At 71.2% G+C, this 55,502-nt stretch carries 56 protein-coding genes (1 of these 56 cut by a window edge); 27 read left to right on the forward strand and 29 right to left on the reverse strand.

From position 1 onward, the window contains the following. Nucleotides 1-172 precede the first annotated feature (172 nt). The 3 genes from AB0J33_RS18675 to mshB form a co-directional block, all read right to left on the reverse strand. Nucleotides 173-637, reverse strand: coding sequence for a hypothetical protein (locus AB0J33_RS18675; protein WP_363615075.1), 465 nt, complete (start codon nt 635-637; stop codon nt 173-175). 107 nt (nt 638-744) lie between these two features. Beyond that, the gene (locus AB0J33_RS18680; RefSeq protein WP_363615077.1) at nt 745-1,182 is read right to left on the reverse strand and encodes a hypothetical protein; all 438 of its coding nucleotides are present in this window, start codon (nt 1,180-1,182) and stop codon (nt 745-747) included. A 17-nt stretch (nt 1,183-1,199) separates the two neighbouring features. Further along, a complete protein-coding gene (mshB, locus tag AB0J33_RS18685) occupies nt 1,200-2,126 on the reverse strand; it encodes an N-acetyl-1-D-myo-inositol-2-amino-2-deoxy-alpha-D-glucopyranoside deacetylase (protein WP_363615079.1) in 927 nt (308 codons plus the stop codon). 86 nt (nt 2,127-2,212) lie between these two features. On the opposite strand from mshB, the gene AB0J33_RS18690 reads away from it, so the two are divergent. Continuing rightward, the gene (locus AB0J33_RS18690; protein ID WP_363615081.1) at nt 2,213-4,357 is read left to right on the forward strand and encodes a prolyl oligopeptidase family serine peptidase; all 2,145 of its coding nucleotides are present in this window, start codon (nt 2,213-2,215) and stop codon (nt 4,355-4,357) included. Between the two features lie 45 nt (nt 4,358-4,402). Here AB0J33_RS18690 and AB0J33_RS18695 read toward each other — a convergent pair whose 3' ends face one another. Both AB0J33_RS18695 and AB0J33_RS18700 read right to left on the reverse strand, forming a co-directional pair. Beyond that, nucleotides 4,403-5,182, reverse strand: coding sequence for a hypothetical protein (locus AB0J33_RS18695; RefSeq protein WP_363615083.1), 780 nt, complete (start codon nt 5,180-5,182; stop codon nt 4,403-4,405). Between the two features lie 100 nt (nt 5,183-5,282). Beyond that, the gene (locus AB0J33_RS18700) at nt 5,283-5,681 is read right to left on the reverse strand and encodes a helix-turn-helix domain-containing protein (RefSeq protein WP_363615085.1); all 399 of its coding nucleotides are present in this window, start codon (nt 5,679-5,681) and stop codon (nt 5,283-5,285) included. 108 nt (nt 5,682-5,789) lie between these two features. Here AB0J33_RS18700 and AB0J33_RS18705 point away from each other — a divergent pair, with 108 nt between their 5' ends. After that, a complete protein-coding gene (locus AB0J33_RS18705; RefSeq protein WP_363615087.1) occupies nt 5,790-6,692 on the forward strand; it encodes an NADP-dependent oxidoreductase in 903 nt (300 codons plus the stop codon). 32 nt (nt 6,693-6,724) lie between these two features. On the opposite strand, the gene AB0J33_RS18710 is transcribed toward AB0J33_RS18705, so the two are convergent. The 5 genes from AB0J33_RS18710 to AB0J33_RS18730 form a co-directional block, all read right to left on the reverse strand. Continuing rightward, nucleotides 6,725-7,963 carry a sigma-70 family RNA polymerase sigma factor gene (locus AB0J33_RS18710; protein ID WP_363615089.1) on the reverse strand — a complete coding sequence of 413 codons (1,239 nt, stop codon included), beginning with the start codon at nt 7,961-7,963 and terminating at the stop codon, nt 6,725-6,727. Nucleotides 7,964-8,000: 37 nt separating this feature from the next. Continuing rightward, nucleotides 8,001-8,378 carry a YciI family protein gene (locus AB0J33_RS18715; protein ID WP_363615091.1) on the reverse strand — a complete coding sequence of 126 codons (378 nt, stop codon included), beginning with the start codon at nt 8,376-8,378 and terminating at the stop codon, nt 8,001-8,003. A gap of 27 nt (nt 8,379-8,405) precedes the next feature. Then, a complete protein-coding gene (locus AB0J33_RS18720) occupies nt 8,406-9,056 on the reverse strand; it encodes a DUF998 domain-containing protein (RefSeq protein ID WP_363615093.1) in 651 nt (216 codons plus the stop codon). A 285-nt stretch (nt 9,057-9,341) separates the two neighbouring features. Continuing rightward, on the reverse strand, nt 9,342-10,514 hold the full coding sequence (locus AB0J33_RS18725; protein ID WP_363615095.1) for a helix-turn-helix domain-containing protein: 1,173 nt from the start codon (nt 10,512-10,514) through the stop codon (nt 9,342-9,344). Further along, nucleotides 10,504-10,668 carry a hypothetical protein gene (locus AB0J33_RS18730; RefSeq protein WP_363615097.1) on the reverse strand — a complete coding sequence of 55 codons (165 nt, stop codon included), beginning with the start codon at nt 10,666-10,668 and terminating at the stop codon, nt 10,504-10,506. The genes AB0J33_RS18725 and AB0J33_RS18730 overlap by 11 nt, the downstream gene beginning before the upstream one ends. Nucleotides 10,669-10,811: 143 nt before the next feature. Between AB0J33_RS18730 and AB0J33_RS18735 the strand changes: the two genes are divergently transcribed. Then, nucleotides 10,812-11,564, forward strand: a complete 753-nt coding sequence (locus tag AB0J33_RS18735; RefSeq protein ID WP_363615219.1) for an XRE family transcriptional regulator — start codon at nt 10,812-10,814, stop codon at nt 11,562-11,564. A 98-nt stretch (nt 11,565-11,662) separates the two neighbouring features. On the opposite strand, the gene AB0J33_RS18740 is transcribed toward AB0J33_RS18735, so the two are convergent. The 5 genes from AB0J33_RS18740 to AB0J33_RS18760 form a co-directional block, all read right to left on the reverse strand. Beyond that, nucleotides 11,663-13,405, reverse strand: coding sequence for an ABC transporter substrate-binding protein (locus AB0J33_RS18740; RefSeq protein WP_363615099.1), 1,743 nt, complete (start codon nt 13,403-13,405; stop codon nt 11,663-11,665). A gap of 181 nt (nt 13,406-13,586) precedes the next feature. Further along, on the reverse strand, nt 13,587-14,573 hold the full coding sequence (locus tag AB0J33_RS18745) for an ABC transporter permease (RefSeq protein ID WP_363615101.1): 987 nt from the start codon (nt 14,571-14,573) through the stop codon (nt 13,587-13,589). A 10-nt stretch (nt 14,574-14,583) separates the two neighbouring features. Further along, nucleotides 14,584-15,591, reverse strand: a complete 1,008-nt coding sequence (locus AB0J33_RS18750) for an ABC transporter permease (protein ID WP_363615103.1) — start codon at nt 15,589-15,591, stop codon at nt 14,584-14,586. Continuing rightward, on the reverse strand, nt 15,588-16,688 hold the full coding sequence (locus AB0J33_RS18755; protein ID WP_363615105.1) for a dipeptide ABC transporter ATP-binding protein: 1,101 nt from the start codon (nt 16,686-16,688) through the stop codon (nt 15,588-15,590). Before AB0J33_RS18755 ends, AB0J33_RS18750 begins: the two co-directional genes overlap by 4 nt. 55 nt (nt 16,689-16,743) lie before the next feature. Continuing rightward, entirely contained in the window at nt 16,744-17,799 is a 1,056-nt protein-coding gene (locus AB0J33_RS18760; RefSeq protein WP_363615221.1) for an ABC transporter ATP-binding protein, read from the reverse strand. A 385-nt stretch (nt 17,800-18,184) separates the two neighbouring features. Between AB0J33_RS18760 and AB0J33_RS18765 the strand changes: the two genes are divergently transcribed. From AB0J33_RS18765 to AB0J33_RS18785, 5 genes are all read left to right on the forward strand, one after another. Continuing rightward, entirely contained in the window at nt 18,185-19,621 is a 1,437-nt protein-coding gene (locus tag AB0J33_RS18765; RefSeq protein ID WP_363615107.1) for a TldD/PmbA family protein, read from the forward strand. 120 nt (nt 19,622-19,741) lie between these two features. Continuing rightward, nucleotides 19,742-21,148: a metallopeptidase TldD-related protein gene (locus tag AB0J33_RS18770; RefSeq protein ID WP_363615109.1), complete on the forward strand. Its 1,407-nt coding sequence runs from the start codon at nt 19,742-19,744 to the stop codon at nt 21,146-21,148. Nucleotides 21,149-21,393: 245 nt separating this feature from the next. After that, on the forward strand, nt 21,394-22,200 hold the full coding sequence (locus AB0J33_RS18775; RefSeq protein WP_363615111.1) for a hypothetical protein: 807 nt from the start codon (nt 21,394-21,396) through the stop codon (nt 22,198-22,200). Nucleotides 22,201-22,212: 12 nt separating this feature from the next. Beyond that, on the forward strand, nt 22,213-24,141 hold the full coding sequence (locus AB0J33_RS18780; RefSeq protein ID WP_363615113.1) for a fumarate reductase/succinate dehydrogenase flavoprotein subunit: 1,929 nt from the start codon (nt 22,213-22,215) through the stop codon (nt 24,139-24,141). Beyond that, nucleotides 24,138-25,199, forward strand: a complete 1,062-nt coding sequence (locus AB0J33_RS18785) for a succinate dehydrogenase/fumarate reductase iron-sulfur subunit (protein WP_363615115.1) — start codon at nt 24,138-24,140, stop codon at nt 25,197-25,199. Before AB0J33_RS18780 ends, AB0J33_RS18785 begins: the two co-directional genes overlap by 4 nt. Before the next feature lie 131 nt (nt 25,200-25,330). Here AB0J33_RS18785 and AB0J33_RS18790 read toward each other — a convergent pair whose 3' ends face one another. After that, the gene (locus AB0J33_RS18790) at nt 25,331-25,771 is read right to left on the reverse strand and encodes a (deoxy)nucleoside triphosphate pyrophosphohydrolase (protein ID WP_363615117.1); all 441 of its coding nucleotides are present in this window, start codon (nt 25,769-25,771) and stop codon (nt 25,331-25,333) included. A gap of 183 nt (nt 25,772-25,954) precedes the next feature. Here AB0J33_RS18790 and AB0J33_RS18795 point away from each other — a divergent pair, with 183 nt between their 5' ends. The 4 genes from AB0J33_RS18795 (at nt 25,955) to AB0J33_RS18810 (ending at nt 27,890) form a co-directional block, all read left to right on the forward strand. Then, nucleotides 25,955-26,263 carry a 4a-hydroxytetrahydrobiopterin dehydratase gene (locus AB0J33_RS18795; protein WP_363615119.1) on the forward strand — a complete coding sequence of 103 codons (309 nt, stop codon included), beginning with the start codon at nt 25,955-25,957 and terminating at the stop codon, nt 26,261-26,263. A 10-nt stretch (nt 26,264-26,273) separates the two neighbouring features. After that, nucleotides 26,274-26,408, forward strand: a complete 135-nt coding sequence (locus AB0J33_RS18800; RefSeq protein ID WP_363615121.1) for a hypothetical protein — start codon at nt 26,274-26,276, stop codon at nt 26,406-26,408. 155 nt (nt 26,409-26,563) lie between these two features. Further along, nucleotides 26,564-26,926: a PH domain-containing protein gene (locus AB0J33_RS18805; protein ID WP_030337500.1), complete on the forward strand. Its 363-nt coding sequence runs from the start codon at nt 26,564-26,566 to the stop codon at nt 26,924-26,926. 229 nt (nt 26,927-27,155) lie between these two features. Then, nucleotides 27,156-27,890: a methyltransferase domain-containing protein gene (locus tag AB0J33_RS18810; protein ID WP_363615124.1), complete on the forward strand. Its 735-nt coding sequence runs from the start codon at nt 27,156-27,158 to the stop codon at nt 27,888-27,890. A 105-nt stretch (nt 27,891-27,995) separates the two neighbouring features. Here the strand turns inward: AB0J33_RS18810 and AB0J33_RS18815 are convergent, their stop codons facing one another. Genes AB0J33_RS18815 through AB0J33_RS18825 form a run of 3 tightly spaced genes read right to left on the reverse strand, consistent with a single transcriptional unit; the run spans nt 27,996 to nt 29,247 of the window. Then, nucleotides 27,996-28,445, reverse strand: a complete 450-nt coding sequence (locus AB0J33_RS18815; RefSeq protein ID WP_363615126.1) for an SRPBCC domain-containing protein — start codon at nt 28,443-28,445, stop codon at nt 27,996-27,998. Then, nucleotides 28,442-28,792, reverse strand: coding sequence for a metalloregulator ArsR/SmtB family transcription factor (locus tag AB0J33_RS18820; RefSeq protein ID WP_363615128.1), 351 nt, complete (start codon nt 28,790-28,792; stop codon nt 28,442-28,444). The genes AB0J33_RS18815 and AB0J33_RS18820 overlap by 4 nt, the downstream gene beginning before the upstream one ends. Then, entirely contained in the window at nt 28,789-29,247 is a 459-nt protein-coding gene (locus AB0J33_RS18825) for an SRPBCC domain-containing protein (RefSeq protein WP_363615130.1), read from the reverse strand. Before AB0J33_RS18825 ends, AB0J33_RS18820 begins: the two co-directional genes overlap by 4 nt. 115 nt (nt 29,248-29,362) lie before the next feature. Here AB0J33_RS18825 and AB0J33_RS18830 point away from each other — a divergent pair, with 115 nt between their 5' ends. Continuing rightward, a complete protein-coding gene (locus AB0J33_RS18830; RefSeq protein ID WP_363615132.1) occupies nt 29,363-29,737 on the forward strand; it encodes a VOC family protein in 375 nt (124 codons plus the stop codon). 90 nt (nt 29,738-29,827) lie between these two features. Here the strand turns inward: AB0J33_RS18830 and AB0J33_RS18835 are convergent, their stop codons facing one another. Further along, the gene (locus AB0J33_RS18835) at nt 29,828-30,598 is read right to left on the reverse strand and encodes a class I SAM-dependent methyltransferase (protein ID WP_363615134.1); all 771 of its coding nucleotides are present in this window, start codon (nt 30,596-30,598) and stop codon (nt 29,828-29,830) included. A 93-nt stretch (nt 30,599-30,691) separates the two neighbouring features. Here AB0J33_RS18835 and AB0J33_RS18840 point away from each other — a divergent pair, with 93 nt between their 5' ends. After that, nucleotides 30,692-31,210, forward strand: coding sequence for a DUF3592 domain-containing protein (locus AB0J33_RS18840; RefSeq protein ID WP_363615135.1), 519 nt, complete (start codon nt 30,692-30,694; stop codon nt 31,208-31,210). A 37-nt stretch (nt 31,211-31,247) separates the two neighbouring features. Here the strand turns inward: AB0J33_RS18840 and AB0J33_RS18845 are convergent, their stop codons facing one another. Both AB0J33_RS18845 and ychF read right to left on the reverse strand, forming a co-directional pair. Further along, on the reverse strand, nt 31,248-31,694 hold the full coding sequence (locus AB0J33_RS18845; protein ID WP_363615137.1) for a hypothetical protein: 447 nt from the start codon (nt 31,692-31,694) through the stop codon (nt 31,248-31,250). Between the two features lie 57 nt (nt 31,695-31,751). Continuing rightward, nucleotides 31,752-32,837 (reverse strand): redox-regulated ATPase YchF, encoded by a 1,086-nt coding sequence (gene ychF, locus AB0J33_RS18850; protein WP_363615139.1) that lies wholly within the window; start codon nt 32,835-32,837, stop codon nt 31,752-31,754. 184 nt (nt 32,838-33,021) lie between these two features. Here ychF and AB0J33_RS18855 point away from each other — a divergent pair, with 184 nt between their 5' ends. Beyond that, on the forward strand, nt 33,022-33,591 hold the full coding sequence (locus AB0J33_RS18855) for an exonuclease (protein WP_363615141.1): 570 nt from the start codon (nt 33,022-33,024) through the stop codon (nt 33,589-33,591). Between the two features lie 3 nt (nt 33,592-33,594). Here AB0J33_RS18855 and AB0J33_RS18860 read toward each other — a convergent pair whose 3' ends face one another. Beyond that, complete coding sequence (locus AB0J33_RS18860; RefSeq protein ID WP_363615143.1) at nt 33,595-34,329, reverse strand: peptidase E; 735 nt, start codon at nt 34,327-34,329, stop codon at nt 33,595-33,597. 61 nt (nt 34,330-34,390) lie between these two features. Further along, nucleotides 34,391-34,897, reverse strand: coding sequence for a hypothetical protein (locus AB0J33_RS18865; protein ID WP_363615145.1), 507 nt, complete (start codon nt 34,895-34,897; stop codon nt 34,391-34,393). A gap of 138 nt (nt 34,898-35,035) precedes the next feature. On the opposite strand from AB0J33_RS18865, the gene AB0J33_RS18870 reads away from it, so the two are divergent. The 8 genes from AB0J33_RS18870 to valS all read left to right on the forward strand — a co-directional run bounded on the left by AB0J33_RS18870 (nt 35,036) and on the right by valS (nt 46,337). Next, entirely contained in the window at nt 35,036-35,545 is a 510-nt protein-coding gene (locus tag AB0J33_RS18870; protein WP_363615147.1) for a SigE family RNA polymerase sigma factor, read from the forward strand. Beyond that, nucleotides 35,542-36,048 carry a hypothetical protein gene (locus tag AB0J33_RS18875; protein WP_363615149.1) on the forward strand — a complete coding sequence of 169 codons (507 nt, stop codon included), beginning with the start codon at nt 35,542-35,544 and terminating at the stop codon, nt 36,046-36,048. The genes AB0J33_RS18870 and AB0J33_RS18875 overlap by 4 nt, the downstream gene beginning before the upstream one ends. A gap of 277 nt (nt 36,049-36,325) precedes the next feature. Then, nucleotides 36,326-37,777 (forward strand): FAD-dependent oxidoreductase, encoded by a 1,452-nt coding sequence (locus AB0J33_RS18880; RefSeq protein ID WP_363615151.1) that lies wholly within the window; start codon nt 36,326-36,328, stop codon nt 37,775-37,777. Nucleotides 37,778-37,855: 78 nt separating this feature from the next. Then, complete coding sequence (locus tag AB0J33_RS18885) at nt 37,856-39,352, forward strand: AlkA N-terminal domain-containing protein (RefSeq protein ID WP_363615153.1); 1,497 nt, start codon at nt 37,856-37,858, stop codon at nt 39,350-39,352. Further along, entirely contained in the window at nt 39,349-39,858 is a 510-nt protein-coding gene (locus AB0J33_RS18890) for a methylated-DNA--[protein]-cysteine S-methyltransferase (RefSeq protein WP_363615155.1), read from the forward strand. The genes AB0J33_RS18885 and AB0J33_RS18890 overlap by 4 nt, the downstream gene beginning before the upstream one ends. A gap of 37 nt (nt 39,859-39,895) precedes the next feature. Further along, complete coding sequence (locus AB0J33_RS18895) at nt 39,896-41,752, forward strand: ABC transporter ATP-binding protein (protein WP_363615157.1); 1,857 nt, start codon at nt 39,896-39,898, stop codon at nt 41,750-41,752. Beyond that, nucleotides 41,749-43,629 carry an ABC transporter ATP-binding protein gene (locus AB0J33_RS18900; RefSeq protein WP_363615159.1) on the forward strand — a complete coding sequence of 627 codons (1,881 nt, stop codon included), beginning with the start codon at nt 41,749-41,751 and terminating at the stop codon, nt 43,627-43,629. Before AB0J33_RS18895 ends, AB0J33_RS18900 begins: the two co-directional genes overlap by 4 nt. A 92-nt stretch (nt 43,630-43,721) precedes the next feature. Further along, nucleotides 43,722-46,337, forward strand: a complete 2,616-nt coding sequence (gene valS / locus AB0J33_RS18905) for a valine--tRNA ligase (RefSeq protein ID WP_363615161.1) — start codon at nt 43,722-43,724, stop codon at nt 46,335-46,337. Nucleotides 46,338-46,412: 75 nt separating this feature from the next. Here the strand turns inward: valS and AB0J33_RS18910 are convergent, their stop codons facing one another. The 5 genes from AB0J33_RS18910 to AB0J33_RS18930 all read right to left on the reverse strand — a co-directional run bounded on the left by AB0J33_RS18910 (nt 46,413) and on the right by AB0J33_RS18930 (nt 50,651). After that, nucleotides 46,413-47,057, reverse strand: coding sequence for a hypothetical protein (locus tag AB0J33_RS18910; protein WP_363615163.1), 645 nt, complete (start codon nt 47,055-47,057; stop codon nt 46,413-46,415). Nucleotides 47,058-47,150: 93 nt separating this feature from the next. After that, nucleotides 47,151-47,861 carry an ABC transporter permease subunit gene (locus AB0J33_RS18915; protein ID WP_363615165.1) on the reverse strand — a complete coding sequence of 237 codons (711 nt, stop codon included), beginning with the start codon at nt 47,859-47,861 and terminating at the stop codon, nt 47,151-47,153. A gap of 66 nt (nt 47,862-47,927) precedes the next feature. Then, nucleotides 47,928-48,839, reverse strand: a complete 912-nt coding sequence (locus tag AB0J33_RS18920) for an ABC transporter ATP-binding protein (RefSeq protein ID WP_363615167.1) — start codon at nt 48,837-48,839, stop codon at nt 47,928-47,930. Next, entirely contained in the window at nt 48,839-49,744 is a 906-nt protein-coding gene (locus tag AB0J33_RS18925; protein WP_363615169.1) for an ABC transporter permease, read from the reverse strand. The genes AB0J33_RS18920 and AB0J33_RS18925 overlap by 1 nt, the downstream gene beginning before the upstream one ends. Beyond that, entirely contained in the window at nt 49,737-50,651 is a 915-nt protein-coding gene (locus AB0J33_RS18930) for an ABC transporter ATP-binding protein (protein WP_363615171.1), read from the reverse strand. Before AB0J33_RS18930 ends, AB0J33_RS18925 begins: the two co-directional genes overlap by 8 nt. A 238-nt stretch (nt 50,652-50,889) precedes the next feature. Here AB0J33_RS18930 and AB0J33_RS18935 point away from each other — a divergent pair, with 238 nt between their 5' ends. From AB0J33_RS18935 to galT, 4 genes are all read left to right on the forward strand, one after another. Beyond that, complete coding sequence (locus AB0J33_RS18935; RefSeq protein ID WP_363615173.1) at nt 50,890-52,404, forward strand: glycosyltransferase family 2 protein; 1,515 nt, start codon at nt 50,890-50,892, stop codon at nt 52,402-52,404. A gap of 88 nt (nt 52,405-52,492) precedes the next feature. After that, complete coding sequence (cysC, locus tag AB0J33_RS18940; protein ID WP_363615175.1) at nt 52,493-54,022, forward strand: adenylyl-sulfate kinase; 1,530 nt, start codon at nt 52,493-52,495, stop codon at nt 54,020-54,022. Nucleotides 54,023-54,133: 111 nt separating this feature from the next. Further along, on the forward strand, nt 54,134-54,958 hold the full coding sequence (locus AB0J33_RS18945) for a DeoR/GlpR family DNA-binding transcription regulator (protein WP_363615177.1): 825 nt from the start codon (nt 54,134-54,136) through the stop codon (nt 54,956-54,958). Next, nucleotides 54,955-55,502, forward strand: partial view of a galactose-1-phosphate uridylyltransferase gene (galT, locus tag AB0J33_RS18950; protein ID WP_363615180.1) — the 5' portion only. 529 nt of this gene lie beyond the right edge of the window; only the first 548 of its 1,077 coding nucleotides appear in the window; the start codon lies at nt 54,955-54,957; the stop codon falls past the right edge of the window. The genes AB0J33_RS18945 and galT overlap by 4 nt, the downstream gene beginning before the upstream one ends.

The following is a 55,502-nucleotide window of genomic DNA, read 5'->3' on the forward strand; positions in this document are numbered from 1 at the left end:
TCACGCGGCGCTTGCCGCGAGGCCCGATTGGGCGGCCCGCAACGCACTGCCGAGCGGGACGGCCCGCCGGACCGGGCCGGGCAGAGCCGACCGGGCCGGACCGACCGGGCAGAGCCGGACCGACCGGGCGATGGCGGCCCGGCCGGGCGATGCCGGACCGACCGGGCGATGGTCAGCGGCGGACGACCCGGCGGGGCTTCGCGGCCTTGACCTCGGCGAACCGCTTGAGCTGCTGAGATCGGTAGTCACGCCCGAGCGCGGTGAGCACCAGGTAACCGATCAGCAAGCCGGCGCCGGTGGCGAGCAGGTAGAGCCAGATCTGGGCGAAGAACGTCCCGGCACCACCGGCGAACGGGTTGTGACCGACCAGCAGGGGCCCGACCAGCACGGTCAGCAGCATCGCCACCGGCACCACGAGGGCCATGTCGGCCGCCCAGTCCGCCAACGGCCGGCGACGACCCCAGCGGAAGGCGACCACGGCGAGGATCAGCCCGATCACCACGAACATCGCGAGCGACACCCGGTCGGCGGCGGTGTCGTCCTCGTCGAAGCCGAACCGGGTGATCAGTCGGGCGACCACGTTGACCGCGAACAGTGCTGCTACGAGCACACCGATGTCACGCCACCGCTTGTCCATCGCCGGACCCTCCTGCCGTACGCCCCGTCGCGGGGTTCACATCCCTGGCAGGAATATCTACCACCCTTACCTGAGTGACGTCACCAGCTAGCAGCAGGAGCCGGGCATCAGCCGCCGAGCAGGTGCGGCTGCGGGGCGAGGATCTGCCGGAAGCCCATCACCGCGAACGTCATCGCGCCGGCCACGATCATGGCCAGGCCGACCCAGTTGTCGCCGGCCAGCAGCAGGTCGCCCTCGGTGGTCCGGATGGCGGCGACGGCCATCAACGCGAACCACGGCACCGCCGGCAGCGCCACCGCCCACCGGCGGCCCACCGCCTCGTACGCGAACCAGCTCAACACGATGTTGGCGCCGATGGCCAACAGCGCCGACACACCGATCAGTTGCCCGCCGACCCGGAGCGTGGCGAGCAGCAGCTCCAGCACACCGGTCACCACCCCGGCGACGACCACGACGATCGCACCGACCAGCCGCAGGCCCAGGTCCACCGCGCGCGGCGGTGGCCCCGCCGGGGGCGGGGCTTCCTGGTCGTCCACGACCGTCATCGGTGCGGCGGGCAGGCTCACCGGAGACCCGCCGCCGCGACCGGGGACCGGTCCGGGGCGTTCTCCGCGGACAGACCGGCGAAGAGGTCGTCCTCCCAGCCGTACGGCCCGGTGCCCGGGCCCTTCTCGCCGACCGCGAGGGTGAAGTACTCCAGGCCCATGAACTCGCCACCGAAGTTGCCGGCGATCGAGTAGAGCCAGGAGTTGGCCGGGATCTGGGTGGCGTGCGCCCGCATCGCGGCCTCCTTGGCCTGGTGCTGGTCGGTGCCGTCGATCCGGGCGGCGATCTGGGCGTCCGGGGTGCCGAAGGGCAGGTCCGCGATGTCCTCGATGCCGCCGAACGGGTTGTCGGACGACTCGGCGAAGTGCGTCATGCCGGCCTCCAGGACGCTGAGCGGCATGGCCGTCCAGTAGACCTTGAGCGGGGCGCAACCCTCGGCGGCGGCCAGCTCGACGGCGCGCATGGCCACCCGGTGCGCCTGGATGTGGTCGGGGTGACCGTAGAAACCGTTCGGGTCGTAGGTGACGAGCACCTGCGGGCGTACCTCCCGCATGATCTCGACGAGATGCCCGGCGGCCTCGTCGAGGTCGGCCTGCCAGAAGGCCCGGGGGTGCTCGTTGGTCGCGAGCCCCATCATCCCGGAGTCGCGGTAACGGCCGGCGCCGCCGAGGAAGCGGTGGTCGGTGACGCCGAGCGCGGCGCACGCGGCGGCCAGCTCGGCGAGGCGGTACCCGCCGAGCTGGTCGGCCTCGGCGGCGGCCAGCTGGGCCAGCGCGGGCACGTGGATCTCGCCCTCCTCGCCGAGCGTGCAGGTCACCAGCGTGACGTGCGCGCCGTTCGCGGCGTAGTGGGCCATCGTCGAGCCGGTGCCGATCGACTCGTCGTCGGGGTGCGCGTGGACCAGCAGCAGGCGGCGGTCGGGCAGCATCGTCACGACGGTCACTCTAACCGGCGGTCGGGTTCCGCTGACGCTGACGCGTCCGCCCAGGTCGGCCACATCACCCCCGCTCCCGCTCTACGATTTGGCGTGTGGACTTTCCGGAGCTGGCCGCCCGCACCCACCGGTTCAGCCACGGCGCGCCACGCGCTGTCTCCGTGGCCGAGGACGGCTCCCGGGTGATCTTCCTGCGCTCCGCCGGCCCCGAGGACCCGGCGGACGCGCTCTGGCTGCTGGACGTGGGCACCGCCGAGGAGCGGCTGGTCGCCGACCCGGCGACCCTGCTGGGCGAGGGTGGCGACGTCCGGTCCCTCAGCCCCGGGGAACGCGCGCTGCGTGAGCGGCTGCGGCTCAGCGCCGCCGGCATCGGCTCGTACGCGCTGGACGCGGCCGGGCGAGTCGCGGTGTTCGCGCTGGCCGGGCGGCTGTTCCGGGCCGACCTGGTGCACGGCGACGTGGTGGAGGTCGAGGCCGTCGGCCCGGTGCTGGACCCGCGTCCCGACCCGAGCGGGCAGCGGGTGGCGTACGTGACGGACGCGGCCGAGGGGGTGCGTCGGGGCGAGCTGCGGGTGATCGACCCCGACGGCACCGACACTCTGCTGGCCGGCGAGGACGCCGGGGTCAGCTGGGGGCTGGCCGAGCACATCGCGGCGGAGGAGTTCGGCCGGTACCGCGGTTACTGGTGGGCGCCGGACGGCCGCTCGGTGCTCGCCGCCCGGGTCGACGAGTCCCGGCTGGAGCGGTGGCACCTGCACGACCCGGCGCAGCCGGCCAGCCCACCGACGGCCGTCGCGTACCCCCGGGCGGGCGGGCCGAACGCGGAGGTCAGCCTGCATTTGCTGGACCTGGACGACGGCTGGGTCGACGTGCACTGGGACCGGGAGACGTACCCGTACCTGACCGGGGTCAGCTGGGGCGAGGGCAGCCCGTTGATCACCGTGCTGCGTCGCTCGCAGCAGCACGGGTTGGTGCTGGCGGTGGACCCGCGAACGGGTGAGACCCAGGTGCACGCCGAGCTGGCCGATCCCCGCTGGGTCGAGCCGATCGCCGGTACGCCGGCGCACCTGCCCGACGGCCGGGTGCTGGTCGGTGGCGAGTTGGCCCACGACGGGTACGACGCCCGGTGCCTGTTCGCGGACGGCACCCTGCTCACCCCACCGTCGCTGTACGTGCGGCGGGTGGTGGGTCGACTGCCGGCCGTCAGCGGCCCGGCCGACCTGCTGGTGGAGGCGAGCGACGGCGAGCCGAGCGAGCGACACCTGTTCCGCGTCCGCACCACCATCGGCGGTGGGGTGGACGCACGCCGGCTCACCACCGACTCCGGTTGGTACACCGCCGCGGTGGGCGGGGACGTGTTGGCGGTCGGCGTCTCCTCGCTGGATCACGCCGGGGTGCGCTGGACGGTGCGTCGCGGCAGTCAGGAGATCGCCGAGCTGCGGTCGTTCGCCGCCACCCCGCCCTACTCTCCGCTGCCGCTACTGGAACGGGTGACCGATCGGCGGCTGCCGGCGGCGGTGCTCTACCCGGACAACCACGTGACGGGCCGGCGGCTGCCCGTGCTGCTGGACATCTACGGCGGCCCGGGGCACCAGGAGGTGGTGGCAGCGCGGGCCGCGTGGTTGGAGCGGCAGTGGTGGGCCGACGCCGGGTTCGCGGTGGTCACCATCGACAACCGGGGTACGCCGGGCGTGGCACCGTCGTTCGAGAAGGCGATCCACCGGCGGGTGGCCGACGTGATCCTGACCGACCAGATCGACGCGCTGACCGCCCTCGCCGGCAAGCACCCGGACCTGGACCTGGGTCGGGTGGGGGTACGCGGTTGGTCGTTCGGCGGGTGGCTGGCCGGGTTGGCGGTGCTGCGCCACCCGGAGCTGTTCAAGTGCGGGATCGCGGGTGCCCCGGTGACCGACTGGGCGCTGTACGACACCGCGTACACCGAGCGTTATCTGGGGTTGCCGGAGGACGGCATGGACATTTACGCGCACCATTCGCTCGTCGAGTTGGCCGCCGAGCCGGTCACCGGGCCGGACCAGGCCCGCCCGTTGCTGCTGGTGCACGGGATGGCCGACGACAACGTGGTGGCCGCGCACACGCTCCGGCTCTCCGCGGCCCTGTTGAGCACCGGCCGACCACACTCCGTGCTGCCGTTGACCGGGGCCACCCACCTGGCCGCGAACGGCACCGCCGAGCGGCTACTCCCCCTGGAGCTGGATTTCCTCCGTACCCACCTGCGGTGATCAGTCGTCGATGCCGTCGTGGGGCCTTGTCCGACTGATCGGGAGTCAAGGGCGGGTCAGGGACCTCAGCTTGTCGCTGATGTCGATCTGGAAAGTGGTCTGCATGTCTTCGTACGGCGTGCGTGAGACAGATTCCACCAGTCCACCCCGCACGTCGTAGCTGTGGCCGTCCGCGACCAACTGGCAGGGCAGGTCGCCCTTTTCCAGGTCGGCGAGGAACACGTCGGCCCGCACATTGTCCTCGCCCTCGGCGTCCGGGAAGGCGAAGGTCGTCACGCGGTACAGCAGCATGTAGCGCTTGTGCAGCCCGAGGTCGAGGATCTTCCGGAGCCTCTGGACCGGATCCTTCTCGACCCCGAGGTATGGCTCGTCGCCGTACTGGCTGGTCACCTTGAATTCGTCGGTGCCGAGTGGTCCCTGCGGGCCGGTGATCCACAGGCCGCGGACAAGCCAGCCCGGCGGCACGGCGAACGTGTTCAGGGTCGACCCGGGATTGTCCACTATCCGCTCCGGCGTTCCGGCCTCGGTTGTCGCGGCGATGTCGACGTTTCCGCCCTTGTCCGGGCTGTTGTAGCTGAGCGAGGCTCGGGTGGTGGGGTCGAACCAGATGAACTCCGGCCGCGGGTCCAGCCTCCGGGCACACGATGCCTTGCCAACGTGCTTCTCCGGCACCTTCGCCACCGCCGCGACGAGCGCCGCGCGCCGTTGCTCGAAGCGGGGCTGGTACTCCTTGAGCACCTCTTTCATCGACCCGTCGTTCCGCTGCGGCTCGCTCTGCTCGTCCGCGTCGCAGCCGGTGAACAGCATCGCGGCCAGGATCGCCACCGTACACAGGACGGCACCGTTCCACCTGTCACCGCGCATCGATGCCCCTTGACGCCCTCGCACCCCACAAGTATGCCCACCCAACCGGCGGCCGTAGGTTTCAGGCGCGTGCGTCGTATTGGGTCCGGGCTTCGAAGACGCGGTCCATGTGCGTCTCCGCCCAGTTCTTGATCGCGATCATGACCGGGAACAGTTCGTGGCCGAGCGGGGTGAGCTCGTAGTCGACCCGGACCGGCACCGAGGCGGTGACCGTGCGGGTGACCAGGCCGTCGCGCTCCAGCGTCCGCAGGGTCTGGGTGAGCATCTTCTGGCTGACGCCGGCGACGCGACGGGCGAGTTCGCCGTGCCGCTGCGGGCCGTCGACGAGCGCCGGGATCACCAGGGCGACCCACTTGTCGGTGAGCCTGCTCAGCAACTCCCGGGTCGGGCACTGTTCCAGGAACGCGTCGTAGTCACGTTTGGTTTGTTCACGGCGTTGCGCCGCGGTCGACGTCGCCATCGTGCCCCTCCTCTGGTGCCCTAGGCACTTTGCGGTACCTACTTTCTCACAGTGCCCGATGATTCGTACGGTCGTGGTGATCACGAAATCCCACGAAGGAGACGGGCGATGCGCGTAGTCAGCTATGACAAGTTCGGCGGGCCGGAGGTCCTGCACGTGGCCGACGTTCCGGTGTCCGAGCCGGGGCCGGGGCAGGTGCGGGTGCGGGTCGCGGCGTCAGTTGTCCATCCGGTCGATCTGATGGTCCGCTCCGGCCGATTCCCGGCCCCGTTGCCGACCGGTCTGCCCTACACGCCCGGCTGGGACGTCGCCGGCAGCGTCGACGCGGTCGGCCCGTCGGTGGAGAAGCTCGCCATCGGCGACGAGGTCATCGGCTTCTCGCCGTGGCTGCAAACCACGGTCGGCGCCCACGCCGAGTACGTGGTCCTCGACGCGGCCCTGCTGACCGCCGCGCCCGCCGGCGTTTCCGCCACCGAAGCCGCGACCCTGCCGACCAATGGCCTCGCCGCCGCCCAGGCACTCGACCTGCTCGCGCTCCCGGCGGGTTCGGCGGTGCTCGTCACCGGCGCCGCCGGGCAGGTCGGCGGGTTCGTCCTGGCGCTGGCGCGGGCGGCCGGTCTGCACGCCTCGGGGCTCGCCGGAGTCGACGACCGCGAGTTCGTCGAGTCGCTGGGGGCGGCGTTCCTGTCGCGCGCCGACGATCCGACGGGCACGTTCGACGCCGTCATCGACCTGGCGGTCATCGGCCCCGCGCTGCTGGACCTCGTCCGGGACGGCGGCGGCTACGTGGCCGCGTCACCTCCGCTCCGCCCGGAGCCGGTGCGTGGGATCCGGACCGTCGCGCTGGAGGTGCAACCGGACGGGATACGGCTGGGCGAACTGGTCGCACTCGTCACCAGCGGCGACATTCCGCTCCGGGTCGCTGACGTGTACCCCTTCGCCGACGCGGCGACCGCCCACGAGCGGCTGGCCAAAGGCCGCGTGCGCGGTGGCGTGGTGCTGGTCCCCTGATCCGCAGCCGGGAAGCTCGGGCCGAGGATCGGTCAGCCGAGGCGGTGGGCTCGACGTTGGAGGTACCGCTGTTCGACGCGGTTCTGGGTCAGCAGGGCTGCTTCGCGGTACCGCGCCGCCGCACCGGCCGTGTCACCGGTCATCTCGAGCAGATGTGCGCGGATCGCGCGTTCGCGTTGCCGGGTCAGCGGTTCCTCGTCCAGGTGGTAGCCCCGGTTGAGGTCGTCGAGCAGGGCCAGCCCTCGGTCCGGCCCGTACGCGTGCGCGACCGCGACGACCCGGCTCAGCCGCACCGGCGCGGTCGGGCTGAGGTGTTCCAGTCCCCGGTAGAGCGCCGCGATCTGGGGCCAGTCCGTCTGGTCCGCCGACGCGGCAGCGACGTGCACGGCCGCGATCGCCGCCTGCAACTGGTACGTGCCGACCTCGCGCCGCCGCCAGACGCTGTCGATCAGTTCGGTGCCCTCGCGGATCAGCTCGGGATCCCAGCGAGTCCGGTCCTGCCCGTTCAGTGGCACCAGTTCGTCGCCGTCGTTACGGGCAGCGCGCCGCGACTCGGTCAGCAGCATCAGGGCGAGCAGCCCGGTCACCTCGGAGTCGTCGGGCAGGGCGTCGTGGAGCATGCGGGTCAGCCGGATCGCCTCGCGGGTCAGGTCCACGCGGGTGAGTTCGTCCCCGGTGGAGGCGGTGTAGCCCTCGTTGAAGACCAGGTAGAGGACCTGCATGACGGCGTTCAGCCGGCTGTCGCGGTCCGCATCGGTCGGCGGGGTGAACCGGGCGCCTGCGCGGGCCAATTGCTGTTTGGCGCGGCTGATCCGGGCGCCCATGGTGTTCTCGGCCGTCCCGTAGGCGTGTGCGATCTCCGTGGTCGTCAGGCCGCCGACCGCCCGCAGGGTGAGCACCACCTGGGAGGTGAGGCTCAGCGCGGGGTGGCAGCAGAGCAGCAAGAGCGTGAGGCTCTCGTCGGTGTCCACCGCAGGGCGCGCCCGTCGGGCCGGATCCTGCATCGCCAGCTCACTCATGCCCGCGTGCCGCTCGCGGCGGCGCCGAGCCTGGTCGGCGCGGAGCAGGTCGATCATCCGCCGGTACCCGATGCGGATCAGCCAGCTGCGCGGGTTCTCCGGCACCCCGTCGGCCGGCCACGTCCTGCTTGCGGCGAGGAGCGCCTCCTGGACCGCGTCCTCGGCCACGTCGAAGTGGCCGAAGCGCCGCACCAGCGCGCCGAGGACCTGCGGCGCCTCGGCGCGCAGCAGGTGCTCGACGTCCGGCGTCACGCCGAAACTGCCGTTCGGTGACGCGGGATCCGGGCAGTCATGCCGCGAAGTCCGCACCCATGATCGGCCGGATCTCCATCGGCTCGCCCAGCACCTCGACCATCCGGGAGACGATCTCCACGGCACGCTCCTGACTGCCCACGTCGATCATCGCGAAGCTGGCCAGGACCTCCTTGAGTTCGACGAACGGGCCGTCGGTCGCCACCACACCGGTCGGGGTTTTGCGGACCGTGGTGCTGACCACCGGGTGGCCGAGCCCTTCGCTGCTGACGAACTCGCCGGTCTCGATCAACTCCTGTTCGAACCGCTGGTACGCGGCGAACGCGGCCAGCGCCTCCTCGGACGGGGTGTCGGCGGTCGCGGCGTCCCAGGCTGCGGTCGGCGTGTAGCTGAGCAGCAGATACTTCATGGTCATCCTCGTACTCGTGGGGTTCGGGCCACGCTACGCCGATCGGCTCGAACGGCGTAGGGAGAGGGCGACGACCGTCGTCCAGGTGAAGGCGACCAGGCCGTTCACGGCGATCTGGATGCTCATGCGGCTCGGTGACATCGGCATCAGCAGGATGAGCGCGGCGAGGCCGTTCAGCACCGCCAGCAGGACGGCCCGACGGCGGATGTGACGGATCGTCAGCACGATGGCGGCGACGGCCAGCGCGGTGAAGGCGATGGCGGCCGCCGCCGAGTGCGCGATGCTGTGCCAGGACATCTCGTCGACCGGCCCGTCCGGAGTTCCCACCGGGAAGCCGTACTCCGGATCCATGGTGAAGACCCCGGCCGCGACGAGCCCGGCACCGAAGATCCCGACGAGGATTGGCAGCGCACGTCGGCCAGTGCCGTGGGTGAGCGTGCGCCGGACACCGACGGCGAGGGCGATCCCGCCGAGGCCGGCCAGCACGAATGTGGTGATCTGAATCCAGCCGAGACCTCCGGTGGCCAGCTGGCTGATCGGGTGCCGGGTGATGTCGTAGCCCTCCCGGGTGAGCATCTGCGTCACTGCCGAGGCGAAGAAGAACGGTCCGGCGAGGCTGCCGGCGAGGAGCAGGCGCTGGGACGAGTGGCGGCGGGTGGGAACGGTGGCGGCGAGGGTGGCCATGAAATTCCTCCGTGGTGGCTGCTTGCCGCTACCTCGCTGCCACACCACGAACCTTGACACCCAGCAGGAGTGAGCTGAGCCACATCGCGCCGATGCCGGACCTCTCGCCCGCGCTTCGGCTGGCCCGGAATGTCGATGTGTCGTTGAGCGATATACCTCAGAGTCATATCTATGCCTCTGAGGTATATCGCTCAACAGGGCACCCGTCCCTTCGGAGGCGACCGACGGCCGCCGCCGCTCCCGCTGCTCTGGCTGCCACAGCCCGGACGATAGTGGCCGTCATGCTCACAGCACTCCGAGGTTGATGGCGAGCTGGGTAACCGTGGCGGGGGCGGCCGAGTGGCGGGCGACCTGGGCGACCACGTCCCGGGCGGCCGGCCGGTGGCTGATCTCGGCGGGCGCGATGCGCTCGGCCCGCACCAGGACCCGGGCCGCGTTGGCTGGGTCGTCCGTCCGAAGGTAGGCGCGCGCCGCGTCGATCAGATGCGCGGCCCGGTGCTCGACCGGCAGCCACCGCCACCCGTCCCTCCCAATCGCCTTTTCGTGCCGGGCGACCGCCTCCGGCCCGTCGCCCAACTCCACGGCGACGGCGGCCCGCGCCACCTCGACGGCCGCCGGCCCGAATGCCGTCCGGTAGTGGTCGTGCCCGTCGCCCACCTGGTCGCCCAACTCGGCAGCCTCGTCCAGCAGGCGTCCGGCCGTCCGGTCGTCACCCGCCCTGGCCGCGATGAGAGCGGCCTGCAGGAGGAGCGATCCCCGCAGTGACAGCGCTTCCGGCGTGCCAGCGGCGATCTGGGAAGCGGCGGCCAGCATTACCGGCCCTGCCCGCGCCGATCCCCGCAACACCTCGCCGAGCTGCACCGCCGCGCAGGCCAGCAACACGCGGTCACCAGCAGCGGCGGACATCGCCCGGTCAGCGGCCAACCAGGCGAGACTCCCCTCGCCCAGCTTCACCAGCACCGCCGCCGTCACCCGGTCCATCTCCACCACCGCTGTCCGCCCGGCCTCCGGGTGCTGACCGTGGGCGCGGTGAACCTCGGTCAAGACCGTGGGCAGCAGCTCGACAAGGCGCGGGTATCGGGCGTGCTGGTAGGTCGTCCACGCGTGCCGCACCTCCCGAGCCAACCGATCGGGCGGCATCACCGCGCGGTCCGCCTGACGACCAAAAGCCATCGGGTACGCGGACAGCGCGGCCCGAATCCGCGCGACGCCCTCGCTGCGCTCGGCCACCTCGGCAGGCTGAACGTCACGACCGAGCAGCGCTGCGGGATCGACCCTCAGCACCGCTGCGATTTCCCGGATGGTCGACAGCCGCTCCAGGGATCGGACGCCGCGCTCGACCTTGTCCACCCAGCTCTTCGACTTTCCCAACCGATCCGCGAACGACTGCTGCGACAACCTGCGCCGCACCCGCAGGTAGGCGACGCGTCGGCCGATCGGCACCGGGTCACGGCTCACGACGCCACCGCCGATCCGGCACCGCCCGAGTCGTCTCCTCGGTCGGTATCCGCTCAGCCTCGGCCCGCGCGAGCAACCGGCGTTTTGCGTCCTCCCGTTCGGCCGCGTCGATCTGCTCGCCCTGGCTGATCGACTCGTCGTCAGAACTGGACATCATCACCTCCGCTGCTGGGCGCACCGGCAGGCCCGGCCGTCGCGTGCCATCCACAGTGACGCCTAACCGTCGTCGGGCGCGACGGCACAGGATGCGGCATACCGGGCACATTGAAGGCGACATTCAGACGACACATCGCTATTGTGGCCAACATGAATGCCCCGAACACCGCCCTACGCGCGGTTCGCACCGGGATGCGCATGAGTCAGGACGACTTCGCCCGCGCGCTCCAGGCCGCCGGCCGCCGCGTCGGCGAGCCCAACGATGCCAACAAGAGACTCGTCCAGCGCTGGGAGTCGGGCGCAATCGCCGCCCCGCGGCCCGTGTACGCCCGCGCCCTGGAGGTCGTCACCGGTCTGCCGGTCTCACTGCTCGGCTTCGCCGCGATACCCAACGGGCATGTCGTCGATGACCAACATGGTGGCCACGACCTGACCTCGCCCATGTCCAACCTGGCCACGCCAACACCCAAGCCACTCGCAGTCCACGGGTCGTACGAGGGCGTCTGGCTCAGCCGCTACCAATACCACTCCAGCGGCCGGGGAGAGTCATTCGCCGGACAGCACTTCGTGGTCGTACTCCAGCACGGCGACCGACTGACCGTGCGCAGCCTGCCCGGCTCGGCGGCATCGTCGCTGTCGATGGATCTCACCGTGGATGGTTCTGTGGTCACCGGCACGTGGGTAGAGCAGACCGATCCCACCGGCTACTACCGGGGTGCCCGATACCACGGCGCAATCCAGCTGTTGGTGGAGCCCACCGGCCGACGGATGGCCGGGAAATGGGTTGGATTCGGCAAGGGCATGGACGTCAACACCGGCCCCTGGGAGCTGACTTTCCGGGATGCCTCCACGTCCAAGGCGACGCTCGACCAATACAACACGTCGCCCGAATAGGAGCGGTGCTCCCGTCACGCGATTGTCGTCCTTCAGCGCAGCAGGGTCCCCTCCCGACGGCGCTGTCGGGAGGGGACCCTGCTGGTCTGCGGTGTGACTTACTGCTTGACGTACGCGTTCACGAACGACGGGTAGCCGAAGACGCTGGAGATGAAGATCCCGCCCGCCTTGGAACCGTGCACGTTGTAGGCCACGTCGACGAAGAGCGGCACCACCGGCGCGTGCTCCTTCATGATCCGCTCGTCGAGCTTGGCCCACTCCGGGCCCTGCTCAGCGGCGGGCAGGGCCGAGATCCGGTCCATCTCGGCGTTGATCGTCGGGTCGTTGAAGTAGGACTGGTTGCTGTTGCCCTCGGCCTTGATGGTGCGGCCGTCGTAGAGCACCGGCAGGATCGACGCCCCGCTCGGCCAGTCCGCCGCCCAGTTGCCGATGTACAGGTCCCAGGGGTTGTTCTTCTTCTTGATCTCGTCGAGCTTCGCGTCGTCGGAGATGTTCCGCAGCGTGATCTTGAAGCCGGCCCGCTCCAGGTTCGCCTTGAGCTGGGCGCCCTGCTGCTGCTCGGTGGAGTTGTCGGCGACCCCGAGGACCAGCTCGGGAGTCTGCCCGCCGAGCAGTTCCTTGGCCTTGTCGACGTTGCCGTTGGCGCCCGCCGGGTACGCGTCGTACGCCTTGTAGCCGATGGTGGCCGGCGGCATCAGCGTGGTCAGCGGGGCGGCGACGGTCTGCCCGCCCATGGCCTTGATGAAACCCTCGCGGTCGATGGCGTAGTTGAGCGCCTGGCGAACCTTGAGGTCGGTGACCCGCTGGTTGTTGATGACGAGCTGGTTGGCGCTCGGCGTCGGGGAGAGGATGCTGCGCGACTTGAGCGTGGCGTCGCCGGCCACCTTGGCGACCAGCGAGGCGGGCACGGTGTTGAAGGCGAGCGCACTCTGGTCGGCGCCGTTGTCGGCGATCACCCGGTTGTTGGCGGCGTCGGCGGTCGGGCCGAAGCTCCACACGAACTGGTCCGGGTACTGGTGCCGGACCGGGTCGGTCTTCGGGTCCCAGTTGGGGTTACGGTCCAGGGTGATCTGCACACCGACCTGGTTCTTGGCGACCTTGTACGGGCCGGACGAGAACGGCTGCTTGTCCAGGTCGACGCCGGTGTCCTTGTCGGCGGGCAGCGGTGCGGTGGTCGGCAGCGAGACCGCGAACGGCAGGTCACAGCGGGGCTTGGCGAACTCGAAGCGCAGCGTCTTCGCGTCCGGCGTGCTCAGGCCGGGCGGCAGCGACGTCTTGTTCTTCTTGAAGTCCCACTTGGTGTCGAACTGCGCGGTGTCGGCCAGCCACTCCTGGATGTAGGTCGGGCCGCCGGAGAGGTCCGGGTCGAAGGACCGGGCGATGCCGTACGCGATCTCCTTGGAGGTGATCGGTCGGCCGTCCTCGAACTTCACTCCGTCCTTGATCGTGAATTCCCAGACCTTGCAGTCGTTGTTGACGTTCTTGCCCGGCGTCTCGGCCAGGTCACCCACCAGGACCAGGCCACCCTTGCCGTCGTCCTTCCAGGTGGTCAGGTAGCGGGCGAAGAGCGGGTTGGTCATCAGGCCGGCGAACGAGTACGTCCGCTGCGGGTCCAGGTGCGAGATCGGCGACTCCCGGATGATGGTGAAAGTGCCGCCCTTCGCAGCGCCACTCACCTCGGCCGCCGGGCCCTGCGAGTCCTTGGGATCGGTCGCGATGACCCCGGTCTGCTGCCGCTCGTTGTCGACCGTGGTGCCCTCGCCCGTGTTCTTCGAGCACGCACCCAATGCCACAACCAGAGCGATCGCGCCGCCTGCGGCAACCGCCACGCGTGGTCGCATGAAGTACCTCCTTCACCCATGTGCCGTGCGGTTTCGTCGGGGCGAGAACCGCCGACGTCCCGAGGATCGTAAGGAAGAAAACCTACGAGTTGTGTAACAGTTGTCGATAACTTTCGCCATTAGCCACCAGCCACCCGCCACCAGCCAGCAGCAACCAGCAACCCGCTGGACGTCGAACGGTTCAGCGCAGCCGCACCCGCGGGTCGATGGTCGCGTAGAGCAGGTCCACCAACACGTTCGCCAGCACCACGAAGACCGCGGCGATCAGCACGGTGGCCATGATGGTGGGCAGGTCACCCGAGCGCACCGCGTCCACCGCGGTACGCCCCAACCCCTGGACACCGAACGTCGTCTCGGTGATCACCGTGCCCCCCAGTGCCCCGCCCACGTCGAGCCCCGCGATCGTCACCACCGGAGTGATCGCGGCGCGCAGCGCGTGTCGCCCGTACACCTTGGGTTTGGACAGGCCCTTGGCCCGCGCGGTCCGGACGAAGTCCTCCGACAGCGTCTCCAACATCTGCGCCCGCGACAACCTGGCGTAGATGGCGGAGAAGAGGAAGGCCAGCGCCACCCAGGCGAGCACCAGCCCACTGGCCCACTTCGCCGGATTGTCGAAGATGGAGGTGTAGCTGGGCACCGGCAGGATCCGCAGGTTGTAGACGAACACCAGCAGCAGCACCGCACCCACGAAGTAGAGCTGCAACGAGGCGCCGGTCAGCGAGAAGCCGATGGCCAGCCGGTCGAGCCAGGTGCCCCGACGCAGCGCGGAGATCATGCCGAGCCCGACCCCGAGCAGCAACCACAGGATGGCCGCCGGGATCACGATGCTCAGGGTCACCGGCAGCACCCGGGCGATGGTGTCCGAGACGGCCTCGTTGGTGACGTACGACCAGCCCAGGCAGGGCGCGTCGCACCGGCCGCCCTGCGCGCTGCCCAGGTCCCTGCCGGTGACGATGCCCTTCATGTAGCCGGCGTACTGGCTGATCAGCGGGTCGTTCAGGCCCAGGTCGTCGCGGACCCGCTCCAGCCGCTCCGGGTTGCAGTTCTTCGAGCAGATGCTGCTGACCGGGTCGCGCGGCAGGGCGAAGAACATCAGGAAGGTCAGCACGCTCACCGCGAACAGGGTCAGCGTTGCGGAGAAGAGCCGCTTGATCAGAAATCGTGACATGAGTCCACCCCTACCGGGACGACTTCGGGTCGAGCGCGTCCCGCAACGCGTCGCCGAAGAGGTTGAAGGCGAACACCAGCGCGAAGATCGTGATGCCCGGGAAGAACACGTACGCCGGGTCGGTCTGGAGGAAGTCCAGACTGCGGTAGATCATTCGGCCGAAGCTCGGCGTCTCGTCGCTGAGACCGACGCCGATGAAGGACAGCGCGGCCTCACTGGTGATGAACTGCGGCACCGCCAGGGAGAACGACACCAGGATCGGCGCCCAGATGTTCGGCAACAGCTGCCGGAAGAGCATGTGACCCAACCCGGCCCCGCTGGCCTTGGCGGCCTCCACGAACTCCCGCTCGCGCAGCGCGATCACCTGACCGCGCACCAGCCGGGCGGTGCTGGTCCAGCCGAAGATGGCGAACACGGCGATCAGCACACCGACCCCGAAGGCGGACGACACCTGCCCCCGCTCACCGTAGAAGCGCAACGTGAGGGTGGGCGTGAGCGCCAGCGCGATGATGAGGAAGGGCATGGCCAGGGTCAGGTCGGTGATCCAGTTGATCACCGCGTCCAGCCAGCCGCCGAGGTAGCCGGCGAGGGCGCCCAGCACGACCCCGATCGTCGCGGTGATCAGGGCCGCCGCGAACGCGATGAACAGCGAGGTCCGCAGCCCGTAGATCAGCCGGATGAAGATGTCCCGGCCCAGCCCCGGCTCCAGACCGAACCAGTGGTCGCCGCTGACGCCGCCGGCGTAACCCAGCGGCATGCCGAAGCCGTCCAGCAGGTTCTGGAACTGCTCGCGCGGGCCGATCCCGTAGACCATCTCGATCAACGGGGCGGACAACCCCAACAGCAGGAAGAACACCAGGAGTACGCCGCTGACCATCGCCGTCCGGTCACGGCGCAGCCGCAGCCAGGCGAGTTGGCCGGGCGAGCGGCCGACGACGCCCTTCGTGGCCGGCCCGCCCAATTCCGTGCCGGACTCGATCTCGGCCAGCGCCACACCCTCCACCGGGGACAGGCTCACGACGACACCTCCTCGACGGTCGTGTCGGCCGCCCCGATCGGCGCCCCACTCTCCGGGCTCGTGCTGGCGGGTCCCGTTTCGGGGCTCGTGCTGGCCGTTCCCCTTTCGGGGCTCGTGCTGGCCGTTCCCCTTTCGGGGAAGTGACACGCGGTGGCCTGGTTACCTCCGTCGCGCGGGACCAGCGCGGGCTCCTCGGTGGCGCAGATGTCCTGCGCCTTCCAACAGCGGGTGCGGAACCGGCAGCCCGAGGGCGGGTCCAGCGGGGTGGGCACGTCACCGGTCAACCGGATCCGACCCGCCGGGCCGAGCTGGGTGACGTCCGGGATCGCCGAGAGCAACGCCCGGGTGTACGGGTGCTGCGGGCGCTCGTAGATGTCCGCCCGGTCGCCGATTTCCACGATCCGACCCAGGTACATGACCGCGACCCGTTGGCAGAAGTGCCGGACCACCGCCAGGTCGTGCGCGATGAACACGAAGGCCAGGCCCAGTTCCCGTTGCAGGTCACGCAGCAGGTTGACGACCTGCGCCTGGATCGAGACGTCCAACGCGCTCACCGGCTCGTCGGCGACGATCAGCTTCGGCCGCAGGGCCAACGCGCGGGCGATGCCGATGCGCTGGCGTTGCCCACCCGAGAATTCGTGCGGGTAGCGGTTGTAGTGCTCCGGGTTCAACCCGACCAGTTCCAGCAGCTCCTGCACCCGGCCCTTGATGCCGCCCGGCGGCTTGATCCCGTTGACCTGCAACGGCATGGCCACGATCCGGCCCACGGTGTGCCGGGGGTTCAGCGAGGCGTACGGGTCCTGGAAGATGATCTGAAGTTCCTGGCGCAGCGGGCGCAGCTCCCGCCGACTGGCGTGGGTGATGTCCCGCCCGTCGAACTCGATGCTGCCGCTGCTCGGCTCCAGCAGCCGCACCAGCATCCGGCCGGTGGTGGTCTTCCCACAGCCCGACTCCCCCACCAGGCCGAGCGTCTCGCCCGGGCGCACGTCGAAGTCGAGCCCGTCCACCGCCCGGACCAGACCGGTGGCGCGCAGCCCCTGCCGTGTCGGGAAGTGCTTGCTCAGGCCGCGTACCCGCAGCAGTGGCTCGTCGGTCATCTCCACAGTCCTCCGTTCCGGACTGCGGCACTCCGCTGCGCTGCGTTCCTCGCCCTCACACAGCCACCCCCACTCGTGCGACGTCCTCGGCGTAGAACGTGGCGCGCTCCTCGGCGCTGAGGTGGCAGGCGACCAGGTGGCCGCCGGCCCCGGCGGCGCGCAGTTCGGGCACCTCGCTGCGCGACCGGCTGCCGGCGCGGTCCGCGTACCGGCAGCGTGGGTGGAACGCGCAGCCCGACGGCAGGTTGATCAGGCTGGGCGGGTTGCCCGGGATGGGCACCAGGTCCGCGTCCGCGTCGCCGTGCAGCGACGGCACGCTGGAGAGCAACCCCCAGGTGTACGGATGCTGCGGCGCGCGGAGCACCTGCTCGACGCTGCCCCGCTCGACGGCACGCCCGCCGTACATGACCAGCACGTCGTCGGCGACCTGGCCGACCACGCCGAGGTCGTGGGTGATCAGGATGATCGCGGAGTGGAACTCGGCCTGGAGGTCGGCGAGCAGGTCCAGGATCTGCGCCTGCACGGTGACGTCCAGCGCGGTGGTCGGCTCGTCGGCGATCAGCAGCGCCGGGTCGTTGACCAGGGACATCGCGATCATCGCCCGCTGACGCATGCCGCCGGAGAACTCGTGCGGGTACTGGTCGAAGCGGCGTGCCGGCTGCGGGATGCCGACCCGGTCCAACATGTCGACCGCCCGCTGGCGGGCCTCGCGCCGGTTGACCTTCGGGTGGTGCACCCGGTACGCCTCGGCGATCTGCCGGCCCACCGTGTAGTACGGGTGCAGCGCCGACAGTGGATCCTGGAAGATCATCGCCATGTCCCGGCCGCGCAGCCGGCGTACCTCCTCGTCCGCGAGGCCGACCACCTGCCGGCCACCCACGGAGATCTCCCCGGTGATGGTGGTCCGTTTGGGGTCGTGCAGGCCGAGGATGGCCAGCGAGGTGACGCTCTTGCCGGAGCCGGACTCGCCGACGATGCCGAGGGTGCGGCCCCGCTCGACGGCGAACGACACCCCGTCGACCGCGCGCACCACGCCGTCCTCGGTGTCGAACCGGACCCGAAGGTCGTCCACCCGCAGGTAGGCGTCCTCGTCGGCGCGCTGCGCCGGCACGGTGGGACGGTCGTCCGGGTCCCCGGACGGCGAGGGTTCCGAGCTGTCCACGGCCACCTCCCTCAGTGACGAAGGGAACTTACAGCAAAGTCCCGAGGGTGAAAATAAGCTACAAAGTCGGCACGTGTCAGCGGGCCCGAGCGTAACGAGTCGGCATCGGCCCCGCACCCCCGCCGCCTCGCCATCCACGGCTGTTCATGCCGAAACCGCACCTCAGGTGCGACCACGGCGAGAGCGACCAGCAGCGGATTCCCCTGGCACGAGGTGGAGGTGACCCATTACCGCGGGGGTGTTCGATCACGAAGGTCCGTGGACCGAAGAGGAGTTCCTCGCCCTCGGCGAGGTCCCCTGACGGGTGTCGGTCGGCTGGCCTAGGGTCGGTCGCATGACCGAGTTCGACGCGGCCACCGCCGCCGTCCAGGCCGCCCTCGACGCGGGCGCCCGGTACGCCGACGCCCGGGTGATGCACCGCCGCTACGAGTCGATGACCGCGCGCAACGGTGACATCGAGGAGCTGACCCAGGACGAGAGCATCGGGCTGGGCGTCCGAGCGCTGGTCGGGGCGAGTTGGGGCTTCCACGCCGTACCCGATCTGTCGGATGCCGCCGCCCGCGACGCCGGACGGCGCGCGACCCGGACCGCGATGGCGAGCGCGCGGGTGCCCGGCCCTCCGGTCGACCTGGTGCCGGTCGAAGCCGTCACGGCGAGCTGGGCGTCCGGCTGCCAGATCGACCCACTCGGGGTGCCCCTGTCGGACAAGGGCGATCTGCTGGTCGGCGCGACCCGCACGATGGCCGAGCACGGCGCGGACCTGGCCGAAGGTCTGTACCAGGTCTGGGACACCAAGAAGTGGTTCGTCTCCAGCGAGGGCCACCGGATCGACCAGCGGATCCGCGAGTGCGGCGGCGGCATCTCGGCCACCTCGATCGGCGACGGCGAGACGCAGCGCCGGTCCTGGCCGAGCTACCGCGGGCAGTACGGCACCACCGGGTGGGAGTTAGTCGAGTCGCTCGACCTGGCCGCGCACGCCGCGCAGATCGCCGAGGAGTCCCGGGCGCTGCTCACCGCGCCGCCCTGTCCGGCCGGCGAGACGGACCTGATCCTCGGTGGCGAACAGCTGGCCCTGCAGATCCACGAGTCGGTCGGGCACGCCATCGAACTGGACCGGATCCTCGGCTGGGAGGCGGCGTTCGCGGGCACGTCCTGGCTGGACCTGGCCCAGCTCGGCTCGCTGCGGTACGGCTCCGAGCTGATGAACATCACCATCGACCCGACGATCCCGGGTGCCCTGGGCAGCTTCGGTTTCGACGACGAGGGCTCCCCGGCGGTCAAGCGCGACGCGGTCCGCGACGGTCGCTGGGTGGGTGTGCTGGCTGGCCGGGACTCCGCCGCGATGGCCAGCCTCGACTACGGCGGCAGCGTACGGGCCGACGGGTGGGCCCGGCTGCCGATGGTGCGGATGACCAACGTCGGCCTGGAACCCGGCCCGCACACCCTGGAGGAGATCATCGCGGCCACCGACGACGGCGTGCTGATGGACCTCAACCGGTCCTGGTCGATCGACGACAAGCGGCTCAACTTCCAGTTCGGCTGCGAGGTCGGCTGGGAGATCAAGAAGGGGCGGCGGGGGCGGATGCTGCGCAACCCCACGTACACGGGGATCGGCCCGCTGTTCTGGCGCTCGATGGACATGCTCTCCGGCGAGACGGTCTCCTGGGGCACGCCCAACTGCGGCAAGGGCCAGCCCGGCCAGATCGGGCACACCGGCCACCCGGCCGCGCCGGCCCGGTTCCGCAACGTCCGGGTGGGAGTTTCGGCGTGAGCGCGAGGAGTGAGCCGATTTTGCGAGCCCCGCAGTCGCGAACGAAAGGTGGCTCCGCGTGAGCGCGAGGAGTGAGCCGATTTTGCGAGCCCCGCAGTCGCGAACGAAAGGTGGCTCCGCGTGAGTGGGCAGACGGAGCTGGAGTTGGCGGGGCAGGTGGTGGAGCTGGTTCGCCGGTTCGGCGGGTCGGCCGCGCAGGCCGAGGCGGTGGTGACACGGGCGGATCTGGCGCTGACCCGGTTCGCCAACTCGGGCATCCACCAGAACGTCTCCGAGTCGACCGTCGGGGTTCGACTGCGGGTGCACGTCGATGGTCGGACGGCCGCCGGCAGCGGCAGCGTGGCCACCTCGGACGGGTTGGGCGCCCTGGTGGAGCGCACCCTGGCGGCGGCACGCCTCTGCCCGCCCGACCCGGGATGGACGGGGTTGACCCGACCCACGCCCATTCCCGACGCGCCGCCCGTCGACGAGGCCACCGCACATGCCGAGCCGGATCAGCGGGCCGACCGGGTGGGGGCGTTCGTGGCCGCGGCCGGTGGCTTGAGCACCGCCGGTTACTGCCGCACCGCGCACCGCTCGTCGGCGTTCGCCAACTCGGCCGGGCACTCGGCGTACGGCCGCTCGGTGGAGGCGGCGATGGACGGCATCGCCCGTCGCGACGGCGCGGATGGGGTGGCCCGGCGCTGCGCCGACCGGCTGTCCGACCTCGACGGCGCGGAGTTGGGCGCGCAGGCTGCGGCGAAGGCGCAGGCTGCGGCCGACCCGGTCGAGCTGCCGCCGGGGCGCTACGAGGTGGTGTTCGAGCCGGCGGCCGTGGCGGACCTCCTGCAGAACCTGTCCTTCTACGGCTTCAACGGCAAGCGGTACGCGGAGCGGCAGTCGTTCGCGGAGCCGGGCGCGGCCCAGTTCGACCGGGCGGTGACCCTGGTGGACGATCCGCTGGGCGCGTCGGGGCTGCCGTTCGACGCGGAGGGCACCGGGCGCCGGGCGCTGACGCTGGTCGAGGCGGGCACCACCCGGGCGGTGACACACGACCGGCGTACCGCCGCGGAGTCGGGCGCGGAGTCCACCGGCCATGCGATCGCGGGTGGCGCCACCTGGGGGCCGATGGCCCGCAATCTGCGGTTGGCCGGCGCGGCGGCGGGCCCGGCCAGTGCGACGGGCCGGAGCACCACCGGCGTGGCGGCCGGCGCGGTCGTCGACGCGGACACCGCCGCCCTGGTCGCCGGCGTACGCCGAGGGCTGCTGGTCACCGACCTCTGGTACACCCGGGTGCTGGACCCGAAGAGCCTCGTCGTCACCGGGCTGACCCGCAACGGCGTCTGGCTGATCGAGGATGGCACGGTCGTCCGGGCCGTCCGTGACCTGAGGTTCACCGAGTCGTACCCGCGGGCGCTCGGGCCGGGGGCCGTGCTGGGGCTGGGCGCGCGGCCGGTGCGCCAACCGGATCGGGTGGACGGTGCCTGGTGGGCGGCGCCCTCGCTGCGGCTGGCGTCCTGGCACTTCACCGGAGGCGCGTCCGGCTGACGTTCTCGTCGACGCGGCATCGACCGGCTTGCCGGGGGCTTTTTCGCAGGCCAGACACACGGGGGACTCCCTTGCGCGTACGGCTCGCAGAGATCGGCGTAACGTGTGTCACTTAGCTGCGTCGGTCGATCCGGCGTGGTCGTTGGTGTGCGCATGACGTGGCAGCGGGTGCGGGTTCGCCGGTCCGCGTGCCGACCGGAGAGAGACCAGCCCGCCCGTACGGGCCCGTCGAGGAGACGACTCGAATGACTTCAACGGCAACGAGGCCGAGGGGGGCGCGGGCGCGCGCCGCCATCGCGGCGAAGACGTTGCGTACCGACCGATGGTGGTTCGCCCCGCTGATCACCGTGATCGGTCTCAGCGCCTGGGTCGCGTACGCGACGGTCCGGGTGTTCATGCACGACAACTACTGGGTCGACGAATTCCACTACCTGACCCCGTTCTACTCCCCGTGTGTGACCGACCGGTGTGTCGAGGCGGCCTCGCACTTCGGCCGGTTCCTGCCCGGCTGGTGGATCATTCCGGATGCCGCGCTGACCCTGCCGTTCCTGCTGCTGTTCCGGCTCACCTGCTACTACTACCGCAAGGCGTACTACCGGTCGTTCTGGCTGTCGCCGCCGGCCTGCGCCGTTCCGGACGGGCACAAGGAGTACGGCGGTGAGACCCGTTTCCCGCTGCTCGGCCAGAACCTGCACCGCTACTTCTTCTACGCCGCCGCGATCATCTCGCTGATCAACACCTGGGACGCGATCCTCGCCTTCCACTCGCCGAAGGGCTTCGGCTTCGGGCTGGGCAACATCATCCTGCTGGTCAACGTGGTGATGCTCTGGGCGTACACGATCTCCTGCCACTCCTGCCGGCACATCATCGGCGGCCGACTGAAGCACTTCTCCAAGCACCCGGTGCGGTACCGGGCCTGGACCTTCGTCTCGGCGTTGAACGTCCGGCACATGCAGCTCGCCTGGATCACCCTCGGCACCCTGGCGCTGGCCGACTTCTACATCATGGCGCTCGCTGCCGGCTGGTTCTCCGACCTGCGGTTCATCAACTAAAGGGCCCCTGACATGACCACTACCACTCGCATCGAACGACACCACTACGACGTCGTCGTCATCGGGGCCGGCGGCGCCGGTCTGCGCGCGGCGATCGAGGCCCGGCTGGCCGGCAAGAAGACCGCGATCATCTCGAAGTCGCTGTTCGGCAAGGCGCACACGGTGATGGCCGAGGGTGGCGCGGCTGCCGCGATGGGCAACGTGAACAGCCGGGACAACTGGCAGGTGCACTTCCGCGACACCATGCGCGGCGGGAAGTTCCTCAACAACTTCCGGATGGCCGAGCTGCACGCGAAGGAGTCGCCGCAGCGGATCTGGGAGCTGGAGACGTACGGTGCGCTCTTCGACCGCACCAAGGACGGCAAGATTTCGCAGCGCAACTTCGGCGGTCACGAGTATCCGCGCCTGGCGCACGTGGGCGACCGGACCGGCCTGGAGCTGATCCGCACCCTCCAGCAGAAGATCGTTTCGCTTCAGCAGGAGGACCACCGGGAGTTCGGCTCGTACGACGCCCGGATCAAGGTGTTCTCCGAGACCACCATCACCGAGCTGCTGCTCGACGGTGACCGGGTCGCCGGCGCGTTCGGCTACTACCGCGAGTCGGGCGAGTTCATCCTCTTCGAGGCGCCGGCGGTCGTGCTGGCCACCGGTGGCGTCGGACGCTCCTACAAGGTCACCTCGAATTCCTGGGAGTACACCGGGGACGGGCACGCGCTGGCACTGCGCGCCGGGGCGACGCTGATCAACATGGAGTTCCTCCAGTTCCACCCGACCGGCATGGTCTGGCCGCCGTCGGTGAAGGGCATCCTGGTCACCGAGTCGGTGCGCGGTGACGGTGGTGTCCTGAAGAACTCCGAAGGCAAGCGGTTCATGTTCGACTACGTCCCCGACGTCTTCCGCAAGCAGTACGCGGAGACCGAGGAGGAGGCGGACCGCTGGTACACCGACCCGGACAACAACCGGCGTCCGCCGGAGCTGCTGCCCCGTGACGAGGTGGCCCGCGCGATCAACAGCGAGGTCAAGGCCGGTCGGGGCTCCCCCGCCGGTGGTGTCTTCCTGGACATCGCGAGCCGGCGTTCCGCCGACGAGATCCGCCGCCGGCTGCCGTCGATGTACCACCAGTTCAAGGAGCTGGCCGACGTCGACATCACGGCCGAGCCGATGGAGGTCGGGCCGACCTGCCACTACGTGATGGGCGGTGTCGAGGTGGACCCGGATTCGGGTGCCGCCTTCGGCCACGTACGCGGGCTGTTCGCCGCCGGTGAGGTCTCCGGCGGGATGCACGGCTCCAACCGACTCGGTGGCAACTCCCTGTCCGACCTGCTGGTCTTCGGCAAGCGGGCGGGCGGTCACGCCGCCAGCTACGCCGACGGGCTGACCACCCGGCCGAAGGTGGCCGTGCACGAGGTCGAGGCGGCGGTGGAGACCGCGCTCGCGCCGCTGCAACGGGACACCGGTGAGAGCCCGTACACCCTGCAGCAGGACCTCCAGGCGGTCATGGGGGATCTGGTGGGCATCATCCGCCGCGAGGGTGAGCTGGCCGATGCCCTGGTCCGGCTCGCCGAGCTGCGCGAGCGGGTGGCGAAGGTGAGCGCGGCCGGCGGCCGACGCTACAACCCGGGCTGGCACCTGGCCCTGGACCTGCGCAACATGCTGGTGGTGTCGGAGTGCACCGCGAAGGCGGCGCTGGAGCGGCAGGAGTCGCGCGGCGGGCACACCCGGGAGGACTACCCGGCCATGGAGCCGAAGTGGCGACAGGTCAACCTGGTCTGCGCGTTGGACGGCGACACCGTGCAGCTGACCCGCAAGCCGCTGCCGAAGATGCGGCCGGAGCTGATCGGCCTCTTCGACCGGGCCGAGTTGGCCAAGTACCTCACCGACGAGGAGCTCGCCGACTTCGACGCCCTCGTTGCCGACGCTGGAGAGGCGGACAACCGATGAGCGCGAAGCGTCAGTTCCGGATCTGGCGGGGCGACGAGACCGGCGGTGACCTCCAGGACTACATGGTGGAGGTGAACGAGGGTGAGGTCGTCCTCGACGTCATCCACCGTCTGCAGGCCACCGACGCGCCCGACCTGGCCTGCCGGTGGAACTGCAAGGCCGGCAAGTGCGGCTCCTGCTCCATGGAGATCAACGGCAAGCCGCGGCTGGGTTGCATGACGCGGATGTCGACCTTCGGCGACGACGAGACCGTCACGGTCACCCCGCTGCGCACCTTCCCGGTCATCCGGGACCTGGTCACCGACGTCTCGTTCAACTACGAGAAGGCACGGGAGACCCCGGCGTTCGCGCCTCCGGCGGACGTGGCCCCGGGCGACTACCGGATGCAGCAGGTCGACGTCGAGCGCTCGCAGGAGTTCCGCAAGTGCATCGAGTGCTTCCTGTGCCAGACGGTCTGCCACGTGATCCGCGACCACGAGGAGAACAAGCAGGCGTTCTCCGGTCCGCGGTACTTCATCCGGGCGGCCGAGCTGGACATGCACCCGTTGGACAGCCGGACCGACCGCAAGGAGTACGCACAGGCCGAACAGGGCCTCGGCTTCTGCAACATCACCAAGTGCTGCACCGAGGTCTGCCCGGAGCACATCAAGATCACTGACAACGGGATCATCCCCATGAAGGAACGGGTCGTCGACCGCAGGTACGATCCCCTTGTGTGGCTTGGTAGCAAGATCTTCCGTCGGGGCGAGACGCCCCAGACCAGCGTGACCACCGCCCGTCAGGGCTCGGCGACGCCGGGCTCCGCCCGGGGTGGGGTGCACTCGCACGAGGGTGGCTCCCACGACTCGCGGGCTGAGGCGCAGGCGCAGAGCGGCGTCAACTGGCACCGGGAGGTGCCCCACCCGACCGCTCCGGCGGTCGACGACCGGGGCAAGCTGCCGCTGACCGAGCTCACCTTCGACCGGGCCGCCGCGCCGTCGCCGTTCGGCGACGACGTGACGTTCCCACTGCCTCCGGAGCACCTGAACTTCGCCCACCCGGAGCAGGACAAGCACTGATCACCTGAACAACAGCGGGGGCCGTGGCAAGTGCCACGGCCCCCGCCCCATTCCCCCGGGCAGGCGTCACCCCCGGTTGATCATGAAGTTATTGCCACGACACGTCGCGCCCGACGGCGATAACTCCATGGTCAACGCGAGTCCAGGAGGGGGCGGAGGGCCGCCACGATGGGGGCGTCGGCGGGGAGCCAGGTGACCGAGTCCAGCTCGTCCGCGGCGAGCCAGCGGAGCGCCTCGTGCTCGAGCGCCTGCGGCTGGTCGCCGCCGAGCAGGCGCGCCGCGTACACCTTGAGCACCGAACGGCCGTGCGCCATCCGGACGTTGCGGCCGACCCGGTCGCCGATCTCGACGCGTACGGCCAACTCCTCGGCGCACTCCCGGACCAGGGCGTCGGTCTCGGCCTCCCCCGGCTCGACCTTTCCGCCCGGAAACTCCCACATGCCGGCAACCTCTGGTGGGGCGGAACGCGCACAGGCGAGCACCCGCCCATCCCGGATGATCGCCGCACCGACGATCACCTTCAGGTCCCGTCGCTCGGCCTGCCCGCCACCATTCGCCCGTTCGGTCCGCACGGGCGTCCAGGGTGCCAGATCAATCGGCGGTTTGGGTACCGTAGCCGTCCGCTAGGCCAATAAGACACGGAAGTGTGGGCGTGGACACCCCCTCCGAGCAGCGAGAGACTAGGAGGCACCGACAAGACACGGGATGGCGACGATTTGGCCACAAGCCGGCAACGGCGCTTGGGGGGTGCGGTGATGCGCGTGCTGTTCAAGAGCAGGGCCAAGCACGACTACCTTTCCGACGCGTTGACCTTGCTATCTGGTTGGACACGCGAGGGCGAGCAGATCCGACGAACGCTCGTGATCGACGATACCCAACACGCGGCACTAACTGAACGCGTCAAGGTCGTCGCGGATGCGCTGCGTCTGCGGCCCGAGATCAGCCGCCGGTCCGACAGCACCCAGATCCGGGTCGGGCACGGCAACGGTGAGCCGCTGACCGAGGGCGAGGTCCTGTTGGCCGCCCGCATCGAGGACGCGTACCGGGCGGTCACCGAGTCTTGACGGCCCACGGGTGAAACATGCCGAGTTCCGCCACCACCGGCTGGTCCAGGTGTACGACGCCGAGTGTCAGTGGGGGCCGGACGACGACTTCTTCCAGTCGGTGGTCGACGAGACCCCGGCAGCCCGGGTGCTCGACCTCGGCTGAGGCTGCCGGACGGCGGCGAGGTCCGCGCGGACCAGAGTCACCGGGGTACGCGGACGTAGTGGTCGACTTCGCCCACCACTACGCCTTCGGCGACGGCGAGTTCGTGGTCCTCGCCCGGGTGGGCCCGGTGGCACCGGTTTTCTAGCCTGGATCGCATGGCGAACATCGCGTACGACCGCAAGGAGCAGGTCCAGCAGATCGAGAGTGGCCTGCTCGAAGGCGAGCAGATCATCGCCGTCTACGACGCAGTCGGCACCGGCACCGGGTTCATCGGGCTGACCGACCGCCGCGTGATCATCCAGGACCGTTCCTTTGTCGGAAAGCGGTTCGCGATCACCAGCATCCCGTACTCGAAGATCACCAGCGTGAGCGTGGTCAGCAACAAGTCGTGGGGTGGTTCGTTCTTCTCCACCGGCGCCATCGCCATCCACGTCGGCACGCACACCTACGAGGTGGAGTTCCGCGGCGCGCAGAAGAGCCACCACGTGCACAACGTGATCCTGCACCACATCTCCTGACCGCACGTCCCGTCACGGGCCCGGCCGGCGTAATTGCCTTGCCGGGCCCGTGGCGGCTCTGGTGTCCTCAGTCGACCGCCGCGCGAAAGGAGCAGCCGCCATGCCCAACACGACGAAGTCCCCCGAACCCACCGTCTTCCGAACTGAGGAATCGAGACTTCGTGAGCAGGACTGTATTGCGGGCTGCGGCGCTGCCGGTCGCCACTGATCCCAACCCCGGAGGCCGCTGATGTCGGTCTTCGACGATCCCGGCCTCTTCGGCCGGCTCTGGGCCGCCGGATACGACGACGGCGACACCAACCCCGACCTAGCCCTCGCCGTTGACTTCCTGGCCGAACTGGCCGACGGCGGCCCGGTTCTCGAACTGGCGATCGGCACCGGCCGGGTCGCGCTGCCGCTGGCCGAGCGCGGTCTCAGCGTGCAGGGCGTCGAGGCGTCCGAGGAGATGCTCGCGCAGATGCGGGCCAAGCCCGGTGGCGACCGGATCCCGGTGGTCGTCGCCGACATGGCGGACGTACCGGTGCAGGGCGAGTTCCGGCTCGCGTACCTGGTCTTCAACACCCTGTTCAACCTGGTGGACGCCGCGCGGCAGGCGGACTGCTTCCGCAACGTCGCCCGGGTGCTGTCGCCCGGCGGCGCGTTCGTCATCGAGACGTTCGTGCCCGACCCGCGCAGCTTCGACTCGGACGAGCAGGTGCAGGTGCGGGAGGTCACCGAGGTTTCCGCGACGATCCGGCTGCACCGGTACGACCGGCCGGCGCAGCGGTTCATCCGGCAGACCATCACGTTCGACGGTGACGGTGTGCACCTGAAGCCGTTCGCCATGCGTTACGCCTGGCCGCACCAGATCGACGAGATGGCGCAGCAGGCCGGGCTCCGGCTCACCGAGCGGTACGCCGACTGGCACCGGCGACCGTTCCAGGCCGACAGCCCGTCGCACATCTCCGTCTACCGGGCGGAGTAGCAGCCGTTGATCGACTCCGGTTCCGGGAATTCGGGGTGTCATCGCGACGACGACACCCGGCCTTCGAGGAACCGGAGTCGGTCTCCGTCGTTCGGATGCCGGGAGTCAGTGCCCGTCGCCGATCTGGACGTCGTCCGGTGCCGGCCGGCCGTTCCCCGTCTCGACCAATGCCTTGAGACTCATCAGGAAGATCGCCCACTTGGTGCTGCACTCGTGCATGAGCCCGGTCGGCTCACGCCAACCCGCGTGCGTGAAATCAACGATCGTGTACCGACCCCGCTGGCCGAGACGCCACGTGATCTCGGTGCCAATCCATTCGTCGGGGCCGCCGACGACCCGCCACCGCACCCGCCCGGCGGGGTCCAGCTCAAGGATCTCCAGGTCGAACCCGCCGTCGTCACCGAACCGGACGGCCAGCTGCCCGCCGGCCTCACTCTTGCCGGTCGTGTCGACCGACCACCAGCCGGCGACGCCCTCCGGAGTCGCCATCGCCCGGTAGACCTCGGCGAGTGGGGCCACGACACCGACCTGATGCAGGATGTCGACCATGGTCATTCCCCTTCCTTGGCGCGACGGTTGCGTTCGATCGTCTCGGCGATCCGCTTGATCCGGCGCAGACGGGCGTCCCAGGTGGCGCCGACCGCCGACAACTGGGCGACCGCGCGCGCGAGCTGCGCCTCGTCGACCTGAAAGACCCGCTCACGACCGGCCGGCTCGGCGGAGATCAACCCGACGCGGTCCAGGACGGCCAGGTGTTTCGAGACGGCCTGCCGGGTGACGGGTAGCCGCCGGCTCAACGAGGTGGCCGTGCCCGGCCCGTCGGCGAGAAGAAGGTCGATCATCGTACGCCGGATCGGGTCGCCGATCGCCGACCACAGCTCGTCGTCGACCACGGTGCTCATGCGGTGGCGGCCAGCCGCGCGACGTACGCGCCCAGCCGGGGCATGTAGTGGTCCCAACCGTTCTCGTGGTCGCGGTACTGCTCCTCCAGGACGGCGATCTCCCAGCCCATCTCCCGGAACCCGGTCTCGGTCATCCGGATCTGCGTCCCCGCGCCTTCGGGGATCAGGTCGAAGGTGACGAGCAGCGCCTGCCCGCTCCGGTCCGGCTCGGTGAAGCACCACCGGAAGGAGAATCGCTTCGGCGGGTCGACCTCGACGACGGCGAACGCGACGGTCGTCGTCTCGCCGGTGTCGGCGTTACGCCACACCAGCTCGCCGGGCGCGCCGGCGACCGACTCGAACCGGGCGTCGTCGGGCCACCACTCCCGCATGTGCTCGGGCTGGCTGACCACCTCGAAGACGACCTCGGGGGACGCGTTGACGTGGATGTCTCGTTCGATCGTTCCCTGTTCCATGTACACAACCTCTCGCAACCTTTGGTTGCACTCAACCTACGGCAGCCTGCCCCCATCGCGCAACCTTTCGTTGCACGTTGACGGTCCCGTCGTACCCGGGGTGCAGGATCGGCGCATGTCTGAGCCAGCACCGCACCGACACCACGCCATCGACTACGTCGAGTTCACGGTGACCGACCTGCCCGTGGCCAAGCGCTTCTACGCCGACGCGTTCGGTTGGCAGTTCATTGACTACGGGCCGGAGTACGCCGGCATCCGCAGCCCACACGGCGACTCCGCGCCCGAGGTGGGCGGTCTCCGGCTGGACAGGGAGGTCCGGGCGGGCGGTCCGCTCGTGCTGCTCTACTCCACCGACCTGGACCGGTCCGTCCAGGCCGTCAAGGAGGCCGGCGGCCAGGTCGTGAACGGGCCGTACGAGTTTCCTGGTGGCCGACGGTTCCACTTCACCGACCCCAGCGGCAACGAGCTGGGCGCCTGGGCCGAGCAGTAGGACCCGCACGCCGCCCGGTCCGTGCCGTGCGTCAACGTCAGCTACCTGTCGTACTTCGGCGCGCACGCCGTCGACGACGGCGGCGGACCCTCACCGCCGCCGGGTGCGCAGCACGCCGGTCAGCATCGGCAGGGTGAACTCGCCCAGGGCGGTTTCGGGTCTGCTCGCGAGGAAGGCGCGGATCCGGCCGAGCGTGGCCGCTCGCTCCGCTTGCGGCATGACCAGCATGCCGGCCCGTGTCGCGAGCGTCGCGACGAGGGAGTCGGCGCTGCGGCGCTGCCCGTGCGGAAACTCGACCTGCTCCGTCGACCCGAACGGGGCGGACGAGCCGGTGCGTGGAACGAGCATGTCCCGCGTCGCCGTGCGCCAACTGCGCAGGGTGTCCCGCGGGCCGATGGCTGCGCTGCCGCTGACTCCTTCGAGGGCGGCAACCCAGTCGATCCGGTCGTCCATGATGTTCCACAGACCAGCCAGGACGCCGCCGGGTGTTAGGACTCTGGCCATCTCCGGCCCGGCAGCGGCCATGTCGAACCAGTGCAGGGCGTTGCCGGCCAGCACGGCATCGACGGACGCGTCCGGCAACGGGATGGCCTCCGCGCTACCCGCCAGGGCACGGACCGAGGGCAACGCGCGGCGAAGCTCGGTGAGCATCGCCGGGTCGGGTTCGACCGACACCACGTCCGCGCCCAGCGCCACCAGCGTGGCGGACAGCTTCCCGGTGCCGGCGCCCAGGTCGAGCACGCGCAGGCCGGGCGCAGGCTCAAGCGCCCACCGCACGGCGGCCCGTGCGTAGTCCGGACGGTGCTCCGCGTACGCGGCGGCTGCCGTGCCGAACGACGATCGGAGCAGCTGTTCCGTCATGCGGTCAACCTACCGCCGCCTGTCGACATCGACTGCGAGCATGATCCCGTGCAGATCCTGCGGAGCTGGTGGCGCGTTCGCTACCCCGTCTACGTGCTCGGCCTCGCGGTCGGGCTGGTCATGATGTGGCTGCCCTACAAGACCTTTCAGGACAACGACGCCTGGGAAGGTCGGCTACGGGTCGACGGGGTGCCAGCTCAGGCGGTCATCGAGGAACTCGTGCACAAGCGGCGGAACAGCAACACGATGCACCTGCGCTACGAGTTCGCCGGAGCCCAGCGCCAGGCCGAGGTCGGCTGTTGGGAGGTCTGCCTTCCTGCCGGCACTGCGGTGCGGATCTGGGTCAACCCCGACGACCCGGAAGATTTCGTGACCGAGTTCGGCACGCTGAGCGGGCATCGCGGCCGGCTCCAAGGGGTGGTCGGAGCGGCGGGCCTGGTCCTGTTCGGGTCGATGATGTTCGCGCTGTTCGCCCGCATCGGCCAGCGACGCCGCGACCGCCGACAAGACGAATGGCAGCGGCAGCAACGAGACCAGCGCCAACGACAGTTCACGAACGCCAGGTTCGGGAGGAAACACAAGCCGAGCCGGAATCACGACGGCCAGCGGTAGCTGGGTTGGCAGCAGAGCCGCGCAGCGGTCGAGGCCGCTAGTCTCCAAGCCACACGGTCGTTGCGATGCTAGCCACGACGCCGCCCACAAAGAACAGGAAGTTGACTGCGAAGCCTTGCCAGAAGGAACGCTTGGAGCTCTTGTGCACTTCACTTGCCAGTTCGGCCCTAACAAGCCTGGCCACCGCGATGCGCTGCGCTTCATTCATTTGAGCCAACTGCTCAGCCTCTTGGGCGTCAGTTTTCGCCTTCTCCGCGAGGGCGACTCGCGCCTGAATTTCGGCTTGAACTTCTTCCAGAACCAGGGCCGACGAACGCATTAGGTCGCTCAGGTCAGAAAGACGGTCCTCAAGGGTCGCTTGAGTTGGTTCCTTGGGAGTTCGACGTTTCCGCTTGACGGCTTCGATAGCTTCCCAAAGCACCGACGCTGTGGCACCTGCAGCGAGCGCGGCTACGGCCGAAGCAATTGAGAGCAGTTCCTCCACAGTCGGCGCACTCTACACGCCTCCGTCGGCTGCTGCCGTCCCGGGAACAGGCGGGATTCAGACGTTGAAGCGGAACTCCACCACGTCGCCGTCCTGCATGACGTACTCCTTGCCCTCGATGCGGACCTTGCCCGCCGCCTTGGCCGCCGCCATCGAGCCGTGCTCGACCAGGTCGTGGTACGAGACCACCTCGGCCTTGATGAAACCGCGCTGGAAGTCGCTGTGGATGACACCCGCGGCCTCCGGCGCGGTGGCGCCGACCGGGACGGTCCAGGCGCGTGCTTCCTTCGGGCCGGCGGTGAGGTACGTCTGGAGGCCGAGGGTGCGGAAACCGACCCGGACGAGCTGGTTGAGGCCGGGCTCGTTCTGCCCGATCGACTCCAGCAGCTCGCGGGCCTCCTCCTCGGGCAGGTCCACCAGCTCAGATTCGATCTTGGCGTCCATGAAGACGGCCTCGGCGGGGGCGACCAGGGCGCGCAACTCGTCGAGGAACGTCTCGTTGGCCAGCTCGGCCTCGTCGACGTTGAAGACGTACAGGAACGGCTTGGTGGTGAGCAGGTGCAGCTCGCGCAGGTGCTCCAGCTCGATCTTCGCGGCGGCGGCCCCGGAGTAGAGGGTGGTGCCGCCGTCGAGCACCTCGATCGCGGCCTTCGCGGCGGCGACCGCGGCGGCCCGGTCCTTGCGGAGCTTGGCCTCCTTCTCCAACCGGGGCAGCGCCTTGTCCAGGGTTTGCAGGTCGGCGAGGATCAGCTCGGTGTTGATCGTCTCGATGTCGTCGGCCGGGGAGACCTTGCCGTCGACGTGCACCACGTTCGGGTCGGAGAAGGCCCGCACGACCTGGCAGATCGCCGAGGCGTCCCGGATGTTGGCCAGGAAGGCGTTGCCCCGACCCTGCCCCTTCGACGCGCCACGGACCAGGCCGGCGATGTCGACGAACGACACCGGGGCCGGCAGCACCTTCTGCGAGGAGAAGATCTCGGCCAGCTTGCCCAGCCGCTCGTCGGGCAGCCCGACCACGCCGACGTTTGGCTCGATGGTGGCGAACGGGTAGTTCGCCGCCAGCACGTCGTTCTTGGTCAACGCGTTGAAAAGCGTGCTCTTGCCGACGTTGGGCAGGCCGACGATGCCGATGGTGAGACTCACGACGGGCCAGCTTACGCCGGTCCCGGCCGGCCCGGTCCAGGCGGCTCCGATTCGGGCGTACGCGGTCCCGGCCGCGTGATCACCGCGAGCGCCCGGCGCGGTGGTCGATCGTCGCGCCACCGAGCCCGGCCAGGCGTTGCTATCGTCCGGTCCGATGGTGCGATGGTCCGCTGCTGGAGGTGCGATGACCTCGACGTTGCCTGAGCTGTACATCGCCGTCGACGTGGAGGCGGACGGGCCGATCCCCGGGCCGTACAGCATGATCTCGTTGGGTATGGCGGTAGTCGGCCGGCCGGACCTGACCTTCTACACCGAGCTGCGTCCCATCTCCGACGAGTTCGTCCCGGCGGCGCTGGCCGTTTCCGGCCTGGACCGGGACCGTCTGCTGCGGGAGGCGCCCACCGCGCAGGAGGCGATGTCCGCCGCCGCGGCCTGGGTCGACGGGCTGCGCCGGGTCGGCCGTCCGGTCTTCCTCGCCGCCCCGGCCGTCTGGGACGGCATGTTCGTGCACTGGTACTTCGTCCGCTTCGTCGGGCACAGCCCGTTCGGCGCGACCGGCTCCGGCGTCGATCTCCGCAGCTACTGGATGGGGTTGACCGGCAGCGAGTGGGTTCAGACCCGGCAGGGCACGATCAAGCACGAGTTGGGCCTGCACGACATGCCGCACACGCACCACGCCGGGGAAGACGCCGCCGAGCTGGCCCAGGTCTTCGACGCGGTGCTCCGCCGCCGACAGGCGGTCGAGGAGGCGTGACGCTCAGCCGAGCAGACGAGGGGCGATGACCGCCTCCCGGACGCTGCCGTCCGCGCCGCGGCTGACCTCGTACGCCGAGACGCCCTCGCGGTCCGCGATCGCCTCGACCAGTCGAGTGCCGCGGTAGACCAGGCCGACACCGTCGTCGGTGCAGTGGCTGGTGGGAAGCGTGCCGTCGCCGACCAGCTCGTGCATGAGCGGGCGGCGCTGGCCCTCGCTGTCGTAGTGCACCCCGTTGCCGTACGGCAGCCAGGCGAGGCCCTCGGTGAAGCCGCGCAGCCGGGGGCCGAAGCTGTCGGTGGCACCGCCGACGTGCCAGCAGATCGAACCGGCCGAGACACCGGCCAGCACCACGCCGGCCTGCCAGCACTCGTGCAGGATCTCGTCGAGCCCGTGCACCCGCCACACGGCGACCAGGTTGGCCACGCTGCCGCCGCCGACCCAGATCACGTCCTGGGCGAGCAGGTGGGCGCGGATGTCCTCGACGTTCGGCATGGGGAACAGGGCGAGGTGCGACAGCCGGAACCGGGTGTCGGCGAACGCGCTGTAGATGGCGGTCAGCGAGGTCGGCTGGTCGCCGACGGCCTGCCCGAGGTAGCAGACCCGCGGCTGCGGGCCGGTCTCGGCCAGCTCGGCCGCCAGCTCGAACACCGGGCTGGGGCGCATGTCGTAGGGCCCCCGGTCACCCCGGAAGAAGCCCATGCTGGTGGCGATGATGGTCGGGTCGCTGGCGGGCATCGGGCGTCCTTCCGTCGGGGTGGTGCGGCGTCCATCCTGCCGCAGCCAACCGGCCGGGCGGTCACCCGCCCGCGCGACCGCCGCCGCGCTGGCGGGGCACCTCGACCTCGGGCCAGTGGCCCACGGGCGGTCGGTCGCCCGGGGGCAGTTGCGCGGCGGCGGCACGGGGCAGGGTGAACCGGTCGGCGGCGGCCGGGCCGGCCGAGACCGACTCGCGAAGCATCCAGCGCACCTCGTCGGCCGTCCAACCCAACCCCGGCCGAGCGGCGATCTCGCGAACCAGCCGCCGGCCGACGCGGGTGTCGTCGTCGTAGAAGCGCATGCACCAGTGGTGCGTCCACATCCCGAGCGCCCGCAGGCCCGCGTCGTCGAGCGAACCGACCAGCCGGCCGCAGGCGGTGTCGGCGAAGACCTGCTCGGGGTCGCCCGCCCGGTCCCGTTCGATGGCGCCCACCGCGGCCGGCGCGACAGCCCGCATCCGGCGGTAGAAGGACTGCGCCACCGCGCGGGGCAACGGCGGAAACGCACCCGGTGTCGACGCCGCCGCCCAACCCGCCACGCTCGTCATTCGCCGCACCCCTTCTTCAGTTGGTGGCCGGACGCTACCCGGCACGACCGACACTTCCGGGGCGAAAACCCCCGCCGATCGTGGATAGCGACGATGACCTGGGGCGTCTGTATCTGTGACAACGAAACGGGGTGGTGGGTGGACGAGGACGAGCGCGCCCGGCTGGCCGAGTTCGTCGGCAGCCGGACTCCGGCGTTGATGCGGGTCGCGTACCTGCTGACCGGGGACCGCAACGCCGCCGAGGACCTGTTCCAGTCGGCGTTGGCGCGGACCATCCCGAAGTGGGGAACCATTCGGCACACCGACCCGGAGGGCTACCTGCGGGTGGTGATGTACCGCGAGCAGGTCAGCTGGTGGCGGCGGCTTCGCCGGTGGCGGGAGACACCGCTCGACCCGGCGGACGAACCGGTCGGCGGCGACCCGAGCGGCGGCTCCGACGTGCGGTTGGCGATGCGTGCCGCGCTGCGGCACCTGCCGCCGACGCAGCGCGCGGTGGTGGTCCTGCGCTACTACGAGGACCTGCCCGAAGCCCGGGTGGCCGAGTTGCTGGGCTGCTCGGTGGGCACCGTGCGCAGCCGCACCCATCGAGCGGTGAAGCGGCTGCGCGACCTGCTGCCGGACGTCGACATGCTGGAGGTACGGCGATGACCGAACCCTTCGAGCACCTCATCCGCCGCACCCTCACCGACCTGGCCGAGGAGGCACCGATCGTGCATGACCAGTTGAGCCGAGCGGAACGGCGGGTGCGCAACCGACGCCGCGCCACGGTGACGGTGGGGGCGGTGAGCACTCTGGCGGCGATCCTGATCGCCACTCCGTTCGCCGTGGCCGCGACCGGCTCGGACGAGCCGCCCCCGGCCGTGCCCAGCCCGGCCGGCCCGGCCGCCGTACCGAGCCCGCCCGTACCCACCCCGTCCGCGCCCACCGCGGTGCCGATGGAATCGAGCCCCAGGGGTGCGGAGATGCCCCCGGGAAAGACGGTCGGCCCGCCCGGTGTGCCGGGCCGGCCGACGGGCACGCCGAGCCCGTCGAGTCCGCCGGGAGTGCCCGGCAGGCCGGGCGACCCGGTTGCCAGTCCAGACCCGTCGAGTCCGCCGGGCGTACCTGGGGTGCCGGGCCCGCCGGCCGTCAAGCCGAGCCCGTCGCGTTGAGTTAGGAGCGGTCCGGCCGGCAGCCTTCCAACGCCGGCCGGACCGGCCAATCCCATGGTCATCTTCGTCTCCGGCCGGGCCAGGACGATGGCGATCTGGATCGGAGCAGAGCCGAGATCCCGGTCACTCTCCCGCGTCGCTACCCCGTACCGGCGAGCGTCGCGCGTCACGGCGAGAGCGGGCACCGGCCCACGGAATTTGTCGGGGCCGGTACGCCCACTCATCCTTGGGCCATGACCGATCCCGGACACCCGATGCGCGAGCTGCGGGGGCACCGATGAGCACCGCCCTGGCCCGGGTGCCCGACTCCCTCCGGGGACAGCTCGTCACCCCTGGCGACCGCCGGTACGCGCAGCTGCGCTCGACGTACACCACGTCGGCGTCGCCGGCCGGCGTCCTGCTGCCGAAGACCACCGCTCAGGTGGTCGACGCGCTGCGCTACGCCCGGGAGCAGCGGCTGCCCGTGGCGGTCCGCAGCGGCGGGCACGGCCTCTCCGGAGCCTCCTCCAACAACGGCGGCCTGGTCATCGACCTGTCCATGCTCAACCGGGTGCAGGTGCTCGACGAGCGGGCCGGGCTGGTCCGGGTCGAGGCCGGCGCCCGGTGGGCGAACGTCGCGAAGGAGCTTTCCCGGTACGGCCTGGTGATCAGCTCGGGCGACTACGGCGGCGTCGGCGTCGGCGGTCTGGCCACCGGCGGTGGTGTCGGCTGGTTGGTCCGCGCCCACGGCCTCACCATCGACCGGGTCCGCGCGGTCGAGGTGGTGCTCGCGGACGGGACGCTGGTACGCGCGGACGCCGAGCACGAGCCGGAGCTGTTCTGGCTGGTTCGTGGGGCCGGGGCCGGTGCGGGGATCGTGGTGGCCTTCGAGATCGAGGCGGTCGAGCAGCGCAACGTCGGCGTCGCGCAGTTGGTCGTCGAGGCGCACCCGGACGGTCGCACCGTCCGGGAGTGGACGGGCTACCTCGCGCAGGCGCCACGGGAGTTGTCCGCAGCGGCCGTGGTGTTCGCCGAGGGGCGTTCGGTCCTCATGTCCATCACCGCCGTGGTCGCCGCCGAGAGCCTGCGCCGGGCCCGCCCGGCGGTGGAACCGCTGCTCGCCATCGGCAAGGTGCTCGAACACCGGACCGACCTGTTGCCCTACCCGACGCTGGTGCCGACCGCGCACCTCAACCCCAACGTCGGGCAGCAGCGCGGCACGACCACCAACGGCCTGTTCACCGCCCTGGACGACGCCGGGGCGCGGGCGGTGACGAGAGCGGTGACCGGGCCGGGGCGGGCGGTGATCCAGCTCCGCTCGTTGGGTGGGGCGGTCAACGACGTCGCCGCCGACGCGACCGCGTACCCGCATCGACACCAGGACACGCTGATCGTGGCCTCGGTGTTTCCGCCGCAGGCCGACGCCGCGTTGCACGCCGCCTGGCGGGCCGTCGCAGCGCGCGCCGACGGCGCGTACGTCAACTTCGAGAGCCGACCGGACCCGGCCGCGTTCGCCCGGATCTACCCGGGCGAGACCGGGGCCCGGGTCCGGCGGCTGTGGAAGCGGTACGACCCGGACGGCGTGTTCCGGTCGGCGCTGCTGACCGGCCAGGCCAATCGCGCCGCCCAGCCGAGCCGATCCGCCCAGCCGAGCCGCACCGCCCAGCCGAGCCGATCCGCCCAGCCGAGCCGCACCGCTCAGCCCACCGGATCGGGCCAGCCGCACCGCCGCCGCCGACGTCCCCGTTGACCGGGCCTCGTCGCACCGGCACACCCAGGTCCGATTCCCGCCAGCCGAGGGCCGGTCGAGCGGGGCATCATCGGTGACATGGAGCTGGACTTCGAGCGGTGTTACCGGGCCGTGGACAGCCGTGACCAGCGGTTCGACGGCTGGTTCTACACCGGCGTGACGTCCACCGGCATCTACTGCCGGCCGTCCTGCCCGGCGATCACGCCGAAGCGGCAGAACGTCCGGTTCTTCCCGTCCGCCGCGGCGGCGCAGGGTGCCGGGCTGCGGGCCTGCCGCCGCTGCCGGCCGGACGCCGCGCCCGGTTCCCCGCTCTGGGACGTCCGCGCGGACGTGGTCGGCCGGGCGATGCGGCTGATCGCGGACGGCGTGGTCGACCGGGACGGCGTACCGGGGCTGGCCTCCCGGCTGGGGTACACCGAGCGGCACCTGCACCGGATGTTGAGCGCCGAGATGGGCGCCGGGCCGCTCGCGCTGGCTCGGGCGCAGCGGGCGCAGACCGCCCGGATCCTGATCGAGACGACCGACCTCGCGATGGCCGAGATCGCGTTCGCCGCGGGCTTCGGCAGCGTGCGGCAGTTCAACGACACGCTTCGCGAGGTGTACGCGAGCGCCCCGTCGGAGCTGCGCGCGGCCCGTGGCCGCCAACAGCCGCCGACCGGGGCGGGGACCATCTCGCTCCGGCTGGCGTACCGCCCGCCGCTGCACGCTCGGGCGTTGCTGGACTTCCTCGCGCTGCGGGCGTTGCCCGGCGTGGAGGAGGTCCGCGACGGGACGTACCGCCGGGGTTTGCGGTTGCCGCACGGCACCGGCCAGGTGGCGCTGACCCCGGCGGAGGGGCACGTGGCGGCGACGCTGCGGCTCGCCGACCTGCGCGACCTGGCGCCGGCGGTGGCCCGCTGCCGCCGGTTGCTCGACCTGGACGCGGACCCGGCGGCCATCGACGGCACGCTCGCCGCCGACCCGGCGCTGGCCCCCGCCGTGGCGGCCGAGCCCGGCATCCGTGTCCCCCGCGCGGTCGACGGCTTCGAGATGGCCGTCCGGGCCATCATCGGCCAACAGGTCTCGGTGACCTCGGCAAGAACAACCCTGACCCGCCTGCTGACCGCCCACGCCCGCGTCGATCATGAGAATGACGAGGTCGATGGAGATCGAACTCCAGGTCAACCTCATGATCAACGGGACGAGTCGCCGGGCGGTCTGCGGGGGTTTCTGGGGGCGGAGGAGCTTTTGGCCCTGCCGGACTCGGCGTTCGGGATGCCCGCGGGGCGGCGGGAGTCCCTGCGGGGGCTGGCGCGGGCGGTGCTGGACGGGTCCGTCGACCTCGCTGCGGGAGTGGATCGGGAGGAGGCCGTCGGTCGGCTGCTCGCGCTGCCCGGCATCGGCCCGTGGACCGCCAACTACCTGGCCATGCGCGCCTTCGGCGACCCGGACGTCCTGCTCAGCTCCGACCTCGCGGTCCGGCGCGGCGCCGCCGCGCTCGGTCTGCCCGACACCCCGACAACCCTCGACGGGTACGCCGAGCGTTGGCGTCCCTGGCGGTCCTACGCCACGATCAGACTCTGGAGAGCGGCATGAGCATCGACAGCACCGTGGTGAGCACACCGGCCGGCCCGTTGAGCATCCTCGCCGGCCCCGACGGTGACGTCCGGGCGGCCGGCTTCACCCCGGACCCGGCGGCGCTGCTGCCCCTGGTCCACCCGACCCTGCGGGCACCGCTGCGGGAGCGGGCCGACCTCGGCCCGGTCAGCGCGGCGGTCCGCTCCTACCTGGACGGTGACCTCGCCGCCATCGACGCGGTGCCGGTCCGACAGCGCACCGGCGGGGAGTTCATGGCGCACGCCTGGCAGGTGCTGCGCGAGGTGCCGCCGGGCACCCCGGTCACCTACACCGGGTACGCCGCGCTGGCCGGCCGCCCACCCGCGGTACGGGCCGCCGCGGCGGCCTGCGCCCGCAACGCGGCGGCCCTGTTCGTGCCCTGTCACCGGGTGCTCCGCACCGACGGGACGCTCGGCGGCTACCGCTGGGGGCTGGACGTGAAGAAGTGGCTTCTCGGTCATGAGCGACGCTTGACAACAAGCTGACAGGAACATCGACATTCATTGACGCTACCGTCTGGTAGTGCCTGTGGAGAGCGACGGCGACCCGGCCGCCCGGGCCGCTGCGGGCCGCCACCCCGTGCACAACCTCTGGCGGCTACGCCCCTACCTGCGCCCGTACGCCACCGAATTCGGCTGGCTGCTCGTCGCGGGGCTCGCCGGCACCGCGGCCGGGATCGCCGTACCGCTTGTCGTGCAGCGGGTCGTGGACGGGCCGGTGGCCCGCCACGAACCGGCCGGGCTGCTCCAACTCGGCGGCCTGGCGCTGCTGCTCGGCATCGTCGAGGCGGTGCTCATCTTCATCCGCCGGTGGGTGCAGTCGTCCTCGGCGGTGGGTATGGAGGCGGCGCTGCGCGCCGACGTCTACGCCCACCTGCAACGGTTGCCGACGAGCTTCCACGACCGTTGGCAGTCCGGCCAACTGCTCTCCCGGATCACCAGCGACCTGTCGGTGATCCGCCGGTTCCTCTCCTTCGGCGTGTTCTTCCTGGTGCTCAACCTGACCACGTACGTGGTCGTGGTCGTGCTGCTGATCAACCTGCACCCGGCCCTCGGCGTGCTGGTCGCGGCCAGCGCGGTGCCGCTGCTGCTGATCAGTCGCCGGTTCGGGCGGCACTACCACGCGGCGTCCCGCCGGATGCAGGACCAGCAGGGCGACGTGGCGACGCTGGTGGAGGAGACCGCGCAGGGCCTGCGCACCATGAAGGCGTACGGCCGGGGCCCCGAACTGGCCGCCCGTTTCGCCGGCGCGGCCCGACGGCTGCACGACACGGGCGTCGGCAAGGGGCGGTTGCTGGCCAACACCTCGGCGCTGCTCGACCTGGTGCCCAACGTGACCCTGGGCGTGGTGCTGGTGGCGGGGGCCGCCGCCGCCGCGCACGGCGCGCTCACCATCGGCGAGCTGGTCGCGTTCGTCAGCCTCCAACTGATGCTCATCTGGCCGGTGCAGTCGCTGGGCTGGATCATCGCCAACGGTCAGGAGGCGGCCACCGCCGCCGACCGGATCCAGGAGGTGCTGGACACCCCACCGGAGATCGTGGATTCTCCCGACGCGGTCGCGCTGCCCCGCGACGCGGTGCACGGTCGGCTGCGCTTCGAGCGGGTCACGTTCAGCTACCCCGGCGCGAGCGCCGCGGTGTTACGCCAGATCGACCTGAGCGTCGAACCGGGCGAGACGCTGGCCCTGGTCGGCGCCACCGGCTCCGGCAAGAGCACGCTGCTCGCGCTGGTGCCCCGGCTGCACGAGGTGAGCGCCGGCCGGATCACCCTGGACGGGCACGACCTGCGTGACCTGCGGCTGGCCTCGCTGCGCCGGCTGGTCGGGGTGGCGTTCGAGGAGCCGACGCTCTTCTCCATGTCGGTGCGGGAGAACATCACCCTGGGCCGCCCCGACGCCAGCGACGACGAGGTCCGTGCCGCCCTGGCCCTGGCTCAGGCCGATTTCGCGTACGAGCTGCCCTGGGGGTTGGCCACCCGGGTGGGCGAGCAGGGCCTGTCCCTCTCCGGCGGGCAACGGCAACGGCTCGCGTTGGCGCGGGCGGTGCTCGGCCGACCGGCGCTGCTGGTGCTGGACGACCCGCTCTCCGCTCTCGACGTGCACACCGAGGCGCTGGTCGAGGCGGCGCTGCGGCGGGTCCTGCGGGACACCACCGCGCTGCTGGTGGTACACCGGCCGTCGACGATCGCGCTGGCCGACCGGGTCGCCCTGCTCGAAGACGGCCGGATCACCGCGATCGGCCGGCACTCCGAGCTGCTGGCCACCGTTCCGGCGTACCGGGCGCTACTCGCCGCCGAGCCGCCCGCCGGGCACCCACCGTCGGCCGGAGCGAGCGGGCCCAGCCCGTCCCCTTCGGACGGGTGGGGGCTGGTGCGCTCGTGAGGGTGCCGAAGCCGGGCGACCCACCGCCCGAGGAGGAGCCGGAAGTCACCCGCTGGCGCGGAACCGCCACCGACCCGGAGGCCGACCGCAGTCGAGCCGAGGACACCAGCCCCGAGGCGGTGGCCCGGCTGCGCCGGCTCAGCCGGGCCCTGTTGGCCGACCTGCTCCGCCCGCACCGGAAGCGACTGTCCGCCGCGGTGGGTCTGCTGCTGACCCAGAACGCCGCCGCGATGGCCGGCCCGTACCTGGTCATGATCGGGATCGACCGGGCCATTGCGCCGCTGCGCGCCGGGGACCCCGGCCCGCTGATCGCCGTCGCCGGGGCGTTCGCGGTGGCCTCGGTGACCGAGTACGTGGCCCGGCGGGGCTTCCTCACCCTCTCCGCCCGGATCGGCCAGGCCGTCCTGCTCGACCTGCGGCAGCGGGTGTTCGGGCACTTCCTGCGCCTGTCGGTGGGCTTCCACGAGCGGTACACCTCGGGCCGGATGGTCTCCCGGCTCACCAGCGACCTGGACTCGATCGCCGAGCTGGTCGACGGCGGGATCGACAGCCTGGTGCTGGCCGGGCTGTCGATCCTGTCGGTGGCCGCCATCCTGCTCTGGTTGGACCTGCCGCTGGCCGCGGTGACGCTGTTCGCCTTTCCGTTCCTGTTCTCCCTCTCCCGCTGGTTCGCCCGCGCGTCGGCCAGCGCGTACCGCCGGACCCGGGACGCGGTGGCGCTGGTCATCGTGCATTTCGTCGAGTCGATGCGGGGCATCCGCGCGGTGCAGGCGTTCCGCCGGGAGCCCCGCAACCACCGGATCTTCGTGGCGCTCGGCGACGACTACCGGCGATCCAGCCTGCACGCGTTCCGGCTGATCGCCACGTACTCGCCGGCGATCAAGCTGATCGGGAACGTCACGGTGGCGGTGGTGCTCTGCTACGGCGGTTGGCGGGTGCTCGGCGGGCAGACCGAGATCGGCGTTCTCGCCGCGTTCCTGCTCTATCTGCGCCGCTTCTTCGAGCCGATGCAGGAGCTGAGTCAGTTCTACAACTCGTTGCAGTCGGCCACCGCCGCCCTGGAGAAGCTGGCCGGGGTGCTCGACGAACGACCGGCCGTCGCCGAGCCGGCCCGGCCCACGCCGCTGCCGGCCGGGCCCGGCCGCGGCGAGTTGATTTTCCGAGCGGTCTCCTTCGGCTACCGGGCCGACACCCCGATCCTCGGCGGGCTGGAGCTGACCGTGCCGGCCGGCCAGACCGTGGCGCTGATCGGGCCGACCGGAGCGGGCAAGTCGACGATCGCCAAGCTGGTCGCCCGGTTCCACGACCCCGACGCCGGCACGGTCCGGCTGGACGGGGTCGATCTGCGCGACCTGTGCGACGCCGACCTGCGCCGCGCGGTGGTGCTGGTGACGCAGGAGAACCACCTGTTCAGCGGCACCGTCGCGGAGAACATCCGGTTCGGTCGTCCGGGGGCCGACGACGCCGCCGTGCAGGCCGCCGCGCGGGCGATCGGGGCGCACGAGTTCATCGCCGCGCTGCCCGAGGGGTACGCCACTCAGGTGCACCGACGCGGCGGCCGGCTCTCCGCCGGGCAGCGGCAGCTGGTCGCGTTCGCCCGCGCTTTCCTGGCCGACCCGACCGTGCTCATCCTGGACGAGGCGACGTCGTCGCTTGACGTACCGACCGAACGGCTGGTGCAGCGGGCGCTCGGCACCATCCTGCGCGACCGGACCGCCCTGGTGATCGCGCACCGGCTCTCCACAGTGGAGACCGCCGACCGGGTGCTCGTCCTCGACGAGGGGCAGGTCGTCGAGGACGGCCCACCCGCCGTGCTGGCCGAGGCCGACGGCCGGTACGCGGCCCTGCACCGACAGTGGCGCGACTCGCTGATCTAGGGACGCCGCCCGGCTGGTGGCCGACCCGACGGGGCGGTGTGTTCGGCCGCAACTACGTCGCCCCGCACCCGGGAGGTGCCTACGATCGAGGGATGACCGAAACGGCGAGGACGGCCCGCGCCGGCGTTCCCGAGCGTCCAACCCTGGACGGGCTCGAGGAGAGCTGGGCACGCCGCTGGCAGGAGGAGGGCACGTACGCGTTCGACCGCGCGCGGGCGACCGATCCGGGTCGCGGCACGGCGGTGGACACGCCGAGCCGGAATGGTCGTAGCAGGGACGTGTTCTCGATCGACACCCCGCCACCGACCGTGTCGGGTGAGTTGCACATGGGGCACGTCTTCTCCTACACCCACACCGACACCACCGCCCGCTACCAGCGGATGCGCGGCAAGGCCGTCTTCTACCCGATGGGCTGGGACGACAACGGCCTGCCCACCGAGCGTCGGGTGCAGAACGTCTACGGGGTGCGCTGCGATCCGGCGCTGGCGTACGACCCGGTGTGGCGGCCACCGGCGGCCCCGGTCGACGACGCCGCCCGCCGCGACCCCACCCCGATCTCCCGGCGCAACTTCATCGAACTGTGCGAACGGCTGACGGTCGTCGACGAGCAGGCATTCGAGGCGCTGTGGCGGCGGCTCGGGCTCTCGGTGGACTGGTCCCTGACGTACACGACGATCGGCCGGATCGCCCGGACCACCAGCCAGCGGGCGTTCGTGCGCAACCTGCTTCGCGGCGAGGCGTACCAGTCGGAGGCGCCGACCCTCTGGGACGTCGGCTTCGCCACGGCGGTCGCCCAGGCGGAGTTGGAGGACCGGGAGCGCCCCGGCGCCTACCACCGGCTGCGGTTCGTCGCGGCCGACGGGCGCGAGGTGCTCATCGACACCACCCGGCCCGAGCTGCTGCCGGCCTGCGTGGCGCTGGTCTGCCACCCCGACGACGAGCGGTACGCCGACCTGGTGGGCGGCACGGTGCGCAGCCCGCTGTTCGGCGTCGAGGTGCCGGTGTACGCCCACCCACTCGCCGAGCCGGGCAAGGGCACCGGCGTCGCGATGGTCTGCACGTTCGGTGACCTGACCGACGTGACCTGGTGGCGTGAGCTGGGGCTGGCCACGCGGGTCGTGATCGGCCGGGACGGCCGGCTGCTCCCCGAGCCACCGGCCGGGGTGCCGACGCAGCCGTACGCGGCGCTGGCCGGGCAGACCGTCAACGGCGCCCGCCGAAAGATCGTCGGGATGCTGGCCGACGCGGGCGACCTCGTCGGCGAGCCGCGCCCGATCACCCACCCGGTCAAGTTCTACGAACGCGGCGACCGGCCACTGGAGATCGTCTCGACTCGACAGTGGTATCTGCGCAACGGCGGCCGGGACGAGGCGCTGCGCGCGACGCTGCTGGCCCGGGGCGAGGAGTTGCACTGGGTGCCGGCGCACATGAAACACCGTTACGACAACTGGGTGGGCGGCCTCAACGGCGACTGGCTGGTCAGCCGCCAACGCTTCTTCGGGGTGCCGGTGCCGGTGTGGTACCGGCTCGACGACACTGGCGAGCCGGACTGGACCCACCCTCTCACGCCGGACGAGTCCGCGCTGCCGGTCGATCCATCCAGCGACCCCGCGCCCGGTTACGACGAGTCGCAGCGTGGCCTGCCGGGCGGCTTCATCGGCGACCCGGACGTGCTGGACACCTGGGCCACCTCCTCGTTGACCCCGCAGATCGTCGGCGGGTGGGAGACCGACCCGGACCTGTTCGCCGGGGTCTTCCCGATGGACCTCCGCCCGCAGGGGCAGGAGATCATCCGGACCTGGCTCTTCGACAGCGTGGTCCGGTCGCACTTCGAGCACGGGGTGCTGCCCTGGCGGGACACCGTGCTCTCGGGCTGGATCCTCGACCCGGACCACAAGAAGATGGCGAAGTCCAAGGGGAACGTGGTCACCCCGCTGGCCCTGTTGGAGCAGCACGGTTCGGACGCGGTGCGCTACTGGGCGGCCAGTGGCAAGCCCGGCATGGACCTGGCCTTCGACCCGGCGCAGATCAAGGTCGGCCGGCGGCTGGCCACCAAGCTGCTCAACGCGTCCAAGTTCGCGCTCGGGCTGGGCGCGGCGGACGCGCTGCGCGCCCCGGCGACAACCCCGCTGGACCGGGCCATGCTCGCCGAGCTGGCCACCGTGGTCACCGCCGCGAGCACCGCCTTCGACTCGTACGACCACACGGCGGCGTTGCAGGTGACCGAGGCGTTCTTCTGGCGGTTCTGCGACGACTACATCGAGCTGGTCAAGGAGCGGGCGTACGGCACCGGCGCGCTGGCCGACTCGGCACGGGCGGCGTTGGCCTCGGCGCTGTCGGTGCAGCTGCGGCTGTTCGCCCCGGTGCTGCCGTACGTGACCGAGGAGGTCTGGTCGTGGTGGCGGTACGGCTCGGTGCACCGGGCCCCGTGGCCGACCACCTACGAGGTGGCCCGGACCATCGAGGGCTCGGGTGAGCCGGCGCTGCTGCGGCTCGCCGGTGACGCGTTGACCCAGGTGCGGCGGGCCAAATCGGAGCGGAAGCTGTCGATGAAGGCGGAGGTGCCGCTGGCGGAGGCGCTCGGCCCGGCGGCGCTGCTGGAGCAGCTCACCCTGGTCGCCGACGACCTCCGGGCGGCCGGCCGGATCAGCAAACTCGACCTGCTCCCGGACCGTACCCCGGAGCTGGTCATCGCCTGCGCCTTCTGACCCGACGTCACCGCCGACCCGGGCTGAGCCGGCCTCGTCCGCCGCCGCTCCCCCCGGGCGGCGGCGGACGGGCCGTCACCAGCCGCGCAGGAAGCGCAGCCCGAGCAGGAACGCGACCACGGCGGGCCCCACCAGCAGCGTGATCGCCTGGAGCCGGTACGGCATCCGGTGCCGGGTCAGCTCGCCGGCATTGCCGAGCACGATGGCCCCGGCGAGCATCAGGAACGCGCCCCACCAGCCGGTTTCGAGGTGGATCAGATCCACCCGGATCAGTTGCAGGGTCAGGCCGAGCAACGCGCCGGTCAACGCGAGCAGGGCCACCGCCCGGTGCAGGCCCCGGGCCAACGGGTGGGCAGCCCGCCACCCGTAGGTGCCGGCGACCGCCAGGCAGGGCAGCACCACCATGAGCGGCCAACCCCGTCCCATCACGCCGAACATCAGTAGCGCGCCCACCGCGAAGACCATCGTGCCGACGCAGGCGAGCATGTACCCGCCGAAGGCCCGGCCGCCGCCCCGGGCCAGCAACGGGCCGCCGCTGGCCGCGATCAACGCGGCCGGGATCAGGATGAACACCGCCCACCAGTGGAACTGGCCGCTGCCCTGGGCGGCCGTGGCGACCGTGGCGCAGGCCAGCCCGGCGACCGCCAGGCTGGTCAGCCACGGTCGGCTGCTCCGGGAGTACGGCTCAGCCAACGACGTCTGCTCCGCTTCGACACTCACGTGCACCAGCCTGGCGTGCGGCGCCCCCACCAGTCCATCCGGCCAGCCCTACCGCCGGGCGGTGGCTGGCCGGAACACCGGGGCGAGCCGTTCTCAGCTCGTCTCCCCGGCCACGCTGAACGAGCGCAGGCGGTCGATGGCCAGCACGGTGAAGCCGACGCTGACCAGTGCGGTCATCACCGACGCCACCGGCACCGACACGCTGGTCTCCAGCAGCCCGGTGGGTGCCAGCCGGTCGGCGAGGGCGATCACGTACTGCTGGATGGAGAGCACCTTCGTCCCGCTGACGAAGTTGCCCAGCAGGCCCTCCCAGATCAACACGTAGACCAGGCCGAGCAGCACCGGCCGCCTGGTGACCAGGCTCAGCGCCAGGAACAACGCCGAGTACGCCAGCGCGCCGAGCGCCCCCGCGAGCGCCAGTGCCAGACCGAGGCGTACCGAATCGGCCAGCACGCCCGCGACGTAGAGCGGCACCGCGACGGTGGCCGCGGTGACCCCGGCGGCCACCGCGAGCTTCGGCAGCACGATCTGCCAGCGCGGCAGCGGCTTGGTCAGGATGTGCACCACCGTGCCGTCGTCGATCTCGGCGCCGAGCACACCGGTGCCGATGATCAGCGCGACCACCGGCAGCACCACGGCAAGCCCGAGGCCGACCAGCACCGGCGGCCCCCACTCGCCCGGGTCCACCCCCAGCGACCGGCAGAGCACGGCCAGCGCGAGCAGCACCAACGGCAGTGGAAGCAGCAGCAGGAACCGCCGGCGGCCGAACAACCCGCGCGCGGTGATCCAGGTAACAGTCGACATGTCATCGTCCTTCGTTCGTGACTGCGGGGCTCACTCGCTGCGCTCGTGCACTCCTCGCACTCACCGTCAGGCCTCCACCAGGTAGGAGAAGACGCTCTCCAGGGACTCGTCGGACGGCACCAGCTGGCGCACCCGGATGCCCCTGTCCAGCGCGATCCGGGGCAGCGCACGGGTGAAGGCGCCGTAGTCGCCGGCCCGCACGGTCAGGCCCGTCGGCTCCAACTCGACCCCGCTCACCGACGCCTCGGCGATCAGCGCGACGGCCAGCGCCCGGTCGTCGGTGGAGCGCACCGCGAAGACGTGCGGGCGGTTGGTCATCAGACGGCGGATGGTCCGGAAGTCGCCGGAGGCGGCCAACCGACCGGCCACCATCACCTGCACCGTCCCGGAGACCTGCTCGACCTCCTCCAAAATGTGCGAGCTGAACAGGATCGTCCGGCCCGCGTCACCCAGGGTGTGCAGCAGCTGCATCATGTGCAGCCGCTGGCGCGGATCCATCCCGTTGAACGGCTCGTCGAGGAGCAGCACCTGCGGGTCGTGCACGAGCGCGGCGGCCACCCGGGCGCGCTGACGCATGCCCTTGGAGTACGTGCCGATCCGGCGGTCCTGCGCCGACTCCAACTCCACCAGGTCGATGGCCCTGCGGGCCGCCGCCGCCGGATCGGCCAATCGGTGCAGCTTCGCGCTGGCCAGCACGAACTCGTACGCGGTGAGGAAACCCTGCACCGCCTCCCGTTCGCTGACCAGCCCCAGCCGCCGGTAGACGTCGGGGTTGCGCCAGGTCGGCTCGTCGTCGAGGGTGACCGTGCCGCGCGACGGGGCGAGGAACCCGGCCATCATGTGCAGCAGCGTGGTCTTGCCGGCACCGTTCGGGCCGAGCAGCCCGGTCACGCCCGGCCCCAGGGCCATGCTGATGTCGTTGACCGCGACCACGTTGCCGTACCAGCGGGACACCCCGGTCAGGTTCAGCGTGCTCATCAGGAGGCGACCTTCCGGTAGCGGACCAGCAGGAGGGCGGTCGCGCCGGCGACCAGCAGCACCGCGGCCAGGGCGTAGACCGGGCCGAACCGGCCGATCATCATCTCGCCCGGATCGCCCTCGACCAGCAGGTCACCCAGCGACCAGATGCCCACCCCCTGCACCAGCGTGGAGGGCGAGGCGAGCCCGGCCAGCTCGTTGGCGGTGCGCGACGGCAGGATGCTCAGCACGCCGACGATCGGGGTGGTCATCAGGAAGACCGCCACCACCCCACCGGCGGCGAAGGCGCGCTTGCCGGTCAGCGACGCGACCAGCAGCCCGATCGAGGCGAACACCACCGCCCACAGGCCGGCGTACAGCAGCCCGGGCAGCAGGTCGAGCAGCTCGTTCCACACCCCGCGCATGCCCTGCTTGGTGGTGAACGCGGCACCCAGGAACATCAGCAGCTGCGGCCCGCCGAGCAGCAGCCAGAGGGCGGTGACCAGCGCCAGCAGCTTGGCCAGTGCGTAGTCGGCGCGCGGCAGCGGCCGGGAGAAGTACAGCGGCAGCACACCGCTGCGCAGGTCCCGGGAGACCAACTCCGGAGCGACGACCGCGACGAAGAAGATGACGAGCCAGCTCATCGCGTCGGCGAACTGGGCGTACGTGGCGACCGGCTCGCCGATCTGGCTGCGGATCGCGGCCAGGGCCACCGCGACCAGGGTGACGATGCCGACCACCAGCCAGGGGAAGATCTTGGCCTTGGCGCTGCGGCCGAACCCGAACGTGGTGCGCACCCCGTGCAGGTAGAGTGCGCCGAAGACGTGCCGCCGGCCCAGCCGCGGACCCTCGTAGCGCTGGTAGCCGATGTCGTGGATCACGCCGGCCGGCGCGGTGCGCACGGCGGCGGTGGACGGCTCAGGCATGGGTGAGCTCCCTCGTGGCGAAGAGTTCGGCCACCCGGTGCCGGCGCTGGTCCAGTCGGTGCAGTGGCAGGTCCAGTTCGGCGACCGCGCCGAGGATCAGGTCGTAGGTGCCGTCGTCGGCGAGCGGCACGAGCAGCAGTCGCCCGTCCCGCGCGACCGGCAGGTCCAGTTCGGCGAGCCGGGCGGCCAGCTCCTCGGTGCCCTCGCTGACCTCCACCGCGAGCACGTCGGTGGCCGAGGTCATCGCGGAGATGTTGTCGGCGCGCAGCAGCCGGCCGCCGTCGATGGCGATCAGCGTGTCGCAGATCCGCTCCACCTCGCCCAGCAGGTGCGAGCAGACCAGCACGGAGATGCCGAACTCGGTGCCGATGCGGTGGACCAGGGCCAGCATGGCGTCGCGGCCGGCCGGGTCCAGCCCGTTGGTCGGCTCGTCGAGCAACAGCAGGTCGGGGTCGTGCACCAGGGCCTGGGCCAGCTTGACGCGCTGCTTCATGCCGGTCGAGTAACCACCCACCGGGCGGTAGCGCTCCTCGTAGAGCCCCACGTGCCGCAACGCCTCCGAGGCCCGCTCGCGAGCCGCGGTGCGGGGCAGGCCGCTCATCCGGCCGAGGTGGGTGACCAGCTCGGCGGCGGACAGGTCCGGTGGGAGGCAGTCGTGCTCCGGCATGTAGCCGACTCGGGTGCGGACGGCCGCCGGGTCGGCGGTCGGGTCGATGCCGAGCACCGACACCCGACCGCTGGTCGGTGGGATCAGGCCGAGCAGAATCTTGATCAACGTGGATTTGCCGGCGCCGTTCGCGCCCACCAGGCCGATGATCCCGGGCTCGACGGCGACGGTGAGGTCGGCGAGTGCGGTGACCCGACCTCCGTACGTCTTGGTGAGCGACTGGGTCGCGATCAGTGTCACGCGCCCAGCGTAGGGAGTCGATGCCCAGCACGGACACCGGCGCGCCCCCGGCGCTCCCCTGATCCTTGTCGCCACCGACCCCTAAGGTCTCCGGCCCGGCGCCCGCGACGTTTCCGCCGGTCCTGCGTTCGGCCCGACCCCGCCTCGGGAAAGAGACTTCCGGGGTGACACCATTCACCTCCCGTTCACCAGGCATCGACCCGCCGGGTGATCGACCGACGACGCGGGAGGAATCCTGATGGCCGAGGTGGGCGTCCCGAAGGTGAGCGTCGTGGTGCCGGCGTACAACTGCGGCCCGCACATCGAGAAGCTCGCCGCCTCGCTACTGCGCCAGTCACTGCCCGCCGACGAGTTCGAAGCGATCTTCGTCGACGACGGGTCGACCGACGACACCGCCGAGCGCCTGGACCGGCTGGCCGCCGAGCACCCGCACATCAGGGTGCTGCACATCGAGAACTCCGGCTGGCCGTCGCGCCCGCGCAACCTCGGCATCGAGCACGCCCGCGGCGAGTACGTCTTCTTCGCCGACGACGACGACTGGTTCGCCGACGAGGCGCTGGAGCGGCTGCACGCCTGCGCGAAGGCGAACGACGCGGACATCGTCGTCGGGAAGATGGCCGGGTACGGGCGACCCGTGCCGCGCGAGCTGTTCCGGAAGAACCGCTTCGACGCCACCCTGGAAAACTCGCCGTTGATCGACAGCCTGACCTGCCACAAGCTGTTCCGGCGCGCGTTTCTCAACGAGCACGACCTGCGGTTTCCGGAGGGCGGCAAGCGTCGGCTGGAGGACCACTCGGTGGTCGTACGGGCGTACTTCCTGTCCCGCCGCACCTCGGTGCTGTCCGACTACACCTGCTACCACCACGTCCAGCGGACCGACGCGCGCAACGTCACCGCGGCCCTGCTGGAGCCGTCGAGCTACTTCGAGAGCGTCCGGGACGCGCTGGACATCGTCGACGCGCACACCGAACCGGGTCCGCTGCGGGACCGGCTGCACCGGCGCTGGCTGCGCAACGAGATGCTCAGCCGCCTGCGCGGCAAGCGGCTGCTGAACGCCCCCGAGGCATGGCTGGAGCAGGTCGCGCTGGAGACCCAGAAGGTCATCCAGGACCGCTTCGCCCCGGGTGTCGCCGCCGGGCTGCCGCCCCTGCTCCGCGCCGTGGCGTACCTGGCCGAGCGGGGCCGCGTCGCGGACCTGCGCAGGCTGGCCCGCTGGGAGGCGCGCATCGCCGCGCACGGCACCATCGCCGAGTTCCGCCGCGACGACCGCGCCGTGACGGTGACCGTCACCGCCGAACTGCGCTCCGCGGACCAGCCGGTCGGCTTCCGCGTCGACGAGGGCCGGGACGTGCTGGTGCTCCCGATGGAGGAGATCGCACCCGAGGTGCTCGACTCCACCGCGCAGGTGCGCAAGGCCCGCCTGGACCTGGTGGCCCGCCGCCGGGAGACCGGGGACGAAATCTTCCTTCCGGTGACCTTCCAGACCGAGCGGATCACCGGGGCGGCCGGAGCGGACACCGTCCAACTGGTGCACCGGGCCACCGCGACGATCGACTTCGCCGCCCTCAACGGCGGCCGGACCAGAGGGAGCTGGCTGCTCAAGGCCCGGATCACCAACGTGGGTTGGACCGAGGACGCGCGGCTGCCACTGCTCTTCATCTGCCGGGCCGACGGCTCGCGCCCCCGGATCCGCGACGAGCGGAAGGTCTGGAACCGGGTGCGGTCGGCGGTAGGCCGACGAATCAAGCGCTGATCCGCCCGCGCGGGTCGTGGAGTGGCGCCCTCGACCGATCGGCGGTCGGCTGCGAAACTGTGTGCCGGTCAGCGAGTGGGGGGTGTGGATGAGCAACGGCTGGGTGCTGCCCGACGAGGTGCTGCGGGACGCGCCGGCGTACACGCCGCGTCCCGGTGAGCTCGCGGATCTTGAGCTGCTGCTGACCGGCGCGTACGCCCCTCTGACCGGCTTCATGACCCGCGCCGACCTGATCTCGGTCAGCCGACGCGGCCGGCTGGCCGACGGCGCGCCGTGGCAGGTCGCGGTCACTCTCCAGGTGCCGGCCGCGCTGGCCCAGAGCTTCGATCCGCGCGACCCGGCCCGTCGGGCCCTGGTGCTGACCGACGGCGAGGGCGCCCCGGCGGCGGCCCTGGACGTGGCCGACGTCTGGCCGGTGCGCGACGGCGTGGCGGGGGTGGGCGGTCAGGTCCGACGACTGGGCGACGGTGGGCACGGTCCGTTCCAGCGACTGCGCCGCAGCCCGGAGGAGGTTCGCGCGCTGCTGCCCCCGGGCCGGGTGCTCGGGGTGATCGCCGACCGACCGCTGCATCGTCCGCAGCTCGCGCAGATCGCGCACGCCGCCCGCACCCTGGCCGCCCATCTGCTCGTGATGATCCCGGTCGGTGAGGGGGGCGTCGACGGGCTCCCACCGGAGGCGCTGGTGCGCACCATCTTCGCCGCCCGGGACCGGATGCCGCCCGCCACCCTGGTCGCGGTGCCGCTGTCGCACCGAAGCGAGGAGATCAGCGACGCGTTGCTGCGCGCCCGGGTCTCCGCCGCGTACGGGGTCACCCACCTGCTCTCCACCGGGGAGATGCTGTCCGGAGCCGGGCTGCGGGTGCTGGTGCCACGCGAGCTGGCGTACGACAACCGGGACGGGCAGTGGCGTTGGCGGGAGGACATCCCACCGCGCAACCGTCGGCTCGCGCTGACCCAGGCGGAGATCGACGACCTGCTCGACCGGGGCTTCCCGTTGCCGGAGTGGCACACCCCGCCGGCCGTGGCGCGGGAGTTGGCCCGAGCCCGGCCGCCGCGTCGGCACCGGGGGTTGGTGGTCTTCCTGACCGGTCTCTCCGGCTCGGGCAAGTCGACGATCGCCCGCGGGTTGGCGGACGCGTTACGGGAGAGCGGCGACCGCACGGTGACCCTGCTCGACGGGGACGTGGTGCGCCGGGAGTTGTCCGCCGGGCTGGGCTTCAGCAAGGCCGACCGGGATCTCAACGTCCGGCGGATCGGCTGGGTGGCCGCCGAGATCGCCCGCCACCACGGGGTGGGCATCTGCTGCCCGATCGCCCCGTACGCGGCGGCGCGCGCCACCGCTCGGGAGATGGCCCTGGCCGCCGGGGCGGGTTTCGTGCTCGTGCACGTGGCCACTCCGCTCGAGGTGTGCGAGCGGCGGGACCGCAAGGGCCTGTACGCGCGGGCACGGGCCGGCCTGCTCACCGGGATGACCGGCATCGACGACCCGTACGAGGAGCCGACCGACGCCGATCTGGTGCTCGACACCACCGATCTGAGTGTGGCGGACGCGGTGCAGGCCGTTCTGCACCATCTGACCGAGACCGGCTGGGTGGAGCTGAAGATCGCGTCGGCCTGAGGCGTCGCCGTACCCGTTTGTTTCACCGCTGCCGACCACGCGCTAGTGTTCATCTTTGTTGGAACACGTTTGACCGCGTGAGGGTACGTGGACCCCCGGGAGGCACGGCGGATGCTCGCTCAGCAGCGGCAGGCGGCCATCCTGGAGCGGGTCCGCTCGACCGGCGGCGTCCGGGTCAGCGAGTTGGCCGGCGAGTTCGGCGTCTCCGACATGACCATCCGGCGTGACCTGGAGGCGCTGCACGAGCGCGGCCTGCTGGCCAAGGTGCACGGTGGTGCCACCACGACCGGGTCGAGTTCCACCGACGAGCCGGGCTTCCACGCCAAGTCGGTCCGCCAACTGCCGGAGAAGGCCGCCATCGCGGACCGGGCCGCCCAACTGGTCCGGCCGGGCGCGGCGATCGCGCTCTCCGCCGGCACCACCACGGCCGAGCTGGCCCGCCGACTGGTGGACGTGCCCGACCTCACCGTGGTGACCAACTCGCTGCCGGTGGCCGAGATCCTGCACGCCGGCGGCCGACCGGACCAGACGGTGGTGCTCACCGGCGGCGTACGCACACCGTCGGACGCGCTGGTCGGCCCGCTCGCGGTCGGGGCGGTTCGGTCGCTGCACCTGGACCTGCTCTTCCTCGGCGTGCACGGCATCACCGAACGGGCCGGCTTCACCACCCCGAACCTGATGGAGGCGGAGACCGACCGGGCCCTGGTGGCGGCGGCGGACCAACTGGTGGTGCTCGCCGACCACACCAAGTGGGGCACGGTGGGGATCTCCTCGATCGTCGCGCTGGCCGCGGCGCACGTGCTGGTCAGTGACGATCGGCTACCTCCGCCCGCCCAGCGGGTACTCGGCGAACAGGTGGGCGAACTGATCATGGTGAAGGCGACAGGGGCGGGCCGCGTGACGCGCACGCCGACAACTGAGGGGACGGCGCCGTGAAGCGCACCGCGATCGACCTGGCCGACGGTCGGGAGCTGATCTACTTCGACGAGCGCGACGACGCGGTCCGCGACCAGCCGGACCGTCGGGACCTGCCGCCGCCTCCTCCCGCCTCGCAGTTGCGCTACGACCCGCTGACCGACGAGTGGGTGGCGGTGGCCGTGCACCGGCAGACCCGCACCTTCCTCCCGCCGGCCGACGAGTGCCCCCTCGACCCGTCGGTGGGCGACCGGCTCACCGAGATCCCCGCGCCCGACTACGACGTGGTCGTCTTCGAGAACCGGTTCCCGTCGTTGAGCGGCCGGGTGGCCGAGGAGCCCGGGGAGATCACCCCGTTCACACCGGTGCGGCCGGGCCTGGGCCGGTGCGAGGTGGTCTGCTTCACGTCGGATCACAACGCCTCCTTCGCCGGCCTCCCCCCACGCCGGGTCCGCACCGTGCTGGACGCGCTCGCCGACCGGACCGAGGTGCTCGGCGCGCTGCCCGGTGTGGAGCAGGTCTTCTGCTTCGAGAACCGGGGTGTCGAGATCGGTGTCACGCTGCA

Source organism: Micromonospora sp. NPDC049645, assembly GCF_040675155.1.
Classification (GTDB): domain Bacteria; phylum Actinomycetota; class Actinomycetes; order Mycobacteriales; family Micromonosporaceae; genus Micromonospora.

What these genes read in the sequence shown, in the direction of transcription:
- AB0J33_RS18675 (WP_363615075.1), bottom strand. Translation starts at nt 637, where the DNA reads ATGGACAAGCGGTGGCGTGACATCGGTGTGCTCGTAGCAGCACTGTTC.
- AB0J33_RS18680 (WP_363615077.1), bottom strand. Translation starts at nt 1,182, where the DNA reads ATGACGGTCGTGGACGACCAGGAAGCCCCGCCCCCGGCGGGGCCACCG.
- AB0J33_RS18700 (WP_363615085.1), bottom strand. Translation starts at nt 5,681, where the DNA reads ATGGCGACGTCGACCGCGGCGCAACGCCGTGAACAAACCAAACGTGAC.
- AB0J33_RS18705 (WP_363615087.1), top strand. Translation starts at nt 5,790, where the DNA reads ATGCGCGTAGTCAGCTATGACAAGTTCGGCGGGCCGGAGGTCCTGCAC.
- AB0J33_RS18715 (WP_363615091.1), bottom strand. Translation starts at nt 8,378, where the DNA reads ATGACCATGAAGTATCTGCTGCTCAGCTACACGCCGACCGCAGCCTGG.
- AB0J33_RS18720 (WP_363615093.1), bottom strand. Translation starts at nt 9,056, where the DNA reads ATGGCCACCCTCGCCGCCACCGTTCCCACCCGCCGCCACTCGTCCCAG.
- AB0J33_RS18730 (WP_363615097.1), bottom strand. Translation starts at nt 10,668, where the DNA reads ATGTCCAGTTCTGACGACGAGTCGATCAGCCAGGGCGAGCAGATCGAC.
- AB0J33_RS18740 (WP_363615099.1), bottom strand. Translation starts at nt 13,405, where the DNA reads ATGCGACCACGCGTGGCGGTTGCCGCAGGCGGCGCGATCGCTCTGGTT.
- AB0J33_RS18745 (WP_363615101.1), bottom strand. Translation starts at nt 14,573, where the DNA reads ATGTCACGATTTCTGATCAAGCGGCTCTTCTCCGCAACGCTGACCCTG.
- AB0J33_RS18755 (WP_363615105.1), bottom strand. Translation starts at nt 16,688, where the DNA reads ATGACCGACGAGCCACTGCTGCGGGTACGCGGCCTGAGCAAGCACTTC.
- AB0J33_RS18765 (WP_363615107.1), top strand. Translation starts at nt 18,185, where the DNA reads ATGACCGAGTTCGACGCGGCCACCGCCGCCGTCCAGGCCGCCCTCGAC.
- AB0J33_RS18775 (WP_363615111.1), top strand. Translation starts at nt 21,394, where the DNA reads ATGACTTCAACGGCAACGAGGCCGAGGGGGGCGCGGGCGCGCGCCGCC.
- AB0J33_RS18780 (WP_363615113.1), top strand. Translation starts at nt 22,213, where the DNA reads ATGACCACTACCACTCGCATCGAACGACACCACTACGACGTCGTCGTC.
- AB0J33_RS18785 (WP_363615115.1), top strand. Translation starts at nt 24,138, where the DNA reads ATGAGCGCGAAGCGTCAGTTCCGGATCTGGCGGGGCGACGAGACCGGC.
- AB0J33_RS18795 (WP_363615119.1), top strand. Translation starts at nt 25,955, where the DNA reads ATGCGCGTGCTGTTCAAGAGCAGGGCCAAGCACGACTACCTTTCCGAC.
- AB0J33_RS18805 (WP_030337500.1), top strand. Translation starts at nt 26,564, where the DNA reads ATGGCGAACATCGCGTACGACCGCAAGGAGCAGGTCCAGCAGATCGAG.
- AB0J33_RS18810 (WP_363615124.1), top strand. Translation starts at nt 27,156, where the DNA reads ATGTCGGTCTTCGACGATCCCGGCCTCTTCGGCCGGCTCTGGGCCGCC.
- AB0J33_RS18815 (WP_363615126.1), bottom strand. Translation starts at nt 28,445, where the DNA reads ATGACCATGGTCGACATCCTGCATCAGGTCGGTGTCGTGGCCCCACTC.
- AB0J33_RS18820 (WP_363615128.1), bottom strand. Translation starts at nt 28,792, where the DNA reads ATGAGCACCGTGGTCGACGACGAGCTGTGGTCGGCGATCGGCGACCCG.
- AB0J33_RS18825 (WP_363615130.1), bottom strand. Translation starts at nt 29,247, where the DNA reads ATGGAACAGGGAACGATCGAACGAGACATCCACGTCAACGCGTCCCCC.
- AB0J33_RS18830 (WP_363615132.1), top strand. Translation starts at nt 29,363, where the DNA reads ATGTCTGAGCCAGCACCGCACCGACACCACGCCATCGACTACGTCGAG.
- AB0J33_RS18835 (WP_363615134.1), bottom strand. Translation starts at nt 30,598, where the DNA reads ATGACGGAACAGCTGCTCCGATCGTCGTTCGGCACGGCAGCCGCCGCG.
- AB0J33_RS18855 (WP_363615141.1), top strand. Translation starts at nt 33,022, where the DNA reads ATGACCTCGACGTTGCCTGAGCTGTACATCGCCGTCGACGTGGAGGCG.
- AB0J33_RS18860 (WP_363615143.1), bottom strand. Translation starts at nt 34,329, where the DNA reads ATGCCCGCCAGCGACCCGACCATCATCGCCACCAGCATGGGCTTCTTC.
- AB0J33_RS18865 (WP_363615145.1), bottom strand. Translation starts at nt 34,897, where the DNA reads ATGACGAGCGTGGCGGGTTGGGCGGCGGCGTCGACACCGGGTGCGTTT.
- AB0J33_RS18875 (WP_363615149.1), top strand. Translation starts at nt 35,542, where the DNA reads ATGACCGAACCCTTCGAGCACCTCATCCGCCGCACCCTCACCGACCTG.
- AB0J33_RS18880 (WP_363615151.1), top strand. Translation starts at nt 36,326, where the DNA reads ATGAGCACCGCCCTGGCCCGGGTGCCCGACTCCCTCCGGGGACAGCTC.
- AB0J33_RS18885 (WP_363615153.1), top strand. Translation starts at nt 37,856, where the DNA reads ATGGAGCTGGACTTCGAGCGGTGTTACCGGGCCGTGGACAGCCGTGAC.
- AB0J33_RS18890 (WP_363615155.1), top strand. Translation starts at nt 39,349, where the DNA reads ATGAGCATCGACAGCACCGTGGTGAGCACACCGGCCGGCCCGTTGAGC.
- valS (WP_363615161.1), top strand. Translation starts at nt 43,722, where the DNA reads ATGACCGAAACGGCGAGGACGGCCCGCGCCGGCGTTCCCGAGCGTCCA.
- AB0J33_RS18915 (WP_363615165.1), bottom strand. Translation starts at nt 47,861, where the DNA reads ATGTCGACTGTTACCTGGATCACCGCGCGCGGGTTGTTCGGCCGCCGG.
- AB0J33_RS18920 (WP_363615167.1), bottom strand. Translation starts at nt 48,839, where the DNA reads ATGAGCACGCTGAACCTGACCGGGGTGTCCCGCTGGTACGGCAACGTG.
- AB0J33_RS18925 (WP_363615169.1), bottom strand. Translation starts at nt 49,744, where the DNA reads ATGCCTGAGCCGTCCACCGCCGCCGTGCGCACCGCGCCGGCCGGCGTG.
- AB0J33_RS18935 (WP_363615173.1), top strand. Translation starts at nt 50,890, where the DNA reads ATGGCCGAGGTGGGCGTCCCGAAGGTGAGCGTCGTGGTGCCGGCGTAC.
- cysC (WP_363615175.1), top strand. Translation starts at nt 52,493, where the DNA reads ATGAGCAACGGCTGGGTGCTGCCCGACGAGGTGCTGCGGGACGCGCCG.
- AB0J33_RS18945 (WP_363615177.1), top strand. Translation starts at nt 54,134, where the DNA reads ATGCTCGCTCAGCAGCGGCAGGCGGCCATCCTGGAGCGGGTCCGCTCG.